This window comes from Shewanella sp. ZOR0012 (genome assembly GCF_000798835.1).
Lineage (GTDB): Bacteria > Pseudomonadota > Gammaproteobacteria > Enterobacterales > Shewanellaceae > Shewanella > Shewanella xiamenensis.
This window is the reverse complement of sequence record NZ_JTLE01000094.1, coordinates 3,883,590-3,925,161: the sequence shown is the minus strand read 5'-3', so window position 1 is coordinate 3,925,161 and position 41,572 is coordinate 3,883,590. Positions and strand designations below refer to the sequence as shown.

At 44.0% G+C, this 41,572-nt stretch carries 33 protein-coding genes and 4 pseudogenes; 28 read left to right on the top strand and 9 right to left on the bottom strand.

The window, feature by feature from the left end:
* Positions 1–101: 101 nt before the first annotated feature.
* Together L976_RS18865 and L976_RS18860 are read right to left on the bottom strand one after the other, a co-directional pair.
* Positions 102–1,517, bottom strand: a complete 1,416-nt coding sequence (locus tag L976_RS18865) for a DEAD/DEAH box helicase (RefSeq protein ID WP_047539286.1) — start codon at positions 1,515–1,517, stop codon at positions 102–104.
* A gap of 4 nt (positions 1,518–1,521) precedes the next feature.
* Entirely contained in the window at positions 1,522–2,061 is a 540-nt protein-coding gene (locus L976_RS18860; RefSeq protein ID WP_037425907.1) for a hypothetical protein, read from the bottom strand.
* Between the two features lie 132 nt (positions 2,062–2,193).
* Between L976_RS18860 and L976_RS18855 the strand changes: the two genes are divergently transcribed.
* Positions 2,194–2,400, top strand: a complete 207-nt coding sequence (locus L976_RS18855) for a helix-turn-helix domain-containing protein (protein ID WP_037425910.1) — start codon at positions 2,194–2,196, stop codon at positions 2,398–2,400.
* A gap of 873 nt (positions 2,401–3,273) precedes the next feature.
* Here the strand turns inward: L976_RS18855 and L976_RS18850 are convergent.
* Together L976_RS18850 and L976_RS18845 are read right to left on the bottom strand one after the other, a co-directional pair.
* A complete protein-coding gene (locus tag L976_RS18850) occupies positions 3,274–5,775 on the bottom strand; it encodes a S8 family peptidase (RefSeq protein WP_047539282.1) in 2,502 nt (833 codons plus the stop codon).
* 21 nt (positions 5,776–5,796) lie between these two features.
* On the bottom strand, positions 5,797–6,792 hold the full coding sequence (locus L976_RS18845) for an AAA family ATPase (protein ID WP_037425915.1): 996 nt from the start codon (positions 6,790–6,792) through the stop codon (positions 5,797–5,799).
* 447 nt (positions 6,793–7,239) lie between these two features.
* Between L976_RS18845 and L976_RS18840 the strand changes: the two genes are divergently transcribed.
* The 6 genes from L976_RS18840 to L976_RS18800 all read left to right on the top strand — a co-directional run bounded on the left by L976_RS18840 (position 7,240) and on the right by L976_RS18800 (position 12,580).
* Complete coding sequence (locus L976_RS18840) at positions 7,240–7,902, top strand: Clp protease N-terminal domain-containing protein (protein WP_047539279.1); 663 nt, start codon at positions 7,240–7,242, stop codon at positions 7,900–7,902.
* A 44-nt stretch (positions 7,903–7,946) separates the two neighbouring features.
* Positions 7,947–9,124, top strand: a protein-coding gene (locus tag L976_RS18830) for an IS3-like element ISSba5 family transposase (protein ID WP_156143208.1) whose coding sequence is annotated in 2 segments (ribosomal slippage) — positions 7,947–8,205 and positions 8,205–9,124 — 1,179 coding nt in all. Because the reading frame shifts where the segments join, the coding sequence is not laid out codon by codon here.
* 161 nt (positions 9,125–9,285) lie between these two features.
* On the top strand, positions 9,286–9,582 hold the full coding sequence (locus L976_RS18825) for a hypothetical protein (RefSeq protein WP_047539273.1): 297 nt from the start codon (positions 9,286–9,288) through the stop codon (positions 9,580–9,582).
* A gap of 383 nt (positions 9,583–9,965) precedes the next feature.
* Positions 9,966–11,125, top strand: a protein-coding gene (locus L976_RS18810; protein ID WP_156143155.1) for an IS3 family transposase whose coding sequence is annotated in 2 segments (ribosomal slippage) — positions 9,966–10,215 and positions 10,215–11,125 — 1,161 coding nt in all. Because the reading frame shifts where the segments join, the coding sequence is not laid out codon by codon here.
* 28 nt (positions 11,126–11,153) lie between these two features.
* Positions 11,154–12,032, top strand: a complete 879-nt coding sequence (locus L976_RS18805; RefSeq protein ID WP_197062288.1) for a UvrD-helicase domain-containing protein — start codon at positions 11,154–11,156, stop codon at positions 12,030–12,032.
* Positions 12,033–12,115: 83 nt separating this feature from the next.
* The gene (locus L976_RS18800) at positions 12,116–12,580 is read left to right on the top strand and encodes a hypothetical protein (protein ID WP_052184032.1); all 465 of its coding nucleotides are present in this window, start codon (positions 12,116–12,118) and stop codon (positions 12,578–12,580) included.
* 494 nt (positions 12,581–13,074) lie between these two features.
* Here the strand turns inward: L976_RS18800 and L976_RS18795 are convergent, their stop codons facing one another.
* Positions 13,075–13,956, bottom strand: a complete 882-nt coding sequence (locus L976_RS18795) for an SDR family oxidoreductase (RefSeq protein WP_047539267.1) — start codon at positions 13,954–13,956, stop codon at positions 13,075–13,077.
* Positions 13,957–14,124: 168 nt separating this feature from the next.
* Between L976_RS18795 and L976_RS18790 the strand changes: the two genes are divergently transcribed.
* On the top strand, positions 14,125–14,658 hold the full coding sequence (locus L976_RS18790; RefSeq protein ID WP_047539264.1) for a TetR/AcrR family transcriptional regulator: 534 nt from the start codon (positions 14,125–14,127) through the stop codon (positions 14,656–14,658).
* Positions 14,659–14,890: 232 nt separating this feature from the next.
* Complete coding sequence (locus tag L976_RS22480; protein WP_052184031.1) at positions 14,891–16,402, top strand: EAL domain-containing protein; 1,512 nt, start codon at positions 14,891–14,893, stop codon at positions 16,400–16,402.
* 12 nt (positions 16,403–16,414) lie between these two features.
* On the opposite strand, the pseudogene L976_RS23690 reads toward L976_RS22480, so the two are convergent.
* A pseudogene (locus L976_RS23690) lies at positions 16,415–16,603 on the bottom strand (DDE-type integrase/transposase/recombinase); the annotation flags it as partial.
* A 576-nt stretch (positions 16,604–17,179) separates the two neighbouring features.
* The gene (locus tag L976_RS18780) at positions 17,180–17,494 is read right to left on the bottom strand and encodes a helix-turn-helix domain-containing protein (RefSeq protein ID WP_047539261.1); all 315 of its coding nucleotides are present in this window, start codon (positions 17,492–17,494) and stop codon (positions 17,180–17,182) included.
* Positions 17,495–17,590: 96 nt separating this feature from the next.
* Between L976_RS18780 and L976_RS22475 the strand changes: the two genes are divergently transcribed.
* From L976_RS22475 to L976_RS18760, 4 genes and pseudogenes are all read left to right on the top strand, one after another.
* A complete protein-coding gene (locus tag L976_RS22475) occupies positions 17,591–18,124 on the top strand; it encodes a hypothetical protein (protein ID WP_052184030.1) in 534 nt (177 codons plus the stop codon).
* Between the two features lie 42 nt (positions 18,125–18,166).
* Positions 18,167–18,460 (top strand): helix-turn-helix domain-containing protein, encoded by a 294-nt coding sequence (locus tag L976_RS18770; RefSeq protein ID WP_047539258.1) that lies wholly within the window; start codon positions 18,167–18,169, stop codon positions 18,458–18,460.
* A gap of 164 nt (positions 18,461–18,624) precedes the next feature.
* A pseudogene (locus tag L976_RS18765) lies at positions 18,625–20,439 on the top strand (DNA topoisomerase III); the annotation flags it as partial.
* 249 nt (positions 20,440–20,688) lie between these two features.
* Positions 20,689–21,858 (top strand): porin, encoded by a 1,170-nt coding sequence (locus L976_RS18760; RefSeq protein WP_047539256.1) that lies wholly within the window; start codon positions 20,689–20,691, stop codon positions 21,856–21,858.
* A 90-nt stretch (positions 21,859–21,948) separates the two neighbouring features.
* Here the strand turns inward: L976_RS18760 and L976_RS18755 are convergent, their stop codons facing one another.
* Positions 21,949–23,475 (bottom strand): sigma-54 interaction domain-containing protein, encoded by a 1,527-nt coding sequence (locus L976_RS18755; protein WP_047539254.1) that lies wholly within the window; start codon positions 23,473–23,475, stop codon positions 21,949–21,951.
* A 165-nt stretch (positions 23,476–23,640) separates the two neighbouring features.
* Between L976_RS18755 and L976_RS18750 the strand changes: the two genes are divergently transcribed.
* Genes L976_RS18750 through L976_RS18740 form a run of 3 tightly spaced genes read left to right on the top strand, consistent with a single transcriptional unit; the run spans position 23,641 to position 27,292 of the window.
* On the top strand, positions 23,641–25,194 hold the full coding sequence (locus L976_RS18750; RefSeq protein ID WP_047539251.1) for a flavocytochrome c: 1,554 nt from the start codon (positions 23,641–23,643) through the stop codon (positions 25,192–25,194).
* 35 nt (positions 25,195–25,229) lie between these two features.
* Positions 25,230–26,867, top strand: coding sequence for an HAL/PAL/TAL family ammonia-lyase (locus tag L976_RS18745; RefSeq protein ID WP_047539248.1), 1,638 nt, complete (start codon positions 25,230–25,232; stop codon positions 26,865–26,867).
* 41 nt (positions 26,868–26,908) lie between these two features.
* Positions 26,909–27,292 carry a cytochrome c3 family protein gene (locus tag L976_RS18740; protein ID WP_037431101.1) on the top strand — a complete coding sequence of 128 codons (384 nt, stop codon included), beginning with the start codon at positions 26,909–26,911 and terminating at the stop codon, positions 27,290–27,292.
* Positions 27,293–27,510: 218 nt separating this feature from the next.
* Here L976_RS18740 and L976_RS18735 read toward each other — a convergent pair whose 3' ends face one another.
* Complete coding sequence (locus tag L976_RS18735) at positions 27,511–28,800, bottom strand: alpha/beta fold hydrolase (RefSeq protein WP_047539244.1); 1,290 nt, start codon at positions 28,798–28,800, stop codon at positions 27,511–27,513.
* 179 nt (positions 28,801–28,979) lie between these two features.
* On the opposite strand from L976_RS18735, the gene L976_RS18730 reads away from it, so the two are divergent.
* From L976_RS18730 to L976_RS23395, 12 genes and pseudogenes are all read left to right on the top strand, one after another.
* Positions 28,980–29,624 (top strand): MBL fold metallo-hydrolase, encoded by a 645-nt coding sequence (locus L976_RS18730; RefSeq protein ID WP_047539242.1) that lies wholly within the window; start codon positions 28,980–28,982, stop codon positions 29,622–29,624.
* A gap of 324 nt (positions 29,625–29,948) precedes the next feature.
* Complete coding sequence (locus tag L976_RS18725) at positions 29,949–31,688, top strand: methyl-accepting chemotaxis protein (protein WP_047539240.1); 1,740 nt, start codon at positions 29,949–29,951, stop codon at positions 31,686–31,688.
* Between the two features lie 214 nt (positions 31,689–31,902).
* A complete protein-coding gene (locus tag L976_RS18720; RefSeq protein ID WP_047539237.1) occupies positions 31,903–32,916 on the top strand; it encodes an XdhC family protein in 1,014 nt (337 codons plus the stop codon).
* The gene (locus L976_RS18715; protein ID WP_047539234.1) at positions 32,916–33,638 is read left to right on the top strand and encodes a nucleotidyltransferase family protein; all 723 of its coding nucleotides are present in this window, start codon (positions 32,916–32,918) and stop codon (positions 33,636–33,638) included. The genes L976_RS18720 and L976_RS18715 overlap by 1 nt, the downstream gene beginning before the upstream one ends.
* Before the next feature lie 3 nt (positions 33,639–33,641).
* Entirely contained in the window at positions 33,642–34,139 is a 498-nt protein-coding gene (locus L976_RS18710; RefSeq protein WP_047539231.1) for a (2Fe-2S)-binding protein, read from the top strand.
* 1 nt (position 34,140) lies between these two features.
* A complete protein-coding gene (locus L976_RS18705) occupies positions 34,141–36,387 on the top strand; it encodes a xanthine dehydrogenase family protein molybdopterin-binding subunit (protein WP_047539228.1) in 2,247 nt (748 codons plus the stop codon).
* Positions 36,388–36,756: 369 nt separating this feature from the next.
* Positions 36,757–37,248: a DUF1097 domain-containing protein gene (locus L976_RS18700; RefSeq protein WP_037420065.1), complete on the top strand. Its 492-nt coding sequence runs from the start codon at positions 36,757–36,759 to the stop codon at positions 37,246–37,248.
* A 113-nt stretch (positions 37,249–37,361) separates the two neighbouring features.
* Positions 37,362–38,816, top strand: coding sequence for a methyl-accepting chemotaxis protein (locus L976_RS18695; RefSeq protein WP_047539225.1), 1,455 nt, complete (start codon positions 37,362–37,364; stop codon positions 38,814–38,816).
* Positions 38,817–39,215: 399 nt separating this feature from the next.
* Positions 39,216–39,623 carry a hypothetical protein gene (locus L976_RS18690; protein ID WP_047539223.1) on the top strand — a complete coding sequence of 136 codons (408 nt, stop codon included), beginning with the start codon at positions 39,216–39,218 and terminating at the stop codon, positions 39,621–39,623.
* Between the two features lie 31 nt (positions 39,624–39,654).
* Positions 39,655–39,984, top strand: a pseudogene (locus tag L976_RS18685) (transposase); the annotation flags it as partial.
* A 375-nt stretch (positions 39,985–40,359) separates the two neighbouring features.
* Positions 40,360–41,139, top strand: coding sequence for a hypothetical protein (locus L976_RS22470; protein ID WP_052184029.1), 780 nt, complete (start codon positions 40,360–40,362; stop codon positions 41,137–41,139).
* 93 nt (positions 41,140–41,232) lie between these two features.
* Positions 41,233–41,572: pseudogene (locus L976_RS23395) on the top strand (transposase); the annotation flags it as partial.

Genomic DNA, 41,572 nt, shown 5'->3' with positions numbered 1-41,572 from the left:
ATTGAGCCCAAATGAATCAGAGCGAAGATTTTGGGAAGATTCTAAAGCTGTGGCCAAATTTAGTTGACCACTACACTGTCACCATACTTTGTTGTGAGGGCTTAAAACGGAGAGTTAAAAGTTGAGACAACTTTTTCTCTAAAGCCACCTAAGAGTTCGAATGATAATGATGTTGGTGTACCTAAAAACTCCCTCGATGAAAGCTCTACAGAATATGATTTTGTCTGTTTATCGAGGTATTGTCTGCCAATATTGAAAATATTGCTGTTAGTCGGTGGCAGCGTTTTCACTGCCATATCATGGAACTCCGGTAACTCTTGCTTGAGCTTTATCTCAATTGGCTCGCTAAATATCACTGGAATATCAGGTATTTCTTCTGCTATTCGACTGGCAAATTCTACAAGTTTTGGTTCAGCAAAGGTGTATAGCCAAGCTTGCTGATTAAGCGAATCATTAGTGCGTAAAATACGACCTAAAACCTGTCTAAAGTAAAGCTCAGTTTTTACTCGACTAAGGTGGCAACAAACCTGCAGGCGAGGGATATCAGTTCCCTCACTTATCATGCCTACACTCACGATCCAGTTAGTTGTGCTGTTTCTGAATTTATTTATCTTGGCAGATGGATCATCCTCTTTATAGGTAACTATCTGAGCTGTCTCATTAAACTCTTTTGTGAGTGTGTTAAAGATATCTGCTGCGTGTGATACAGATGATGCGACAATAAGTCCGGCTGCATTAGGGTTGGACTGTTTTATGGCTCTTAATTTGTTTGTTGCTAACGCTAAGATATAATGAATCGCCTCATGATTCTCGATGATCGACTGATATAAGATTGATGAACGTTTCAATAACTCATCCAAAGAGCCATAAGTCTTTGTTTCGTTTTCTTCGTCTGTAACTGAAATTTTGTCGTTATCGATTAGTACAATGTGAGGGCTACGGCATACACCATCGGCAACGGCTTCCTTAAGGCCATACACATAGTCACATTGAATTTGGTTATCTGGATCTGTGTATCGAGATAAAGCAATCGGTGCTTGGTCAGAGCGCCAAGGCGTGCCCGTTAACGCTAGAGTGTACTGCGCTTGGGCCTGTATGTTGAGTAGGATTTCTTCCCCCCATGCGTTTGCATCTTCAAGAGAGCTCCCAGCACAATGATGGATCTCATCAAAGACAACAAGAACCCTATTCCTTCTCAGTAATTGCCAGAAATCCTCTTTAAAGGCCAACATCCCCTGATAAGTATAAGAGCAACCGACTGAACCTATCACGCCATCAAATCGGCACTCCAAACGATTGGAAAATGTCTGTTTCAACCCTTGAGAGATATTTACTGATGGAGAGAAGCACAACACAAAATCGATTAGACCATCCTCAAATAGTTTCGCAGCAACTTCGGCGGCCATAATTGATTTGCCTGCACCAGGTGTTGCTAAGCAAAGGAAATGTTTGTGAGCACCATGAAAGTGCCTTAGAGCGCGTTTGACGCACTCAGATTGCCATTGTCTAAGTTGCATTGAGTTACTTTTGTTGATGGGTAATAGCTGATTTAATCGCTTTGATTTGACCTAGCAGTTTTGAGCTAGTTTCACGAGCCAACAAATACTGTGATTCGAGATGAGCTTTCATTTCAGGAAAGGATTGGTATAAGCGCATATACTCTTCCGACTCACCTATGCTCGTAAGTAAATCGATTTCTGACTGCTTGAGCCGCTCTTCTAATTGTTTAATAGTATTATGCTTTTCTCTATTTGTAGGTGTTACCTCTACGGCTTCGGATTTTTTTGCGCTTTGCAGGATGAAATTCGCTTGGAAAAAATTCGTTGTCTTTTGATAAGTCGTTTCGTTCGATTGTGGGTCCACATTTTTATCTAAGAGCCCCTTTTTCACGAGTCTGTGGACCTGTTGATAAATGAAATTGTAAGTTTTACTGACAGTTATACAGCTAGTCGAAGCTGCAAGATAAGCGTCGCGTAAACTTTTAATTTGAAAATTGTTGAAGCTCTCGTCTTGGAGAATGGTATGCAAAGTCGGGCATATTTTGATTGAGGCTTTAGACATGACGTTCTCGCAAGAGGTTGTTTAGTGCTCTAACTAGGCATTATAAGAGCATTGTTTGCACAAATGCGGATTATAATCCGTGGCATTATAAGCCGCAACTTTGGATAGTCTTTCTCTTTAACGAGATGAAAAATGAAAGACTTAGCAATCCAATTTGGGGCTAAATTACGAGAAGAGCGTAAACGGCGAGGCATTTCCCAAGAAAAAATTGCGCTACTAACAGAGATAGACCGCAGTTATATGGGGCGAATAGAGCGTGGAGAGGTAAACATCACGCTCGAAAAGGCATATCAACTGGCAGAAGCCTTAGGCTGCGACATAAGGACACTCTTGCCATAGGCGCATCTTAATTACATTGCCAAGTGAGATTTGCTGCTTCAGTTCTGGTTCTGCCTGCACTCCGGTATACTTATAGCGGATCTCAATATGATTTAGTTTAAAAATCAAGTTTGTTACGACATTTTCTCCTAGCTAAATTTTGCTCAATATCATTACACTGTGATTCATTGACATATGTGGCGTATATAAATTAGGGAAAATGGTTTATGAATCGAAATAGGTTTAATGCATTTGGGGCCCATGCGTTACCGTGTTTAATTATCTCATGTAGTATGCTGGGTTTTGCTTGGCTTGCGATTCAGGAGTCAGATGTAACCCTATCGATAAACTATCTCGTGGCCGCCTCCGTTTCGTTTACTTTTACGATGATAGGTTATTGGGGGTATTGTAAGTATTACGCCTCAAAAAAACCGCATAGTGCATTATATGCTGTTGTTTATACATTTTTATTTCCATTTTTTTATCTGCCAAGTGCAATTTCTAAAAGACGCTTATGATTTTGTAACTAAATCAAGGCTTAGTTAGGTCAATCGAGGTAAAGAGCCATTTTGGAGGTCTAGTATGAGTATTAAAATACTGGCAGTTCTTGTCATGTTGTTTACCCTTGGGCTTATTGTGGCATCCGGTGTTGTTTTGTACAGAGGATTTAAAGAGCGATAGACCTGTGGGAGAGTAATAATGAATCATACTAAAAGGTAGCGATCTCATCGATACGCTGCCTTTTCTAAAAAATTTTATGCCTCAAAACGAGTTAGCAGTGTGACTCTCGACTAACCTTTACTCTCCATGATTGACCAAATTTGAGTATGTTACAAGGTGACTAGGGGAGCGGTGGCGAATCACTTATACGGTTATGCCACCAACTTTTTTAGATTATTCGATAACGACTGGGACACCAATCATGTTCGCAATTGGCGTGTATAAATCCACATCTACTTCGGGCGCATGAATAGAAATAATCAGAGAGTACCTTACCCGCTGACCGTATCTTTCAAGTGCAGGCCTTGTTTTCCACCAACCAAGTGAAGGATAAACAGCTAAAACGCCCCGACTCGCCAACTCTGCCGCGCTGCCCACCCAAATATCTGAATGCAATGAGCCTTTATGTCTGTTTTTCTTTCCTATTAACCAGTTAGCGTCTGTATCGTTACTAACAATTCGCTCTTCATCATCTCTGGCTGCTGCATTTATCCGGAAGCGAAATGCGTCCTCGCTTTCGGTCGGCCGCTTCACATCGAAACGAAGGCCGTGTGATTCATACCTGTATCGAGAGGTAACACCTCTGGCGGACGGGTTAGGCTCAATAAAATAAGACAGTGTCACCCTCATCTCGACATGCGTTTCTCCAAGAGCCTCTAATTCGGCTAATGGCCATGGCAAACGATGCAAATTCATATCGCGCAGCTTGGGCTCTTCTCCCTTTTCCCGCTTAAATGGCTGCAAAAATTCCTGACAAATTATCGTCAACGAGCTATCAGCACTCCACATGGCTCTGTCGATGCTAGGCTCTCCAAACCCACAATGCCTTACTAATTGCGTTGTTTGTGCTTTGGTAGGCTCACCCCGAGCTGGAAGAAACATACGTTTCATCGCGTCGGTCCAATTAGCAGAATGCACAATCAAACCCCGAATACTCTCAGGCCATAGATCTGGGTACCGAGCCATTAATTGTGCGGCCATCCGAGCGCAAAGAGCAGAAGCCGCGCTTGTGGCGTTGCTCGTTGTAAACAGGCGCTCTGTTGGGCTTGCATGGGTCGTCAGCAGACTTAAGCTGCTCATCCAAGATGCACTTAAAGTATCTTTTGCAGCGTTACCACCTTCGAACACAACATCAGGCTTTAACGGCCAATGAGGTTCCCATGTCTGGGAAGTCGTGCTGAAAGGACTTAAACCACCTATTTCTGCAATAGGGGAATAATGCTGCGCATCTGCTTCCGTGATTCTTGCGAGGTTGGTCATTGCACCGACAGTTAATGCATTCCAAGCTTGTGCAGGGTCATGAATACCGTCAGTTGTATTACTATCAGGATATGTCATCCATGCATTTGGGTCTCTGATATTGCCTGCCGACACAACAAACAGTTTCGGAGTCTCACCTTGTGCATCTGCATCATAAGCAAGTCGGTCAATAGTTGCAGACCAGGCTGAAGGGCGCCCACGATCGCGGTTATCTCTGGCTGTAATCGCCATGCTGAAAACACGGTTACGATCCGGAGCTGTAATGGTAGGGCGTGCGACCGCTTCGGAAGTAAGACAACCATGAAGCTGAGCATCTCCACCGTTGGCACCGTCTTCATGCAGTAGCTTAACGGATTCCAACCGGTGTGAGATCCTAATAGGCCCTGGAGCTGAAAGCACATCCGTCAGATTTCCGAATAGGGCAAGTCCAGCCATTTCGGTGCCATGCCCTTCAGAATCATCAACACCCCAAGCCGGATCAACTGTGTGCTTATCGCCGTTGGATAAAGCATGTTGTAGTAGTGGGTGTCCATTGTTAATGCCGGTATCAAACAAACAGATATATGGAGCATCGGCGCCATCAGCAGGAAGTGTTAGACGTCTATTTAATTCATCCGCCCATTCGGGTTGCTCTTGCGGAGTCAATGCATCAAAGAATTCTGCGGTTTCCTTAGCACGACGTAACTCAGCAATGCTGTTTAAAGTCATCATTGAGCGTTTCATTTGCTCGACAGAACCATATGTCAGCAATATGGAGCGCTCTGGAAAGTGAAGCACTCCAGGCGCATTGCGAAAACCTAGTCCAGCCGCCATGCCTTTAAATTGATCTACAACCCCTTGCCTGTCACCTCTGGTTGGCAACCAAACTTCCCACCATAAATGCTCATCATCTCTCGTCGGCATAGAATCTGGAGTATCAGTCCATAGGGCCTGTAATGTCGCTGCACGAATTTCAGAAATAGCATTCAGTAATTTGCTATGGGCAGGACCGCTCTTTTTATCGTTATTTTCGTCCAAATAATCGGTGATAAGTTTCTCGAAAAACTCCAGCTTTCCATCTGGAACAAACACTGTAGCGAAAGTTTTATTGTGCTCTTGTCTGACATTCCGTAGCTCTATGCCAGAGCGCTCTCTGGCTAGAGATTCAAAGGCCAACTCAACATCAGGGAAGCTTTCAAACTCAATTTGCAGACCGATGCCTTCTCCAACACCTGCCTCTCGCTGTAGATCTGCCGCTTCGGCCAGTACAGGAGTTAGCTGATGGAGCTTTTCAAGCAGGCCTCCACCGTGAGCATTTCTGTCTTTGGCGGGAATCTGCGAACTACCTACAACTATAGGTGGTGATTTAAAAGGTTCTGCTTGAGCACTATTTTGGAAGATGAAATGCGGGTGGTTGTTCTGTTCCCTTTCCGCCATGGAATGTCCTTTTCGTTTTTATTAATTGATTTTATTTAGTCGATTGGATAGTTTCCTGCGCTCTTCAATAGCCTGAGCAACATCTTTTTCTGAAATTGTATCGGCCCGTTCAATCAGAGCAGTTTTGAGCACTTCATCCGCAGCACGAGTCAACTCTGCATAGCTCAAACCTAAAGCCTTGTCTGCCAGACGTTTCCAAGAAGTATTTTTGATTGCCATGCGGCATAACCTAGATTTCAGTACGCTGGCAATACGAGCTTCATCAGGCAGTTCGTAATGCAACAAATCATCGAAACGACGGAACAGCGCATTATCCAAAATGTCCGGATGGTTGGTGGCACCGATGATCAGACTGTGTGAATCATCTTGCTCTATCATTTGCAGAAAGCTGTTGAGTATACGCCGGACTTCACCAACGTCATTTGCCAAACCACGTTGAGAACCAATGGCATCAAATTCATCGAAAAAGTAAACACCACGGGCATGATGAGTGGATTCAAAAATCTGCCGCAACTTAGCAGCTGTCTCGCCCATAAATTTGGTGATTAACCCATCCAAACGAACCTGAAACAAAGGTAAACCAAGCTCACCAGCAAGCACAGATGCAGTCATAGTCTTGCCGGTGCCTGGGGGGCCAACTAACAATAGTTTACGTCTCGGGGACAAACCATGCGATAAGATTTCCGCAGCATGACGCTGCTCACGAATAATCCGTTCCAACTGTTGGGTCAGTTCGCCGTTCAGTACCATATCGCCCAACCGTGACTTGGGATAACTCACAGATAGCAGATTGGCCAGCTCGCCTTTTGGCCTACTGATAGGTACGGCTTTATTATCCGAGGATACAGTTCGGCGGGATTTTGCCTGATCAACTAACAAACGTAACTCTTCGGCAAGCTTACCGTGGCCGCGTTTTGCTTCATGAGCCGCCACTTGCATGGCAACGGAATAAAAACGATTTTCGTCGCCCTCCAAATGTGACTGGAGTAGCGCTTTTAATTGGTCAGCACTTGCCATAATTCAATTCCCCTGCCTGTGAGGTCATTGTATCTTGTTGGTTCGAAGATAACGATAAAAATATTGTGGCTAATCTAGAGTTGATGCCTTTTCCAAAGTCCGTTTTTTTATTATTTTAGTATCGAACGCTACTATTAGAGCATGAATACCTACAATTGAACTACTTGCAGGCTGCTCATCGTGCTTAAACGCTTCACTTTGCGTAATGTCCGCTTTCAGTGAAAAGCAATATTAAATGCGTATGCCGGCATTTGGTAGCGGTCCTTCGGCCCTTAATCGTTTTTGCCCCATTAAGAGTCAGCATCATAAATTTAGGCTAGGTGTGATACACACTGATTGACCAAGTTTTAGTAATACTACAGAGTGTCTATAGAGAACAGGCCGTACCATCTAGGAATCGGCGTCAATTCAGCGCATAAAACATCTACTTAATGAATAAAGAGTAATATGGATATTATTTCACCTATAATTGAATCACTGAAATCACAAGGTGTTAATTTATCAGATAAAAGTAAACAGGCTCTATCTGTTGCAGGCTACGACGCGAAAGATAGACGCTATAGGTATTTATATGATGACAATATATTAAGTGGACTAATAAAAACAAATACAATCTGTACAGGCTTATTTGAGTCTTTCAATTTGGAACCATCTGATATTCTAAGAAATGTTTATCGACCTCTACCAAAACACATTGAATACCGCCAGCCTCATGGGAAAGTGAGTGAAGTCAGGCAAAAAAGATTGGATAAACAAGGATTAAGGCAAGGCTCAACAGATACTCGCCCTTATTCGTCACGAGAAGATCTCCTAGAGGGTTTAACTGGCCACATAACAACTACAGATCTATTGTTGCTCGCCTTATCTAAACCGGCCGCGTTCTCAGCAATCCAAAGTCAAGGTGTATCAATCAACAAGGTGAAACGCTACGTTAACTCATTGAATTTATTAGAACCTGATATTGAAACGCAAAAGATTGTATTAGGAATTAAAAATGAGAAAATAACTCTTGATCTCTTTGACTATTCTTCTGCTTTCAAACTTCCAACGCTCATATCTAATTCATCATCTGAATCATCATGTAGTGGCACACTAATTTTGGCCACCTAAATAGAGGTGATATTATTGCCTCGTAGATGACTTTAGGTGAATACATGAGAGCAACAACCAGAAAAACATTTAGTGCTGAATTCAAACTTGAAGCAGCCCAATTAGTCCTCGATAAAAACCATAGCATCATCGAAGCTGCAAAGGCGATGAACGTAGGTAAGTCCACTATGGATAAATGGGTGAGACAGTTAAAACTAGAACGCCAGGGTGGCACACCAAAAGCATCTCCGATTACCCCTGAACAAATTGAAATCCGTGAGCTGAAGAAGCAAATAGCTCGTCTTGAGGAGCACAATCTTATCCTAAAAAAGGCTACCGCTCTCTTGATGTCAGACTCGATGAACAATTTACGCTAATCAGCGCACTCAAGCAGAGCCACTCTATTCTCACAATTTGTAATGCATTCAAAGTGCATCGAAGTAGCTATAAGTATTGGCTAAAAAGAAAAGAACATATTGATGCAGACTTTACTATTTTATGCAGTGAAGTGAAGGCTGCACATCGTATTAGTCATGGCTCTGCCGGTGCGCGAACGATAGCGCAATTAGTGACTAACAAAGGGATTGGTCTCAGTCGTTATCGAGCCCGTAATCTAATGAAAAAGCTTGGGTTATTAAGCTGCCAGCAGCCTAAGCATTCTTATAGAAAAGCGACACAAGAGCATGTTGCAATCCCCAATACGCTTAATCGACAGTTTGCAGTAACTCAACCAGATCAAGTGTGGTGTGGCGACGTGACGTATGTTTGGGTCGGTAATCGTTGGGCCTATCTAGCTGTTGTTTTAGACTTATTTTCCCGCAAACCTGTTGGATGGGCTTTGTCATTATCACCAGATAGTGAGCTGACCTGTAAAGCTTTGAAAATGGCATTTGAGTTAAGGGGTAAGCCTGAGAATGTGATATATCACAGCGATCAAGGTTCACATTACACGAGCTTGAAATTCAGACAATTAATATGGCGTCTTCAGATTGAGCAAAGTATGAGTCGTCGCGGGAATTGTTGGGATAACGCACCAATGGAGCGTTTCTTTAGAAGTTTGAAATCTGAGTGGATACCCGCAAGTGGTTATGGGAATTTTACAGAAGCAGATAAAGAGATCACAAATTACATCACTGGATATTACAGTGAGACCAGACCCCATCAATATAATGGTGGGTTAACGCCAAATGAGTCAGAACGTTTATATTGGAATGACTCTAAAACCGTGGCAAATTTTACTTGACCACTACAAGCCCACTTATGTCCCAAAACATAGAGAGTACATAAGGGTGGATGACAAAGTGTTTTCAAGTTGGGTAAACCATAGTAATAGATAAAGCGATAATTTACTTTGATAAATTGGTGTTACACTCATAAGAAATCGATTAGTTGAGGTATTGATATATGAGTACCAAAGAGTGGGTCTATCAAGATAATGAGCTTTTTGGACTTTATCAGGAAATCACCTTCGACAAGGATAATGACAATCCTGCCGTTATTGAGATAACCAATCCTATTGATTTCAAAATAATTTATGAGTCGAATGCCGAAGGTAAATTTTTCGGAAAGCTAGACGCTGAAATTCCTGCTGATGTGTTTGATAAAATTGCGATTGCATGGTGCAAAAAGAGAAAGTTGCAAGGTGCGTTAGGTGCCCCAGTTGGTCCGGAGCTTGGGAGTCCTGAATGTGATTGGGATTAGGCCTGATTTATACATTATATAAGTGAGAGTGAATCTATGAACTATTTTGAAGAGGACCCCTTCTAGGTAACGTAAACCTGGAGGGTGTATGAAAAAGCTAAAATCACATTACATACAGACTATTAATGAGGAACAGTCAAAATATTTATGGTGGCGATATCCCACTATTCGTAGCGGTTTCCATAAATATTTTAGTACTAAACAAGAAAAAAGTTTTTACTTCATGCATTTGATTGAATGCAAGGGGTATCCAGTTAAACTTCGTGCTGCTCGTGGGAAACTGCTAGCAGATTCTTGGGATGATTACCCTTCACATTGTTCTGGTCTAATCCCATCGGACACTTAATTTTGAGACAGTATGGTCAATAAATTAAGAGGTCTATATGAGTCTGAAGAAATCACATAAGAGTTATCCGCAAGCATTTAAAGATGAAGCTGTCTTGATGGTGCTAGAACAAGGTTATAGCGTTGCCGATGCGGCAAAGTCTCTTGGAGTTAGCACGAGCCTGCTTTACAACTGGAAGGAAAAACACGAAGCCCTGAAACAAGGTGTTACCTTAGAAGAGTCTGAGCGTGATGAATTAAAGCGATTACGTAAAGAAAACAAAGAATTACGAATGGAGAAAGAAATTCTAAAAAAGGCCAGTGCCTTCTTTGCGAAAGAAATGAAGTAAAATTTCGTTTCATCAAACGGCAATCCAACCTGTTTCCTGTAGCACTGTTATGTCGAGTAATGAGTGTAAGTAAATCAGGCTATTACGATTGGCATAAACGCCCTGCAAACGTGATAAGCCTTGAAACACTGAAGCTTTATCGCCTTGTTCGACAGCTATTTAAGCAAAGTAGAGGCAGCTTAGGGAATCGTGAAATGGTGAAAAAATTGCGCAAGGAAGGCTACCAGGTTGGTCGCTATCTCGTTCGTAAAATTATGCACCGCCTTCGACTCAAAGCAACCCAGCGACGTGCTTACAAGGTGACTACGCAGCGGAAACACTCAGATGCAGTGGCAGATAACCTGTTAAACATGAACTTTAATCCAGTATCGGCTAATCAGGTCTGGGCGGGTGACGTGACCTATTTAAAGACGGGTGAAGGCTGGATGTATTTGGCTGTGGTGATGGATTTATATTCACGCCGGATTGTGGGATGGCACATAGACAAACGCATGACTACGGATTTGATATCTAAGGCATTAATAAAAGCCTACAACCTGCGCCAACCGGCTAGAGGGTTGGTATTTCACAGTGACCGAGGCTCGCAATATACCAGTAAGCAATTCGGTAGGCTGCTATCGAGCTATGGTATCCGAGCCAGCATGGGTGATGTGGGGGCGTGTTGGGATAATGCCGTTGTTGAGCGATTCTTTGGCAGCTTAAAACACGATTGGATTTTTAAAGTTAATCAACCAACAAGGGAGTTTATGAAGCAAGATGTGACTGCTTACATAAAATATTACAACTTGGAGCGGCTGCATTCTGCTAATGACGATCTGTCACCTGTAGAGTTTGAGAATTCTCAAGTAAAAGTGTCCAGTTTGGGTTGACCAGTACATAAAACCCTATCAGGGATGTTTGTTTGACTATGACATAAAGGGCATGCTTCTTTGCAACAGTAAATCTGGTGTAAAACCCTATAAAATCAAGGGTAAACCCATCTACTGGGGGGAGAAAGATTTTAGGCAGCACTATTTCAGTTCTGATTTTAAGCTTTACTCCGATAAAATGGCCAAACTCTCGCTTCGATGTGATGAGAAGTCAGGTGGAAAAGTCATCGCTCGACTGGCATCGTGCTTTAATGAAATTTATGTGGATGAGGTTCAGGACCTCGCCGGTTACGATCTTGAAATTCTTCAAACACTATTCAGGTCCCCCATTAAAATTACGCTAGTTGGCGATCCGCGTCAGGCCACCTACAGTACTGTAAATACCGAGAAAAATGCGAAGTATAAAAAAGCTGCCATTGTAAATTTCTTTGATGACAAGGCGGTTGGGGTTACAGTTGATGATAAAATGCTGAATGAGAACTTTCGGTGCTTTCATGAAATCAATGATTTTGCGAATAAGCTTTATCCAGCATTTGCCTCTTCAACTTCTAATGTTCGTGAAATATCAGGTCACGATGGGGTTTTCCTGCTGCCTGAAAAATTAGTAAGTAACTACTTAGAAAAGTATAACCCAGTGCAGTTGCGCTGGGATAAAAGGCGTACAGTCGATGAACGTTATCCTGTCTTTACCTTTGGTACATCTAAAGGCCTAACATTTGAACGTGTGGTCATCTTTCCTACTGAACCGATGTTAAAATGGTTTCAGGATAATAATGCAGCACTCTCCAATGATTCGCGAGCAAAGTTGTATGTTGCCCTGACTAGACCTGTTAAAAGTATTGCGATTGTCTTTAATGGTGACGCATCTTTTAACTCTAATGGGATTAAAATTTACACGTTAGGTTAGTGTTGATTGAGGGAGTTGATATAGCGATTCACTTAATGCGGCGTTAACTATCTTAAGTTTCTACTATCTAAAGGAGTATTAAGATGGATTTTAATAGTTACATAACTCCAATAGCAGGGCTTGTGGGAGTTATGGTTAGTATTGTTACATTTCTTGTTACCTTTCAAAAGTTGAAAGACATCAAAGGTGAAAGAGCTAAGGAATTGCATAGCCGATATGCTGCGATTAAAGTACTTGCAAGTGACATAGATGCTAACTATCCAGAAATATTAATATTGTTAAGTGGGCTAACTCGAGCTGAATTAACGCCTAACGAGGTTAAGTGGTTTATTAATGAGCCTGGGGCTTTTTTGAAACTCGAACTATATGGAAAGATCTGTGGTAGATATTGTGAAATCAACTTGGAGAAAGGAGAGTTTTCTTTAACCTCACGAGTATCGACATTTAAGAAACAAGCAATTGAGAAACTCAAGATTGTGGCTGTTGGTTTAGGTCTACTGGCGTTTTTATCAGTTATATGGGGACTAATTATTGTGGGAGAGGAATAAAGTCTCATACTGAGTAATAAAGATTCATACTGAGTATTAAAGTATCATACTATAATGGTAGCGCTCACATAGGTACGCTGCCATTTCTAAATCCCTTATGCCCCAAAGCTTGCCACGGCTCGAAGGCTAGCTCTTTCTTAGTCTGATAGTTTGAGATACATAAAGTAATGAATATCCAAAAGGATGATCTGACCATTAAGGATTTCAAAAATCGTTACAGTGAATAAAACTTTACTGCTCTGGTTCATGCACAAAATACTGCCATTTTGCGATGGCTTCGGGCTAACGCGTTATTTTCCTAAAGTTCGCAAGAGTTGACACGCTCAGCTATTATTAAAACCTTCACTACGTTGCTCATTTTGTGCATCTGAGAGTTGTATTGATCTTTCGCGATTAGGTCTTTGCTCCTTAAAGGATCTAATGAATTACTGGATTCCTTCTAGAATAATTTGATGGAAACAGGGACAAAAATAGCTTGCCCCTTATAATAATGATTACACGTCAGTGCCGCCTAGAACCTTATCTAGTTGCATTTCTGTCAAAACTCGGTCTTGGATAGGTTGTTTAGCAGCGTTAATTTTATCAACACCCCAAACTAAACCGACTGTAGTGCGTGTTGGGCGTTTGCCTTTAGGCATGTCTGCTAGCGTTAAATAAGCATCTACGACCATTTGTGGATTAGGGGCTTGATCGCTCTGCATAAATTTACCGAATTCCTCAAACATAGCGGTGGGAATATTTGCCAATTCGCCGTAGCTGTCTAGTATGTCTGTGCGTGTAGGTTGCTGTCCTGCGGCACTTAGACCTGTAGGGAATGGGCCTGGTTGTACTATGGCGATATCAATGCCGAATGGTGCCACTTCGTAACGTAAACCTTGGAGGTAGCCTTCTAAAGCGTGTTTGGTTGCGGCGTAGGTGGAGAAATATGGTGCTGAAATTTGTCCAACCATGGATGAGGTGTTGATTATCAGGCCTGACTTTGCTTTACGCATTGCAGGTAAAACGGCTTGAATAGTACGCATAGCACCATAGTAGTTGGTTTCCATCTGCTCGCGAGCTTGGGCAATACTAAATGCTTCTGTAATCCCAAGGTACATTACGCCAGCATTGTTTAGCAAAATATCAATTTTCCCCGCTTTATCTAACACGCTTGCAATAGCGGTTTTCACAGATTCATCGTTGGTAACATCCATATCAACAACATGGATTAAATCACTATATGCCTCCAACGCTGCTTTAACAACAACGTTCTTGCCTTCTGGGCCACGCATTGTAGCAAACACTTGGTAGCCTTTATCTGCAAAATCTTTTACTGATTTTTGGCCAAATCCACTGCTACTTCCAGTGATAACTATGCTTTTTCTTGTATCGCTCATTTTTCATTCCTAATCAATTTGCCAATTAAATACCAGCTGGTATAATAAGCAATGAAGAATAGTCTGTCAAATTAAAATACCGGGTGGTATAAAATTAACTCAAGTCCAAATAAGCCCTCAAGGGGGCGGCCAAAGACCCTAGACCGTGATCACGTTTTGGACGTGGCAATGAATTCTTATTGGGAAGAGGACATTGCCAATGTATCCCTAAATGAAATCTGCAGGAGATGTGAAATATCGAAGCCGGGCCTTTATAGAGAATTTTTAAATGAAGATGGCTTGATGAAAGCTGTTATTCTTAGGTATCAGAAACAGGTTCTAAATCCAGTACTGCAGATGTTAAATACGGAAATGCCGTTTCGAGAGACACTTGATCGCCTCGTGTCATTTGCTGTTTCATTTAATGATCGCCAAGAAGCTCCAAAGGGATGCCTTTTGATAAAAATGCGTGAAGCGCGAATGCATTTGGGTGACGCAACACGAGCACAAATTGATTTTGTTCAGGAACAAGCATTAGCCGCTTACAAGAAATGGGTGGAGCGTTCAAAGGCTAAAGGCGAGTTTTCTGTAGGCATGTCATCAGAGTTTGCCGCCACCTATATCGATGCGCAGCTAAGTAATGCTTCGTCACAGCTGGCTCGTGGTGTGGCCCCTGAAACGGTGAAGAAGATACTATTAGTCGCTTTTTCTATGCTTGAATGACTATTCCAGCCTGGGTTGCTCCTGTGCTCTATTATTTGAAACAGAAAGTTATATTGTAAGGGGAGAATCATTGTTTTCTTTTTGATTCACAAGGATTTGCCATCGATATTAGCTTTGCTAAAGTGCCTCATAATTTTGTTGAGTGATGTCACATTAAATGAACTTGATGTTAACAAGTTGCGCGAAACTGCTATAATCATGTACATCATTGGCATCTATTAGCATAACCATAATGAAAGTATCCTCTTTTATTGGTTTACGGTTTTTCACATTCTTGAACATTATTATTGGGGTTGCTTTTATCTCTATAATTGCTTCAATTGATTTCAAACACCAACATCAGAATAGAGTTATAACAATAATAAATGAATTAAATTATCTTTCATCTATAATTAATGATGAGATGTTCCCATCATTAAAAGAGATTATTGAGCATAAAAGTTGTAAGGCATTTATTTCTGCATCAAATAAATTAACCTATAGTTATTTGTTTTTGAGAAGTGTAAATATAGTTTCGAACATGGAAATACAATGTAGCACTCTATCGGGTGATAATATCATTAAGTTAAACGATTCAGAATCTTCATCATCTTACGATAATGAATTTTATCTGCCGAAATCTCCATTTTCCAATCTTAAAATTCAAGATGATGACGGTGTTTTTATTGTAAGTAAGGCGTTAAATAATGCTAAAAGCATTTACTTTGCAATGCACCCTGAGTTTATAAGAAAACTTGTCGATACATCAACAGAGGTTTACAAGCTAGATATAGCTGTGGGTAATTATCTTGTTAATGATAAAAAAACTCAAACAAGTAAAATTTCATTCGAAAGTAAAGATACATCATTTGATAATGTAAAAGTTCTGTCCAAGTTAGATTTTAACATGTATTCAAGCGGTTTGATAAGTGAATATGGTTTATACATATTGTTGTGGATTTTATTTTCACTGACGATTTCTAAAAGCATATACAATTCATTATCATCATTTGACACAATGATTTTTAACATTAGAAATGGCATTAAAAACAGGGAGTTTGAGCCTTATCTGCAGCCAGTATTTAATGCTGAAAAAAAATTAATAGGCGTTGAAGTTCTTGTGAGGTGGGTAAGGAAATCGGGTGAGATTGTATATCCAGATAAGTTTATTGAAGTTGCAGAAAGAAGTGGTCAAATACAAGGTATAACAACAATTCTTTTTGAAAAAGTTATAGATGAACTTTTTCATTTTAATGATAAGAGTGGTTTATCTTTACATGTTGCATTTAATATCTGTCCAGTTCAGTTGGCTGATGTAATTTTATATGACAATTGCATCAACTTTTTCGACCGTCTTAATAATAAAAATTTTTTTCTTATCTTAGAGGTTACAGAAAGAGAGGCTTTCCCCAATGGTGAGATCATTAACAGTATTGTTTCAGAGTTAAAGCCTAGAGGCTTGAAATTGGCTATAGACGATTTTGGAACAGGTCATTGCTCACTGAAGTACATTCATCAAATGGATGTTGATTTTATTAAAATAGATAAAAGTTATATTGATTGCATCAATACTGGCAACAAGATTGAAATTTTAGAAAATATTATTGATCTAGCTAAGAGATTACACGTTCCTATGGTTGCTGAAGGCGTCGAAAATAAAGTGCAATATGAATATTTAATCTCAAAGGGAGTTGATAACTTTCAAGGTTATCTATTCGAAAGACCCTTGCCATTGCATGATTTTATTGGCAAGTACCTTAATTGAACGCAACTGGAGGTCTGTTTTTCTTGTTAACTCGGACACCTTAGCCAAGGCTTTACATATCAGTTCGCTATCAAGCGATAATGACAATGCCCAATTTATGTATTTGTAGGAAAATAAGTCCAGAACAACGGCTAGATATGCCCAAGTAATACAGATTCAAATATACATCTCATCGCCTCACCAGACTTGATCAGGCTGTGTTGCACGTATTGGAGGATCACTACATGCTATCGTGTAGGTAGTTTGTATCCTTGGAGTGACTTGTTTACCCCTTATGCTTGGTGATTGTATTTCAACATAAGTATGACTTAGCATGCTGCAATGGCAGTGATTACATCGGCACGCTGTTATTTCTAAAACAAAAATGTCTCAAAAGTGAGTTACAACCAGTATGATACTTTAATACTCGGTTGTGGTTTGATTTTGACTTGGTACTAGCAATTAGTATGAATCTATATTTCTGATCACGTTTAATCTAAAACGGTACGAACAGGGTTATTTGACTGTTTAGTATGAAACTTTATTCCTCTCCTACAATTATTTATTATGTAAACACTGCTTCGGTAGTCTATACAGCACTAGGTGCATGGTTTATATATTTCTTACTTATCCTTTGGGGAATAAATCTTTTGTGGGGTACTATCAACAAGGCTCAAAAGCTTCAAGGAAAGCCTATATAATTGGAATGAAATGTAAACTCTCAACGTTCGAAACTCTGAGTGAATCGTTTAGTGTCGAGTGGAGATAATACAACACATATGGTCAAAACGATCAGCTCTAGTCTGAACTAATACATTTTAACTGTTCAATCAATTTTCTTTTATCCTCTTTAGATAAACGGCTAATCAAACAAGCAAGCTCTGCGGATTCAGCGCTATCGCAAAAGAAGTAATTCAAAGGCACACCCAGTTCATCAGCCATGCGTTGAAGAGTTTGAACATCTGGAGTGTGCCTCTCTTTCTCGTAGTGATTCATCCTACTGCTAGCAGAGCTTGGATCCATACCAATACGAATACCCAATTCTTTTTGTGTCATATTAGCCCGCTTTCGAGCTTCTTTGAGCCTGTCTGGGATTGGATTCGGTTTAGCCACTTAGTTTTCATCAGGACACCTTGAATAACTTAGATTGTCTAAGTTTTACTGATATTAGTATACTTAGCAATCCTAAGTTTTGTTTGGTGGCGCTTCATGTCTCAAACCATTAAACTCAATGAGCATATTTACTATCTTCTCATTGAAAAGAACCTAAACCATTTTACAGTGACTTCATTGCGTGATGAGCTGCTAGCTTGCAACAATATATTCTGGGACCCTTTCGAGGCTAGGGTGCTCGTTTACAAGCAGATTTGCGGTTTAGTTAAGAAGAATTTGTTAGTTAGAGATGCTAACCCAAGTCCTACGAAAGCTATTTACAGTAAATCACTGACTTTTAAATATACTCATTTTATAAAGAAAACTCGAGCCGTTCAGACGAATTCGATGGAGTCAAAATTCAACAAAATCAATAGGTATAATCAATTTAAGTTTGATATCCAAACTCTCCAAAATGAGTATGAAACTGAGTCAAGAGTGGTCGAGTCTGAACTTGAAGAATATCAGCGCTTAATGAAGCAATATCCTCAAATATCAAACTCTATTTTAGAATTTGTTAATGAAGGAAATATGCGTATGTTATTGTTAAAAGGTAAGTTAGCTGCATTAAAAAGAATACAAGAAATGTGATATGGATGACTTAGGAAATTTTCAAAATCAAATGGGGATTTTATGGCTAAGTTGAATGCTGTTAAAGGTAGGTCTTTCGCCGCTCTAAAAGCTGAAGCTTTTAAAAATGATGAAGTGTTAGGAACTTACTTAGCGGAACAACGCAAAGAGGAATTGTCAGCAGCAATCATTGGTATGAGGAGGCACGCAGGTTTAAGTAGTGTGCAGATTGCGGACAAAATGGGATTATCACTAAGTAGCGTATTAAAAATAGAGAAGTATCCAGAACGGGTAAGTTTTGAACGGTTAGACGCTTATGCTATTGTTTGTGGGTTTCGCTTGAAAATCTCGATTTGATGCTATTTATCATGTAAATAGTTCTTAGCTATAGGGCGCGAAAGCTCGTCACATTCAGTTTTCTTGTTTTAATTTTTTATGAAAATCTAAGAATGTGTGAAATGTTCAATAATTATATAAAAAACAATTGTTTAAATATTTTTTCAAATAAAGCTTGTAACATTGACCGCGAAGGGCAGTTATTGGTTGATGAAGTAATCGCCTATTTAGGCGTGACGGGTGATAAATTACAGCAAACGCAGCGACTCCTTATCAGCGACTTAAACCCACAGGCGGTGAAACGTGCCTTGTCGCAACTTCGTAGTAACCGTGAGTTTATTCCTTTATCTACTTCTGCACTTGCCCGGAGCCGTGCCGATTGGCTCTATGGCATGAATATGACACGGGCCTACACCATCCAAGGGAAAAAGGTCGGCTATCAGGGCGTGCTATCCGTCGGTCGAGTGCAAACCCCGCTCCTTGGGCTTATCGTGCGCCGCGATGAGGAAATCGCGCGATTTCAATCTAAACCCTTTTATGAAGTCTTAGCGCATTTAGTAACGGATAAACAACAATCTTTCACTGCGAAGTGGCAACCCAGTGAAGCCTGTTTACCTTATATGGACGAAGAAGGGCGAGTGCTTGCTAAGGGCTTAGCACAAAATGTGGTGCGTCGGATCACCGATAAACCCGCCAAAGTGACCCAGTTAAGCACTAAGGATAAACAGCAGAATCCGCCATTACCCTACAGCTTATCGGCACTGCAAATTGATGCAGCCAAGCGGTTTGGGATGAGCGCTAAGGACGTGCTCGATACCTGCCAGAGTTTATATGAGCGCCATAAGCTGATTACCTACCCGCGCTCTGACAGCCGCTATTTACCTACAGAGCAACATGGTCTAGCAAGCAGTGTATTAGCTGCCATTATGGGGGGGGCGCCCGAGTTAGTCGCACACGCTGAGGCGCCGAATCCTCGGCTTAAATCTAAGGCGTGGGATGATAAAAAAGTCGATGTCCACCACGCTATTATTCCAACGGAAAAACAGTCCAATTTAGGCAGTTTAAGCCAGCGGGAAAGGCAGCTTTATCTACATATTGCCCGCCAGTATTTGGCGCAGTTTTACCCCGCCTATTGCTACAGTGAAACTGCGGTCGAAGTGACCATTGAAGGTGGTCTCTTTAAAACGAAGGCTAGACAGGATAAATCCCTAGGTTGGAAACAACTGTTTGCACGGGAAGCTGATGAACATAAAGAGTCTACGGGGCGAGAATCGCTTCAAAATACTGATGATAAAAGTATCGATAAGGATGCAGAAGATGAGGTGTTTTGTGGCATTTTACCGCCTTTAGCCCTAGGACAAATCCTTCACTGCAACCAAGGTGAATTGGTCGAGAAGCAAACTCAGCCACCTAAAGCCTTTACCGATGCGACCTTGTTGAGCGCCATGACGGGGATTAATCGTTATGTGACTGACCCCGAGATCCGCAAAATTTTAAAGGAAACCGATGGCTTAGGGACGGAAGCCACTCGTGCAGGCATTATTGAGCTGTTGTTTAAACGGGGTTTTATTCAGCGTCAGGGCAAGTCAATTGTGGCAACAGAGGTGGGTAAAGGTTTAATCAATAGCTTACCCCTTAGTGCCACCACACCCGATATGACGGCGCTGTGGGAGGCAAGCCTAAATGGCATCTGCCATAAGGAAATCTCTTATCAAGGATTTATGCAGCCACTGCTGGGGACGCTAAATCACTTAATCGAAAATGCGGGCGCCCAATTACCCTCAGCCCTCAATGGCTTAAAAGGACAGGGTTTTAAGCGAGCAGCTAAAAAGTCCGGCTATCAAAAAGCTGGAAACAAAGGCGCTGCTGGCGGGAAAAAAGCCGGAACGGGCGCTAAAAAAGGAAATGCTAGAAATTCAGCCGCAGCATCTTCCACATCCACAACAGCTAAACCGACCGTCCCTAGACGGCGAACGAGCAAAGCGACCGCCCAAGCCTGATGACACAAATGTAATCAAACTGTCGCTAATGTTCGCGATTTGGTAACGATATTTAATTTATTCCGCGATATTTAATTACCGCCAATCACGTTATTTCGTGATTGGCCGATCCACTTCTAAAAAATACCTCGAAACTCAGCTTTTCTGCGCCGTGGCATGCTAACTGCTTTGCCTTGGCCGGAGAATATAATAAGCCAATCAAATCATAAGATTATTTATGATTTAGCGGAATGAATAGGTATAGATGATATGAAAAAGAAATTGCTTGCAGTGATGATCCCCGCGATGTTATTCACAGGTACAACTCATGCGGTCGAGCTGTATAACGATCAAACCAATAGCGTCAATATGATGGGGTGGTTAGGCTTTGCGGCGTTAAATGATGGTCATGAAACCTCAGTTATCGATAACTTTTCCCGGGTGGGATTTCGTTTTGACCGCCAAGAGAAAAACGGCTGGCGCTCCTTTGCCCATACTGAATGGGGTATTAATATGGTCACCAGCGACGATGGTCTAATTTATACCCAAGGCCAAGGTGGCGGCCAATTATCCGCTTCAAAAACCTCAGATTTCCTATTTAACCGCTTAGGTTATGTTGGCATGTCGCACGACAAATGGGGCACCCTCAGCTTTGGTAAGCAGTGGGGAGCTTACTACGATGTTGCCTATACCACGGATGTGCTCAATGCGTTTACTGGCTGGTCGGTCGGTGCTTATACCTTCGGTGATGGTGGGTTAACGGGGGCTGGACGTGCCGATGCGGCGCTGCAATACCGTAATACTTTTGGCAATCTACATATCGCGGTGCAATACGCTTCTAAGCAAAATAGCGATGTAGCAATTTATGACAACCAGGGTCACGCCTTAAACGATGGTTCTGAGCTGAGCTTCGACCCAAGCTATGGTGCGAGTGCGACTTACTATTTCACTGATAAATTTAAGGTGTTAGCAGGTTTTAACCGTGGCGACTTCACTGGCAATCTTGCGGGTAAAGACGTGGATAACACCAACCAAATCATCGGTATCGGCGCACAATACGGCAGTTTCTATCAATATGCACCGGGTTGTGATGCTAAGGGATTGTATGTTGGTTTTAACGCCCATAAGAGTGAGCAAAACGAGTTATTGGGGGGCGAACTGTACGACTCAACTGGTGCTGAATTTATCGTCGCCTACCACTATGACAACGGATTCGTACCTAGCCTATTGCTGACTTACCAAGATTTGGATACCGATGAAAACACGGCAATTCAAGGTAAATGGACCCGTCAGTTTGCTGTGCTTGGTCTGCATTATCGCTATAGCCGCGACACTATCATGTATGCCGAAGCCAAAATCGATTTCAGCGATATGGACGATAAAGCCTACGAAGACCTACAAGATAACAACTACGCCGTTGGTATTCGTTATTTCTTCTAAGTTCAATGACTTGAGCGACTAATTCGGCAGCATAAATCAAAGGCCACAGATTGTGGCCTTTATTATAACTATCCATTTCTACTCAAAGAGTTAAACAATCCCTAACTTCTTCATTTTACTGCGCAGGGTATTGGCATTAATATCAAGCAATTCAGCGGCACCGCCCGGGCCATAGAGTTTACCCCCCGTGATCCTTAAGGCATGGTTGATGTATTTTTTGGTCATCACATCCAGCGGTACCAACTTATCGCTAGCATGGCTTGGATCGATAATCACGGTTTGATTTGATGGGGTTTTCACTTCTTCACAGTGTTGTGGAACCAGAAAACGAAAGTCAAGCGGACCTGCAGGATGCTGGATCATGGCGCGCTCAAGCACATTGATAAGTTCTCGCACATTGCCGGGCCAGCCATATTGATTGAGGATATTCAACTGTTCTGGTGCAATCCTTGGTAACTGCGGCAAATTAAACTTGGCACTGAGCTGCTCGACAAAATGTTGCACTAACAGAGGAATATCTGTGCGTCTTTGTTTGAGTGACGGGATCTCGATGGGGAAAATCGCCAGTCGATACCAGAGATCTTCACGGAACACTTCTCTGTGCACCATAGCTTGAAGGTTTCTGTGGGTCGCCGCGATAATACGAATATCAAGTTGCACTGCATCGTGGCCGCCAACACGGGTGATACAACTATTTTGTAGAACCCTGAGTAGTCTAACTTGGGCTGAAAGCGGTAGCTCGCCAATCTCATCCAAGAAAATTGTGCCGCCGTTGGCTTGTTCGAAGTAACCAATTTTGCGCGAATCGGCGCCTGTAAATGCGCCTTTTTCATAACCAAAAAGCTCGGAGTCAATCAAGGTATCAGGGATAGCGCCACAGTTAACCTTGATAAAAGGTTTACCCGAACGTTCCGACAGCTCGTGAATGGCGTTGGCGATGACTTCCTTACCGCAGCCGGTTTCTCCCAGCATTAACACTGTGGTGTTGATTTTGGCGATGGATTGCACCTGCTGCATCACCTGTTTTAGGCCCGAATTGGCACCAACCACGCCATTTTGAATATCTAAAGTGCGGCGCAGACTGACGTTTTGTTTTGAGAGCGCTTCATTTTCTTTGAGTAAGTTTCGATCCCTTAAATTTAGCGCCGTGATCAGCGCTAAGTTCTGCATATGCGGCGCAATTAAGTCGGCATGGCGTGGTCTAAATACCCCTGTCGTTTTGGCGTAAAAGCCAACAATTCCAAGATGAGTATTTTCTATCGACATTCGCAGGATAATCAGTGACCGAATATCTTTAATCACCTGAGGTGCGACTAATGCAGTAACAGGATCATGCTCAATATCATTAACAATTCTAACCCTTGGTCGCTCGGGATCTTCTAAGTATTGCGCCATTTTTTCAGGAATTTGGACACGCTTATCGAGCGTACAACATTGGGTGTCATCTACATGGGCAATAAACTGTATATCATTAAATTGTTTGCGGAAAATGTTCACAAATAGCCCATCAATGGGCAGTTCATCCCGAATAAACTCAAAGTAGCTCTGTAGGGATTTCTCCAGTTGCAGACTACTACAGAGCCTTAGGGTTGATTCGTAATAAAAGTGTTTTTCCATTGATATTTCAAGTTGATCACTAAGTATCGTGATTGTAGATCTTTATATTTCGTGATTTTGTGCCTGCAATCAAAATTCACCACTTAAATACCTCCTTTTAGGTGCTTGGCACAGCACCTGCACTTTCATGCTGACAAGTTCCAGTGATTATTGAAGGAAATCAGCATGAGTAAAACCCAAGATATTAATGCGGGGCGTCGCCAGTTACTAAAGGGAGGCATGGTCATGGCCGCAGGGCTGGGGGCAAGTATGGCGCTGCCTGCCACAGCAAGTTGTAATTCGGCCCCTGTCAGCTTTGATGAAATAGTGGATGTGCTGGTTGTTGGCAGCGGTTTTGCTGGTATGTCAGCAGCGCTGCAAGCCAGAGAGGCCGGTGTGAGCGTGATGATTATCGATAAAATGCCTGTCTTTGGTGGCAACTCGACCATCAACGGCGGTGCGATGGCGGTAGCAGGTTCTGTCCTACAGAAGCAGGCTGGGATTGAAGACTCAGTCGATGCCATGGTCGAAGACATGTTACGGGCAGGCCGCGGCATGAACGATGTTGAAATGCTTAAACTGGTGTGCAACGGCACAGCAGAATCTTGCCAATGGCTAATTGATTACGGTGTTCACTGGAAGCCCTTTGTACAACATTTTGGCGGTCACTCAGTACAACGGGTACTGCAAACCGTCGAAAGCTCAGGTGCAGGCATTATTCGTCCCTTGATCAAAGCTGCGCGTGACAAGGGCGTGGTCATGAAAAATCAGACCAAGCTCGAAGGCTTTGTAAAAGATGAGGCTGGACGGGTGATCGGTGTCGAAGTTCGTGAAGGTTTTTATTTTCCCAATGAGCGCACGGGTAAAATACGCCGTATCGGCGCGCGCCGCGGCGTGATTATGGCGACCGGTGGTTTTGGCCGTGATATCGAATACCGCATGATGCAATTACCTGAGTTAAATAGTGATTTAGATTCAACCAACCATGCAGGTGCCACCTCTGAGGCACTCAAGCAAATGATGCTGATTGGGGCCAATCCCATTCATTTAGACCAAATTCAACTCGGTCCCTGGGCATCTCCTGACGAGAAGGGGTTTGGCACGGCTTCACAATTCAACACTATTGCCACTTATCCCCACGGCATTGTTGTCGATGTACGCACCGGCGAGCGTTTCTTCAATGAATTAGCCGACCGTAAGGCGCGGGCCGACGCCATTATGACCAGACGAGATGAAAAGGGACAGCCTGTCTACCCCATTGGCTTTACTAATGCCGCCGGTGCCAGCAAGGCGCAAACCCTAGATTGGGGACTGAAATATAACGTCATCAGCAAAGCCGAGACCTTAGACGAACTGGCTGCTATTTACGGCATGCCTGCTAAGGCGTTAAAGGCGCAAGTCGAGCGCTGGAATGAGGCGGTTAAGACTGGTGTAGATAAAGAATTCGATCGACCAATGCAAGAGGCCATAGTGCTAGACAAAGGACCTTGGTATGCGGTGCGTATGTGGCCGAAGGTGCATTACTGCATGGGCGGCGTGAAGGTAAATACCCAATCCGAAGTGCTGCATTTGGTCAGCAATAAAGCCATCCCCGGATTATATGCCGCTGGCGAAGCTACCGGTGGTATCCACGGTGCAAGTCGATTAGGTGCCTGCGCCGTTGCTGAAGGGGTGGTGACGGGGCGTAACGCTGGCCGTAACTGCGCCGCAGCGAGTGCTGTGACACTTAAGCAAGCCTAGATTTTACTAAATATAACAAAATGTTGGAGATGATTATGAATAAATCAGTGTTGATGGCTTCACTCACCTTAAGCTTACTCTCAGGCAGTGCGTTAGCGATGGAGCAAGTCGTGCTTGATGGTAAACATTTAACCCAAGACCAAGCTTGGGCAATTGCCGATGGCGCTAAAGTAAAAATTGCTCCACAAGCGAAAACCCAATTAGTGAAAGCACACGAGCTATTGATGGAAGCCGCACGTCTAGGTAAACCCGTTTATGGTCTAACCGTAGGTGTTGGACTTAATAAAGACCACAAACTGTTCGATGCTAATGGCAAATTGAGTGATGCAGTACTCGATGCCTCAAGAAGTTTTAACTTTAGTACTTTTCGTGCTCATAGTGCAGGCGTGGGTGACGCTGCGCCCATCCGCTTAACACGTTTGGCATTAGCTGTGCGGTTAAATACTATGCTAGCCGGACAAACCGGTGTGCAGCCTGTGGTGGCAGAGCTTTATGAAGCTTATCTTAACAAGGGGTTGACACCTGTGATCCCAGCCAAGGGCACGGTAGGTGAGGCGGACATTCTACTCTCATCCCATGTCGGTTTAGCCATGGTTGGCGAGTGGGAAGTATTCTATAAAGGTCAGCGTGTTAGCAGTAAAGAGGCGATGGCTGATGCAGGGATTGCACCATTAGTTCCAATGGGGAAAGATGCGCTGTCGATTTTATCTAACAACGCCTTTGCAGTGGCGTATGCAATGCAAGGTTACCGCGAGGCGAAGCACCTATTGGCCGTGTCGCCCACCGTCTTTGGCTTAAGCCTTGAGGGATTAAACGGCAACGTGGCGCCATTCTTGCCACAAACCAATGATATTCGCCCATTCCCTTATATTAAAACCGCCGCCAGTGACATTTTAAAACAACTCGATGGCAGCTATTTATGGCAGCTGAATGATGAGCGTCCTTTGCAAGATCCGCTGAGCTTTAGAACGACAGCTTATACTTTTGCTGGCGCCGAACAGGCCTTAGCTTCATTGGATGAAGTACTCAATATCCAAATCAACCATTCAGATGATAACCCCGCAGTAATTGTGGGTGCCTCAAACCAGTATGCGCAGTTCCCACAAGTGGCTAAGTATTTGGTTGAAGGGCAGGGTGGTGTATTCCCAACCACTAACTTTGAGCCGCTGCCTGTGGCTCTCGCGGTGCAAAACCTGAGTGTGGCCTTGACCCATGTGTCCCATAACAGTGTGATGCGGACCATTCATTTGTCCGATGAACACTTTACTAAGCTGACGCGCTTCCTAAGTGCGCCTGAAAACCAAGGCCATGCCTTTGGTGCGATTCAAAAAGCCTTTGTGGATATGCAAGTGCGTAACAAGCAGTTAGCGACGCCAGTCTCCTTCGATGGGATTTCTATCGCTGGTGGTATTGAAGATACCTTCACTAACCTTAAGTTAGCGTCGGATAACCTGATCCAAATCGTGGATAACACGCGAGTTATCTATGGTTTAGAGCTGCTACATTCAACTCAAGCGATTGATTTACGCAAACAAGCGAACCCTGAGCTACAACTTGGTAAAGCGACGCAAGCCATGTACAAGGCTTACCGCGAGAAAGTGCCTTTTGTTGCGAAAGATCGCCCATTCACGCCGGACATCCAAGCGTCGACTGACTTTATTACACACTATTAATCTGCGATGCGGGGCACCATGCCCCGCCTAGGAAGACTCTGATGTTAAAACCCGTATTTATTCTATTACTCGGTGCCATGCTGGCAGCACCTATGGCTGCTAATGCAATGAATATCAAGGATTACCATAAAGAGGTAATGACTGGAGCCGATGGTAAAGTCGATTGTGCGGCATGCCACGGTGATGCAAAACGCAAAACCGTTCCTGATGCTGCGACTTGCAGTCGTTGTCATGGTTCACCCGAGGACGTGGCTAAGTTGACTGCGCGCCCTGCGGATGCGGGTCATTCGGTTGAGCCGAATCCCCATAACAGTCTGCACTATGGTACTGATCTGCCTTGTACTTACTGCCATCAGGAACACAAAGAAAGTAAAGTCTATTGCAATCAATGCCATGAGTTTACTTATCCTCAAATGAAACGTTAATTTCATCCTCGTTAAACACCCGCTCCCCTGTATTTTGACGATTATTGTCATGCACTCAACTTTGTTGAGTGCATTTTTTCAGCAAAAAAAAGAGTAATCCAACTCGGATTACTCTCACGGAAAATAGGTCGTTGAACGTTGTAGCCAAAATCACTCATTTGGATGAGGAGCCTGCACACAATGACAGCTTTTACTTAATTAACCCTTAAAATTAACATTTATCTTAAGAGTTCACCGCGGTTGAGACTGATGAGCTTATCTAAGATCCGCTCGCCATCCATTCGAATACCATTGTGTTCATATTCTGAGGTTAACCAATACTTTAGGTGCGCTACCTGTTTGGCGGTTTCTAGGCTGAAATCCATCTCGACATACATATCTTCGCTATAAATCGCGGCCGCAACTGGGACGCGGTTTTGGCTGAGCTGCTCAAGATTGTAAAGCGTTGGCCAGTCCGTTTTATGGGCAAGAATATTGGCTGCGGCTTTAAGTGGCGCTAAATGGCTAAATTGTTCAAACATCCAAGGGTAAATCATCTCGCCAGTAAACAGGAAAGGCTTACCCACTTGATAGTTAAAGGCCGGATACTGCTCCCGTACCCTATGGGCAGACCACTGTGACGCACTGTGTTGGCAGTAGATGGCCTCGTGTAACAGGGCAAAAATTGGGTTGGTGTTATAGTCGAGTAATTGGCAAAAATGATTTAAAAACAGCGGGTTGACATAATCACCTTGGGGCGAGTGCACTAGGGCCTGTTCAAGTAAATAGTAGACTGACTCAGGGCCTTGCTCCATGCCTAAATTAATGCCAAGCAGTTGCAGCATTTCAACCGTGAGGCGTTCACCCGTGGCTAACTGCACTGGATGTTCGAGTAAATGTTTGGCGAGGCGAGTCACCAGATGCTGCGCATCGTGGAAGCGCTGGAAGAAGTCCTTATTCTTGGCGAGTACGCGCTGATAGGTGGCTTGATAAACCTCATCACTGCTGCGCGTGAGGGAAGGAATACCACCTGTGATATAGGCTTCACTTACGCCCTGAGGCGCAGCACTTAAGTAGTGCAGCACGCAGAAACCACCAAAGCTTTGACCGAGGATAGCCCACTTGTCGGCGGGGCAGAGCTGGGTGCGGATTGATTCGGCGTCACGGACGATATTGTCGGCTCTAAAATGGCTTAAATATTCGGCCTGTTGCTCAGGGGTTAAGTGACTGAGGCTCTGATAATTGATGGGGCTAGAAAGGCCTGTGCCCCGTTGATCGAGCAATAAGACTCTAAACTCTTTGAGTGCTCGACGGATCCAGCCGCTATTGCTGGCGGGCCGCATAGCGGCAAAGCCAGGACCTCCTTGGAAAAAGACGATATAGGGTAATTTTTTATCTTTATTTTCAATGGCGCAAAGTTCTCTCGCAAACACAGTAATCTGCTCACCAATGGGTTGTTGGTAGTTGAGTGGCAAAGTAAATGTGTGTTTCTTGGCGAAAACACCAGCGAGCATCATATCGGGTTTCATCAATTGACCTTAAGGGCTAGGCTTGTTATTTATGGCAGATTGTATACAAAAGCCCTGTTGTCGCAAGTTAGGATTATTTGATTAGCCTTTGGTTGAGATCAATTTTTATTATAAAAAATTGAGCCATGATAACCCTCTTAGCGTAATCTATCGGCTATGGATAACACGAGATTGAAGCTATGAAGTACCAAATTATTCCTGTGACACCTTTCCAGCAGAATTGCAGCTTGATCTGGTGTGAAAAAACTAAGCATGCAGCGGTTGTCGATCCGGGAGGGAACGTTGACCGTATTTTAGGTGAAGTCACTAAATTAGGGCTGACCCTTGAAAAAGTGTTACTCACTCATGGTCATATTGATCATGTTGGCGGTGCTAAGTTATTAGCACAACAAACGAATGTACCCATCGTTGGTCCACATGAGGCGGATAAGTTTTGGATTGAAAATCTGCCTAAACAGAGTCAAAACTTTGGTTTTCCCCACTGTGATGCCTTTGAACCCGATCAATACCTGTGTGATGGCGATACCGTCACCGTAGGCGAGCAAAGTTTGACTGTGCTGCATTGCCCTGGCCACACACCAGGACATGTGGCGTTTTATTCGGCCTCATCCAAGCTTGCATGGGTCGGAGATATTCTCTTTAGAAGCTCGATTGGCCGTACTGATTTTCCTCAGTCAAATCATCAAAGCTTGATCCATTCAATCACCTCTAAACTCTGGCTTTTAGGCGCTGACGTGGAATTTATTCCTGGCCACGGACCTATGTCTACCTTTGGCGAAGAGCGTGAACATAATCCCTTTGTGGCTGATCAGTTACTGCTCTAAGTTGCATAACACTGCGTCAATTGACTTAATATCAACCAAAATGCGAGTTCTAATCAGGTACAATTCATATTTACTGTGCCTGATTAAACCTGCAAACCTCATCTCTGCTTGACACACATCTTGGGTCTTTTTAGTTAGATTTATCCGCAACTATCTATTTTTAAGCATTATATTTTGACCTAAACCAAATATCGGTTATTTACGCAACTGAGAATCGCTCGTAACTCTGTGTATTATTCATCAAAATTCTGTTTTTTTTACTTTTTAGTTACATTTTACTGGCTAGACTTAAAGCTAACGTTGTAGGTGTCTATCGGGGTAACTATGAATACAAAAACGATGATGAGTGTTGTTTTTTCCACAATCGTCGCTAGTGCAGTGATTACGGCGGCGCTGAGTTTTAATGTCAAATCTAAGATTGAACTCTTTAATGATGCTGCGAATATTCGCTATCAATCCTACCAAATTGCTGATGAACTTCGGCAAAGTTCTGATGATTTGACCAGACTCGCCCGTACCTATGCGGTGACTGGGGATGAAAAGTACGAAAAAATGTATATGGATATTCTGGCCATTCGTAACGGTGAAAAACCTAGGCCGGAAAAATATCACCAGATTTATTGGGATTTGGTGCTCAGTTATGGCGATAAACCTAAGCCTGATGGCGCCAGAGTGGCCATCAAAAGCCAAATGAAGGCTTTGGGGTTTTCCGATGAGGAGTTCCATTATCTCGAGCAGGCACAGCAAAATTCTGATGCTTTAGTCGCCCTTGAGGTCAAGGCGATGAACGCGGTGAAAGGAATTTTTATCGACCCAAATACCCAAACCTACAGCATTAAAGGTGAGCCGAATCTCGCGATGGCGAGGGAATTACTACATAGCGATCAATATCATAGTGAAAAAGCCAAGATCATGCAGCCGATCGATCAGTTTTTTACCGCCTTGGATAAACGCACTGAGGGTGAGGTGAGTAATCGATTGGATTCTTTAAATATGGCACTCAATGGTTCGCAGTTTGTACTCTTTTTGGTGATTTTAGTTGCCGTTGGCGGCTTTATTATTGTTAAAAGTAGGATTGTGACTCCACTCGTACAAACCTGTCGCGAATTACTTGATATTCAAAGGTCTAAAAATCTTGCCCGCAGGATCTCAGTTTCGACTCAGGGTGAAATTGGGGAAATTGTTAACCAAATTAATTTATTCATTTCATCTCTAGCCAGTTCATTAGCGACGACGGACAGTATTGCGAAGGAGGTGGCAGATCTCGCTAAACAAACCAAAGCTTCGATTCAAGTTTCCCGTCAAAGCTCAAACCGAGTCGCCAAAGAGCTCGATGCCAGTGCGAGCGCGATGGAAGAAATGACGACCACCTTAGTGCATGTTAGTGAGAGCACCTCGAACGCCGAAATTCGGGCAGCAGAAAATGAAACCCATGTGGGCGTTGGTCAGGATACGGTTTCAGAGGCATTGAATGCGATGGCGGTGCTCGAAAGTGAATTTACGACCACCCAAGATTCGATGCAGCATTTGGTGAATGAGAGCACTCAAGTCAGTAATGTACTAAGTGTGATTAAAGCGATTGCTGAGCAAACTAACTTATTGGCACTCAATGCCGCAATTGAGGCGGCGAGGGCGGGTGAGCAAGGGCGTGGTTTTGCGGTGGTAGCCGATGAAGTGCGTTCACTCGCACAGCGCACTCAAGATTCTACCAAGGAAATTGATGATATTGTTGCCAGTTTACAAAATCGCACCAATCAGGTGGGCAGCTCAGTCACCCAAGCAGCTAACTTAATGAAAAAAGCCTCAGGTGAATTGCAACGTATCGTGACGGTCTTTGATGATATTCGCCATAGCACTGCGGCGATTCATGGGATTAATACCCAAGTAGCGGCATCAACCGAAGAGCAATCTCTGGTGTCTAAGGATATTGCCACCAGTCTTATGGTAATCCGCGATAATTCCCGCGAAGTGTCACAAATTATTGAGCAAATCGAATTCACCTCTATTAGCTTAGATAATCAATCCCAAGCACTACGAACTAAGGCTGGAGAGTATCAGTTTTAACCCTTAGTTCAAGGCTATCTCACACTTGTTGACAGGGATGTCAGCTTTATCCTTTAGCTATTTTGTGTTTCCCCGCTTTTGCCCTTTTAAATTCAATTTTCCTTTGTTAGCTTGTTCTACATAAAGATAATTTTTTAATCAGTTACGCTGATTTCAATCGTGGATGCATTAAATGTGTCCCTAAGTTAGCGAAATAGAGAGGGAGTCAATGTCGATGGATCACCAAATGGAAGACTTATTAGAACATTGGTTGCCCCTCGCGGATGATTCATGGGTGCTGGCGGTGATTACCCATATCCAAGACTCGTCCTACCGTAAACCCGGCGCCATGATGTTATTCCACGAGTTTGGCCAAGGCGCAGGGATATTAAGTGGTGGCTGTTTAGAGGCCGATCTTCGCCGTCATGCGCAGCAAGCCATGCAATCGCAACAGATTACTTGTATCACCTATGATGCGACCGATGAATCCGATGCCAGCTACCGCCTAGGTTGTGGTGGTAAAGTCGATATCATGTTGATCCCTCTGCTTAAAGAAAATCATGATCTTGGGCTAGTGGACATAGTACAAGCGTTTCGCAAGGGGCTGTTGGGCTACTATCAATTGCCCTTAGTGCCTGCGGGCAGCGATGCTCGCAGTTACGCTGCACAGTTTTATCCGGCGCAAAGTGCCCCTTTTCCTACGGCGGACTTTCCAAAGGCGGGCATACTCAGCCAGCCTGAAGGGGAGGCGCTTATCATCCCACTCAGACCACGATTTCATTTAGGGATTTTTGGTGGAGGAATAGATGCTAAACCCGTGGCGGCGATTGCCCACAGTTTAGGTTGGCAGGTGAGCGTGTTTGATACGCGCACCGCATATGCGCGAACTGCCGATTTCCCCCACGCCCATATCGTTAAGCAAAACCTTGATGATGCCGAAGCGCTTGTCGCGCAATTAGATTGCGCCGTGGTCATGCACCATCACCTGAATTTGGATACGGCGGCGCTCAAAGCTATTCAACCTTTTGATCTTAAATATGTTGCCCTCTTGGGGCCCGCTCATCGGCGGGATAAAGTGCTGGCGATGGCCGAACTCAATACGGAGTCGTTTAGTGGCTTTTTCTCGGCACCTGCGGGGCTTGCTCTTGGTGGCGAGTTACCGAGCGCCATTGCCTTGAGTATCTTGGCCCAATGCCATGGGGTGCTTCATGGCGCGGCATTTTCCTCGCTCGATGGAATGATGCCTTAATGCGCATCAGGCAAAGATTGCTCATTGCTGTGCTCGCGGCAGGCGAGAGCCGGCGCTTTCAGGGGGCGAAGCTGGCACAACGTTTATCAACAGCGGCGAGTGAGGGGCAAGGGCATAGCATCTTACAACGCCATATCGACCGTTTGGCTCGCTTCATCTCGGCTCCATTAGTAATGGGAGCATCCACTCAAATCACCGCAGAACTGTTGGTAGTGCTTGGTGCCCATCAAACATTATTGCGTCCGCAACTTGACGCTCTCGGTGCGCTAAAACTGACGTTGCTTGATAATCCTAATTGGCAAACAGGTTTGGCGTCGTCGCTGCGAGTTGCGGCGGACTTTGCAAAAGCGCAGCAGTTTGATGGCATGTTACTCACCTTAGCGGATCAAGTTGCGCTGACATTTGAAGACTATCGGCAGGTGATTGAGACTTGGCAGACGAATCAACAATCTGTGGCCGCTCTTTATACGAACGAAGCTGAGATGTTGAATGGACAAGGGACGTTGGATGAACAAGGGACGTTGGATGAATTAGGCGCCCCTGCTATTTTTAATGCCTCAATATTCGATTTATTAACGGATTTGACTGGCGATCGCGGCGCCAAATCCATCTTAAAACAACTGGCAAATGTGGGTGAGTTAGTGGCTGTTCCTTTGCCCCATGCCGCGATTGATATTGATACTAAAGCCGATCTTGCGTCGTGGTTGGCACTTAAGGAGTGAGTTATGGCAATACCATCCTCGGAGGCGGCACAGGACCAGAGCCTTGCGATGCCTTCCCTAAACCTGACCATTAATGGCAGATCCTTTACCTTAAATGCGGATCCCAATATGCCTATCCTCTGGGCGTTACGGGATATTTTAGGCTTAACGGGCACTAAATATGGCTGCGGCGCCGGGCTCTGCGGCGCGTGTACCGTGCATTTAGATGGTCAGCCTGTGCGCGCCTGTTTAACCAGCGTATCCCAGGCGCAAGGCAAGCAACTGACCACGATTGAAGGGCTGGATAATCAAAAGCTTAAAAATGCTTGGGCCGAACACAATGTACCCCAGTGTGGTTATTGTCAGGCTGGGCAATTAATGTCAGCAGCGGCTTTAGTCACTCAGCATCCAAAACCATCGGCGGAACAAATTGATGCTGCCATGTCGGGTAATTTGTGTCGCTGTGGTACTTATCCTCGGATAAAAGCGGCGCTGCAAAGCTATGCCAAACAGGAGGGCTAAGATGAGTACATTCACCGCAGTTGAAAATATCAGTCGCCGCGATGTGTTAAAACTCTTCGGCGCCGTCGGGGGCGGCCTCGCCCTTGGTGCCAGTGGCCTCAGTTGGAGTCCAATGGCATTGGCGCAGGACCAACAGGCGCGGTTCAATCTGTTTATCGCCATCGGTGAGGACGACAAGGTCTATTTGACCTGCCACCGCTCCGAAATGGGTCAGGGGATCCGCACGGGGATTTTGCAAATTTTGTCCGAAGAGCTAGAGGCTGATTGGGATAAAATTGTGCCTATTCAAGGGCTCGCCGATAAACGCTACGCCAGCCAAAATACCGATGGTAGTCGCAGTATCCGCGAAAACTATGATCGCATGCGTGAGATGGGCGCGATGGCTCGAACCATGCTTGAGCAAGCCGCAGCAGCCCGCTGGAAAGTCCCTGTGAGTGAAGTGCAGGCTAAAGATCATCAAGTGCTGCATGCCAAATCTGGCCGTTCTGCCAGCTTTGGCGAATTAGCCCTCGATGCGGCGGCATTACCACTGCCTGCGGCTGATTCGCTGCGATTAAAGGCGGTTAAGGATTTCAAGCAAATAGGGGCTTCGCGTCAGATAGTCGATATGCAAGCCATGCTCACGGGTAAGGCTGTCTATGGCTATGATATCCAACTGGATAACATGCTTTATGCCAGCATTATGCGCCCACCCGTATTGGGGAGCGATGTGGCTAGTCTTGGCGATAGTGCGGCGCGCAACGTAGCGGGTGTGGTCGATGTGTACCGTTTGCCAACGCCCAAGGGCGCTCCCGCTTTTCAAGCCTTAGGCGGCGTAGCTGTGGTGGCGACAAATACTTGGAGTGCGCTGCAGGGACGTAAAGCCTTGCAAGTGAGCTGGACTGAGTCTGCCAACAGTAGCCACGATTCTAAAACCTACCTGCAAGAGCTGGTGGACAAGGTACAAGCCCCTGGCAAGGTGGTACGTCAAGTTGGTGATGAGGTCAAAGCGTGGCCGAAGGACGATACCCTTAAGGCGATTTATACCGTGCCTTACCTTATCCATTCCTCCATCGAGCCGCCTGTGGCCACCGCTAATGTGACCGAGAATAGCTGCGAAATTTGGGCATCGACGCAAACACCTCAAAGTACTCAGCAAAATGTGGCTGCGGCCTTAGGTATCGCCGAAGATGCGGTCAAAGTGAATGTCACGCTACTGGGCGGCGGCTTTGGGCGCAAGTCTAAACCAGATTTCAGTGTGGAGGCGGCACTACTCTCCAAGCAATTTAAACGGCCGGTGAAGGTGAGTTGGAGCCGTGAGGATGAGATCCAAAACGGTTATTACCATGCCATCAGTGCCCAGTGTTATCAGGCCTTGTTCGATGCCAACAACAAACCGACGGCGCTGCTGGCGCGTACAGGCTTCCCGTCAATCAGCTCCACCTTTGCCGAGGGCGTCGAGTATCCATCCGGTGGTGAGCTGGACTTAGGTTTTGTTGATGTGCCCTTTGCTCTGGCAAATTTACGCTATGAGGCTGTAAAGGCCAGCGCCCATAGCCGTATCGGTTGGATGCGTTCGGTATGTAACATCCAACACGGGTTTGGCGTGGGCAGTTTTGTCGATGAAATGGCCCATAAAGCCAAGTTATCTTGTCCCGATATGTGGCGCATCTTACTGGGGCAACCAAGACGAGAGACCTTTGAGAACCAAGGCTTTAAATATGGTAACTATGGTGAAGAGTTAACTCGTCATCCCGTCGATGTTGGCCGTTATCTCAAGGTAATTGAGGTGGTTGAACAAGCCCAAGCCAAGGCGCCGAAAGCGGGTAAGAATCAAGGTTGGGGCTTTGCCGTGCATCGCAGCTTTGTGAGTGTGGTGGCGGTGGCGATACGGGTAGAAGTCTGCGAGGACAAACAGCTTAAGGTGCTGAATGCCATTGCTGCGATTGATGCTGGCACTGTAGTTAACCCCGACAGGGTGAAAGCGCAGACCGAAGGCGCGATAGTTTTTGGTTTAAGCTTGGCGCTAATGGGGGAAATCAGTTACCAGCAGGGTAAGGTGATGCAGTCTAACTTCCATGATTATCACCTGCTACGTTTACCCCAAGTGCCAGAGATGGAGATCATCATTATCGACTCGGATGCGCCGCCTGCGGGTGTAGGTGAGCCCGGCGTACCGCCGGTGGCGCCTAGTCTGACCAATGCGATATTTGCCGCAACAGGCCTTAGGATCCGCGACCTGCCGGTTAATAAACAGTTAAAGGTGTGATGCTGTAAACGACACCTGAGTGAGCAAAAAAGCGCCTAATAAGCGCTTTTTTCGTTTTTTTACCACAAATAAATTGCTTGTTAGCAAATTTACGGGCATTAATGCCGAAAATTAGCAATAGATCAGGTTTTTGTTACCAGAATAGAGGTAATTTAACCAATATGTTTACTCAAGTGACCTAAGGTATGCGGACTCGCGTACACATTCATTTGAATCGGTTACTAGTCGGCCTGTGAGTCAGTTTTCGATTGCAGTTCCCTACTAAAAATTGATCGACACGGAAGTGAAGGGCGCTATAACACCATAATACAGCCGCACCTTGAGCGCATTTGAGTAGTTAACTTCCGTGAAAACAATAAAGGGGTCATCATGGAAAATCGTTGGCAGGTCGCTATTTCTGCGGGGCTATTAGCCGCAATATGGTGTGGTATCGCAGATACTTTTCATCTTGTTACTTGGATTGGCTTTTTAGGTTGTAGCACGTTTTTTGCTCAGCCGAAGGCCGGTTTTCAAGGCGTGATGATGGCGTGGTGCACCAATCTCTCCGGTGTGTTTTGGGCTTGGCTCATTATCAGCGGTAGCAGTTTTTTCGTATCGCCTGTGGCGGGTTATCTGTTTACGGGTATCGCTACCTCGGCAATGTGCCTACAGGCCAGTTATCAAAAGCTCAGTTTTATTCCCGGTGCCTTTATCGGCTGTTGTATTACCTTTGCCATGGCTGGGGATGTGGCCAATATTGTGCCGCCTTTAGTGTTAGGCGCACTGTTAGGTTTTTGCATGAGCTTATTGACGGCGCAGTTAATCACCCTTCGCCAAAAATGGTCAGCATCAACAGGTTCTGAAATCGCCAGTGCCGATTAATCTTCCATCACTTTTGTGTTCGCATGATAGCCATGCGGTAACTGAGTGATCGAATAGATGAGCTATAATGCTGATTTAGTACCCGATAGCTTTAGGTCTTAGGAAATATCAAGATGAAACAAATCCAGTTTCGCACCATTGATGCCATATTGATCAAGTTCAGTCTTAACGGCAAATTTTGGATTGTCTGTTCTATGGTGGCGTTAATCACGGCTACTATCGCACTTATCAATTACCAACATGCTCACCGCAACCTCGAAGCAGCATCTTTGGCTCGAGTTCAGGCGACGGTTGATGCCTTTGCCCAAGTCGCAAATGCGCAACAGTTGCAAGGTGATGCATTATCACAATTTGCCCGAGACAATGGGCTGAGTGTTGTCTCTCGCCAGACTGAGGCGCAGCGCCAAAGGGATAATGTCACCGCCAGCGCCACGGTGGCATCTGGCAGCGCGCTCGCACTGTCGCAAAATGTGTCCGAATGGGAAAGTGATGGCCGCAGCGATGCTAATTTGATGTTTTGGCTTGCATTAATCGGTTTATTGCCCTTATTCCAATTAAGCTATTGGATTTCAACTTCCCTCGGCGGTGGTCTGTGGGATATGTACATGGCCATCAAACGCTTAGCCGATGGCGACTTAAGTTTCAGATTAAACTTTTTCGGTACCGATGACTTCAGCTTAATCGCCCGCGAAATTGACCGCTGTGCCGATAACATGAGCGAAATGGTGAGCGCTATCCGCAATAATGCCCAAACACTTTCCCTCGCTGCTGATGAGTTTAATCAGCAAGCAAAAATCAGCGGTGAGTTAATTGGTGCCCAGCATCAATTTTTAGATTCAGTGGCTGTGGCCATGGCGCAAATGACTTCGGCGATTGAAGAAGTGTCGGTTAATGCCAGTAACACTTCACTACAGACTAAAGATAACGCCAGCCAAATGAGTGCCAGCCAAGGGCGTATTAGCCATACGGTGGACAGTATTGGTTTGCTCTCAACCAAAATTGGTGCAGCCTTTTCATCGGTAGAACAATTATCTAAGGATGCGGCGGCTATTGATGCCGTTGTAACAACCATCAATAGTATTTCTGGGCAGACTAACTTGCTGGCGCTGAATGCGGCCATTGAAGCGGCCCGTGCGGGTGAGCAAGGCCGAGGTTTTGCGGTGGTTGCCGATGAAGTGCGTACCTTAGCGGGACGTACTCAACAAGCGACAGTTGAGATCCAAGCGATGATCGAAGGATTGCAATCGGGCACTCGTCAGCTCTCCAATATCACCACCGAGATTGTGGACCGCGCCGATGAAGGCCGCAGTGCCATTGTTGAAGTGGGCAACGATGTCGAAGGGATGGCGCAATCGGTTAATGCCGTATTCGATATGAGTAGCCAAATTGCCGCATCGGCGGAAGAACAAAGTGTTGCCGCCCGTGATATCGCTGGCCAGCTTAATGAGATCCGCCATCAATCCGATACCATTAAACAAACAGCACAGCGCAGTGTCACCCTAGCACATGATTTGCAGCAGGCCTCGGTTCAGCTTGAAGGCATTTTAAAGCAGTATCGAACCAGCTAAGCGATTGCTTTATGTGGATTAGGTTTATGAATCCTCATTAGTTTTGAAGCTTAACGCTCTATCTTTTGGCGAAGCGTAATAGCTAAAAAATGGCGGTTACATTTGATGTAACCGCCATTTTTTATGTCATTTACATCCGTCATCGTTATTGCCTTTGGCCGAGACACGCCAAAGTTAACCAAAGCCTTACAGACATTCATTTAGCTGCTTAGCATTGAAACTACAGCTTGGTTTAAATTCAACTCATTGTTACTAAAAGGTAAATGCTTCATCAGTCTAAAGCCTGACTTTAGTTTCATTATCAAAATACCGTTGGAGAGGCGCTGAAACTGGGGTAGGTTATCAGCCTTATATCCCCTGTGATTAGGGGGGAAGGCATAAGAGAGATTTGACGAACATATGCAAAGGGGTGATAAAGCAGCTTGCGTGGTCAAAAACACACTTGATGGCTACCAAAAGGAATTTGATGGCTTGGTGAGGGAATATGCGAATTTCTCCCATACTCAAGGTGAAGCTTACTGCGATTTTTTTGTTGATATAGCATCTATGATGAATGGTTCATGGCTATTAACGGCCGAGCTTGAGTCTGACACTATTGCTAATTTTAAATCGTTCGACTGGTACCGTATCTTGGCCATTGATGAAGCGCATACGCCAGAAGATGAATTGATCACATTATTACAGACGGCCTATAAAATCGGCTATCTCTGGTTAATAGAACGTTTGTCATTACTAAAACAGCAAATAGAGATAATTGAAATCCGGCTGTATCACAATGGCAGTCTTGATTATCAAGCTTTGAATTAGTGGAATGAGGTTGATTTGCCAAGCTCAATATCTGCCTTTTATTGGTAATGAGTGCGACGGTAATGAGTGCGACAACCAACCCGATAGCATTGCGTTTTCATTAACGGACGACCTTAAATTGGTAGATGCTACAGGCCGAATTATTCGCAATGATAAACGTGGATACATCAGCGAAAGTAGCGCCAAGATACTGAACAGATTAAATATTCCCCATAACAATTGGCTCAAGCTGACAACCGAGTTTGGCAAGCTATTTCATGGTCCAGTGGGTACTCTGCAAGAACTGACCGATTATTGCGAACATCTCGAAAAGCGACGACGGCATTTTGCTAAATGCTGTCAGCACTTTAACAGTAACTGACAACGGCTTATATCACTTCAAAAGCCTACATCCAAAACACATCCCAAGTACTATGGGCCAATTTACCTCGTCTGAAATGCTCCATTTTTTAAGGAATTCGCGCAATTTATTTCCTTACATACAGTCCCTACGACTGTTGATGACTCCCACTCAAATCATTTTAGCTCGTACAAGTTGTAGACAAACCTAAAGTGCATTATGTTGTTGATTTAAAATGGGTGGCTAGATTCAACTCTAAAGGTAATAATGTGATTTTAAGGCATAATCGAACTCTTGATTTAAGGGTTCAGCCAGGAGGATTTGCTGCCACAGAGTATTTGCAGCATATGCTGCAAGTCAAGATATAAAAATGGTTGTTAAGGAATATAGTAAATAATGACGTTATCAATAGAGTTTATTTTTTCGTACGAAAATTTTTATAGAGCTAGTGATATTTGGGATATAACTTGCTTTAGTGATTATGTTTCAAAGTGTAATTTTGATGTGTTAACTGATGGTTTTACAGGTGTAATAATTGAAAGAAATAAGATTAAAGAGTATTTGGATAGCGCGTCTAAACAGATTTCACTTGATATAGAAATAGGTTTGGATGAGCCAAATATGCGACCATCTATTAGGTTTTTTCATTTAGTTGATAGGGCATTTGCTAGATTAGTGGTTAGCGATCTTGATTGTTTAATATCATTGCGAGACAAGTGGTTGAAGAACATTGTTGAACATGAAAATTTTGTTCACGCAAGGATATATAATACTAGATTCGATTTTCTACAAAATATGACAAGTATACAAAGTTTTGAGATAGAAGGTATTGACCATAGTCAGTTGCCTAAAAAGCATAATGGGCTTCCACCGCCATTAGCTGAAATGGCTATTGATACCTCCGATAATCCAGGGCGATGGCAGTTTCAGTCTGGGTATATAGAAGCGGTAGGTGCTGAAATGTGGCTTGGAAAGCGTTTTTTCGAATTAGTAAACTTGCCTATTGGTACACTAAAAAATGCCGAATGGTTACATGTTGATGAGTTAGAGAATGTAGTTCATTTAACTGCTTATGATAAACCATTTGATTCAGCGCTAGGGGAACAAGGAGAGATCCAAAATAAGCTGCGTGATTTGCTATTTTCTCAAGCTAAAACAACTAAAAGTTTAACCTGAATTTTTATATAGTAAAGTTGGACACCCAACCTCAATAGCGCGGAAGTAAACCTCCTACTATGCTTTGGTTAAGCATTGAACAAGGAGGTTTGTATGCCGCGCCCTCGCAGAACTCAGATAAGTCTTTAACTCTCACCTTAACATCAGTCCCTATTACCATTGCTGCTGCCGCGTTGTTCGGCGGGCATTTTTATGTGGTGATGATACCTATTCCGGTAAAAACTATGACCATCGCCGTGCTTGGGTAGAGTCATTATTGTTTGAACTGGAAGCGGTTTTTGCTATTGATGTGGCTGCTTATGCGGTGATGTCGAATCATCTGCATGTGGTGCTGCGAGTCGATATCGAGAAGGCAAATTGTTGGACTGACCGCGAAGTGCTTGAGCAGTGGCATAAGTTGTTTAAAGGCGATGAATTAACACAACAATTCGTT

Excerpts from the sequence above, each read along its gene's own strand:
- L976_RS18730 (WP_047539242.1), top strand. The coding sequence starts at position 28,980 with ATGAAGTACCAAATTATTCCTGTGACACCTTTCCAGCAGAATTGCAGC.
- L976_RS18800 (WP_052184032.1), top strand. The coding sequence starts at position 12,116 with ATGGATTTTAATAGTTACATAACTCCAATAGCAGGGCTTGTGGGAGTT.
- L976_RS22475 (WP_052184030.1), top strand. The coding sequence starts at position 17,591 with ATGTCTCAAACCATTAAACTCAATGAGCATATTTACTATCTTCTCATT.
- L976_RS18790 (WP_047539264.1), top strand. The coding sequence starts at position 14,125 with ATGAATTCTTATTGGGAAGAGGACATTGCCAATGTATCCCTAAATGAA.
- L976_RS18760 (WP_047539256.1), top strand. The coding sequence starts at position 20,689 with ATGAAAAAGAAATTGCTTGCAGTGATGATCCCCGCGATGTTATTCACA.
- L976_RS18725 (WP_047539240.1), top strand. The coding sequence starts at position 29,949 with ATGAATACAAAAACGATGATGAGTGTTGTTTTTTCCACAATCGTCGCT.
- L976_RS18705 (WP_047539228.1), top strand. The coding sequence starts at position 34,141 with ATGAGTACATTCACCGCAGTTGAAAATATCAGTCGCCGCGATGTGTTA.
- L976_RS18755 (WP_047539254.1), bottom strand. The coding sequence starts at position 23,475 with ATGGAAAAACACTTTTATTACGAATCAACCCTAAGGCTCTGTAGTAGT.
- L976_RS18825 (WP_047539273.1), top strand. The coding sequence starts at position 9,286 with ATGAGTACCAAAGAGTGGGTCTATCAAGATAATGAGCTTTTTGGACTT.
- L976_RS18740 (WP_037431101.1), top strand. The coding sequence starts at position 26,909 with ATGTTAAAACCCGTATTTATTCTATTACTCGGTGCCATGCTGGCAGCA.
- L976_RS18745 (WP_047539248.1), top strand. The coding sequence starts at position 25,230 with ATGAATAAATCAGTGTTGATGGCTTCACTCACCTTAAGCTTACTCTCA.
- L976_RS18695 (WP_047539225.1), top strand. The coding sequence starts at position 37,362 with ATGAAACAAATCCAGTTTCGCACCATTGATGCCATATTGATCAAGTTC.
- L976_RS18850 (WP_047539282.1), bottom strand. The coding sequence starts at position 5,775 with ATGGCGGAAAGGGAACAGAACAACCACCCGCATTTCATCTTCCAAAAT.
- L976_RS18690 (WP_047539223.1), top strand. The coding sequence starts at position 39,216 with ATGCAAAGGGGTGATAAAGCAGCTTGCGTGGTCAAAAACACACTTGAT.
- L976_RS18700 (WP_037420065.1), top strand. The coding sequence starts at position 36,757 with ATGGAAAATCGTTGGCAGGTCGCTATTTCTGCGGGGCTATTAGCCGCA.
- L976_RS22470 (WP_052184029.1), top strand. The coding sequence starts at position 40,360 with ATGACGTTATCAATAGAGTTTATTTTTTCGTACGAAAATTTTTATAGA.
- L976_RS18750 (WP_047539251.1), top strand. The coding sequence starts at position 23,641 with ATGAGTAAAACCCAAGATATTAATGCGGGGCGTCGCCAGTTACTAAAG.
- L976_RS18860 (WP_037425907.1), bottom strand. The coding sequence starts at position 2,061 with ATGTCTAAAGCCTCAATCAAAATATGCCCGACTTTGCATACCATTCTC.
- L976_RS18865 (WP_047539286.1), bottom strand. The coding sequence starts at position 1,517 with ATGCAACTTAGACAATGGCAATCTGAGTGCGTCAAACGCGCTCTAAGG.
- L976_RS18845 (WP_037425915.1), bottom strand. The coding sequence starts at position 6,792 with ATGGCAAGTGCTGACCAATTAAAAGCGCTACTCCAGTCACATTTGGAG.
- L976_RS18715 (WP_047539234.1), top strand. The coding sequence starts at position 32,916 with ATGCGCATCAGGCAAAGATTGCTCATTGCTGTGCTCGCGGCAGGCGAG.
- L976_RS18855 (WP_037425910.1), top strand. The coding sequence starts at position 2,194 with ATGAAAGACTTAGCAATCCAATTTGGGGCTAAATTACGAGAAGAGCGT.
- L976_RS18735 (WP_047539244.1), bottom strand. The coding sequence starts at position 28,800 with ATGAAACCCGATATGATGCTCGCTGGTGTTTTCGCCAAGAAACACACA.
- L976_RS18720 (WP_047539237.1), top strand. The coding sequence starts at position 31,903 with ATGGATCACCAAATGGAAGACTTATTAGAACATTGGTTGCCCCTCGCG.
- L976_RS18710 (WP_047539231.1), top strand. The coding sequence starts at position 33,642 with ATGGCAATACCATCCTCGGAGGCGGCACAGGACCAGAGCCTTGCGATG.
- L976_RS18770 (WP_047539258.1), top strand. The coding sequence starts at position 18,167 with ATGGCTAAGTTGAATGCTGTTAAAGGTAGGTCTTTCGCCGCTCTAAAA.
- L976_RS18840 (WP_047539279.1), top strand. The coding sequence starts at position 7,240 with ATGGATATTATTTCACCTATAATTGAATCACTGAAATCACAAGGTGTT.
- L976_RS22480 (WP_052184031.1), top strand. The coding sequence starts at position 14,891 with ATGAAAGTATCCTCTTTTATTGGTTTACGGTTTTTCACATTCTTGAAC.
- L976_RS18795 (WP_047539267.1), bottom strand. The coding sequence starts at position 13,956 with ATGAGCGATACAAGAAAAAGCATAGTTATCACTGGAAGTAGCAGTGGA.